The 57671-nt window shown below is 48.4% G+C and carries 35 protein-coding genes and 1 riboswitch (1 of these 36 running past the window's edge); of the genes, 30 read left to right on the top strand and 5 right to left on the bottom strand.

Annotation, left to right across the window (positions count from 1 at the left end; all coding sequences use genetic code 11):
- A protein-coding gene (rhaD, locus tag HW447_RS07065) for a rhamnulose-1-phosphate aldolase (RefSeq protein WP_176254622.1) crosses the window boundary here: on the top strand, nt 1-591 show its 3' portion. The gene continues 234 nt to the left of window position 1, outside the view; the window shows 591 of its 825 coding nt (coding positions 235-825); its start codon lies off the left edge, out of view; its stop codon occupies nt 589-591.
- 22 nt (nt 592-613) lie between these two features.
- Complete coding sequence (gene rhaM, locus HW447_RS07060) at nt 614-928, top strand: L-rhamnose mutarotase (RefSeq protein ID WP_176254621.1); 315 nt, start codon at nt 614-616, stop codon at nt 926-928.
- Nucleotides 929-1076: 148 nt separating this feature from the next.
- On the opposite strand, the gene HW447_RS07055 is transcribed toward rhaM, so the two are convergent.
- Both HW447_RS07055 and HW447_RS07050 read right to left on the bottom strand, forming a co-directional pair.
- Nucleotides 1077-2921: a sensor histidine kinase gene (locus HW447_RS07055; protein ID WP_176254620.1), complete on the bottom strand. Its 1845-nt coding sequence runs from the start codon at nt 2919-2921 to the stop codon at nt 1077-1079.
- Nucleotides 2899-3645, bottom strand: a complete 747-nt coding sequence (locus tag HW447_RS07050) for a response regulator transcription factor (RefSeq protein WP_176254619.1) — start codon at nt 3643-3645, stop codon at nt 2899-2901. The genes HW447_RS07055 and HW447_RS07050 overlap by 23 nt, the downstream gene beginning before the upstream one ends.
- A gap of 264 nt (nt 3646-3909) precedes the next feature.
- Between HW447_RS07050 and HW447_RS07045 the strand changes: the two genes are divergently transcribed.
- The 7 genes from HW447_RS07045 to HW447_RS07015 all read left to right on the top strand — a co-directional run bounded on the left by HW447_RS07045 (nt 3910) and on the right by HW447_RS07015 (nt 12407).
- Nucleotides 3910-4830 (top strand): carbohydrate ABC transporter permease, encoded by a 921-nt coding sequence (locus HW447_RS07045; RefSeq protein ID WP_176254618.1) that lies wholly within the window; start codon nt 3910-3912, stop codon nt 4828-4830.
- Entirely contained in the window at nt 4830-5669 is an 840-nt protein-coding gene (locus tag HW447_RS07040) for a carbohydrate ABC transporter permease (RefSeq protein WP_176254617.1), read from the top strand. Before HW447_RS07045 ends, HW447_RS07040 begins: the two co-directional genes overlap by 1 nt.
- Nucleotides 5670-5774: 105 nt before the next feature.
- Nucleotides 5775-7133 (top strand): ABC transporter substrate-binding protein, encoded by a 1359-nt coding sequence (locus HW447_RS07035; RefSeq protein WP_176254616.1) that lies wholly within the window; start codon nt 5775-5777, stop codon nt 7131-7133.
- Between the two features lie 51 nt (nt 7134-7184).
- On the top strand, nt 7185-8942 hold the full coding sequence (locus HW447_RS07030; protein ID WP_176254615.1) for a DUF2264 domain-containing protein: 1758 nt from the start codon (nt 7185-7187) through the stop codon (nt 8940-8942).
- Complete coding sequence (locus HW447_RS07025) at nt 8902-10032, top strand: glycoside hydrolase family 88 protein (protein WP_176254614.1); 1131 nt, start codon at nt 8902-8904, stop codon at nt 10030-10032. The genes HW447_RS07030 and HW447_RS07025 overlap by 41 nt, the downstream gene beginning before the upstream one ends.
- A gap of 174 nt (nt 10033-10206) precedes the next feature.
- Nucleotides 10207-10887: a response regulator transcription factor gene (locus tag HW447_RS07020; RefSeq protein WP_176254613.1), complete on the top strand. Its 681-nt coding sequence runs from the start codon at nt 10207-10209 to the stop codon at nt 10885-10887.
- Nucleotides 10884-12407, top strand: a complete 1524-nt coding sequence (locus HW447_RS07015; protein WP_176254612.1) for a sensor histidine kinase — start codon at nt 10884-10886, stop codon at nt 12405-12407. Before HW447_RS07020 ends, HW447_RS07015 begins: the two co-directional genes overlap by 4 nt.
- Before the next feature lie 92 nt (nt 12408-12499).
- Here the strand turns inward: HW447_RS07015 and HW447_RS07010 are convergent, their stop codons facing one another.
- Together HW447_RS07010 and HW447_RS07005 are read right to left on the bottom strand one after the other, a co-directional pair.
- A complete protein-coding gene (locus HW447_RS07010) occupies nt 12500-14269 on the bottom strand; it encodes an acid phosphatase (protein WP_176254611.1) in 1770 nt (589 codons plus the stop codon).
- Nucleotides 14270-14413: 144 nt separating this feature from the next.
- The gene (locus HW447_RS07005; RefSeq protein ID WP_243176233.1) at nt 14414-15355 is read right to left on the bottom strand and encodes an AraC family transcriptional regulator; all 942 of its coding nucleotides are present in this window, start codon (nt 15353-15355) and stop codon (nt 14414-14416) included.
- Nucleotides 15356-15545: 190 nt separating this feature from the next.
- Between HW447_RS07005 and HW447_RS07000 the strand changes: the two genes are divergently transcribed.
- The 21 genes from HW447_RS07000 to HW447_RS06900 all read left to right on the top strand — a co-directional run bounded on the left by HW447_RS07000 (nt 15546) and on the right by HW447_RS06900 (nt 56157).
- Nucleotides 15546-18635 carry a glycoside hydrolase family 2 TIM barrel-domain containing protein gene (locus HW447_RS07000; protein WP_176254610.1) on the top strand — a complete coding sequence of 1030 codons (3090 nt, stop codon included), beginning with the start codon at nt 15546-15548 and terminating at the stop codon, nt 18633-18635.
- Between the two features lie 16 nt (nt 18636-18651).
- Nucleotides 18652-19812, top strand: coding sequence for an MFS transporter (locus HW447_RS06995; protein WP_176254609.1), 1161 nt, complete (start codon nt 18652-18654; stop codon nt 19810-19812).
- Between the two features lie 3 nt (nt 19813-19815).
- On the top strand, nt 19816-23034 hold the full coding sequence (locus HW447_RS06990; protein WP_176254608.1) for an alpha-mannosidase: 3219 nt from the start codon (nt 19816-19818) through the stop codon (nt 23032-23034).
- A gap of 156 nt (nt 23035-23190) precedes the next feature.
- A complete protein-coding gene (locus tag HW447_RS06985) occupies nt 23191-24507 on the top strand; it encodes an ABC transporter substrate-binding protein (RefSeq protein ID WP_176254607.1) in 1317 nt (438 codons plus the stop codon).
- Nucleotides 24508-24742: 235 nt separating this feature from the next.
- Nucleotides 24743-25846: a beta-galactosidase BglB gene (bglB, locus tag HW447_RS06980; RefSeq protein WP_176254606.1), complete on the top strand. Its 1104-nt coding sequence runs from the start codon at nt 24743-24745 to the stop codon at nt 25844-25846.
- A gap of 22 nt (nt 25847-25868) precedes the next feature.
- Nucleotides 25869-26756, top strand: coding sequence for a carbohydrate ABC transporter permease (locus HW447_RS06975; RefSeq protein WP_176254605.1), 888 nt, complete (start codon nt 25869-25871; stop codon nt 26754-26756).
- A complete protein-coding gene (locus HW447_RS06970) occupies nt 26756-27592 on the top strand; it encodes a carbohydrate ABC transporter permease (protein ID WP_176254604.1) in 837 nt (278 codons plus the stop codon). The genes HW447_RS06975 and HW447_RS06970 overlap by 1 nt, the downstream gene beginning before the upstream one ends.
- 15 nt (nt 27593-27607) lie before the next feature.
- A complete protein-coding gene (locus HW447_RS06965) occupies nt 27608-29251 on the top strand; it encodes a hypothetical protein (RefSeq protein ID WP_176254603.1) in 1644 nt (547 codons plus the stop codon).
- 112 nt (nt 29252-29363) lie between these two features.
- Nucleotides 29364-30338, top strand: coding sequence for an ROK family protein (locus HW447_RS06960; protein ID WP_176254602.1), 975 nt, complete (start codon nt 29364-29366; stop codon nt 30336-30338).
- Nucleotides 30339-30435: 97 nt separating this feature from the next.
- A riboswitch (cobalamin riboswitch) is annotated at nt 30436-30663 on the top strand.
- A 23-nt stretch (nt 30664-30686) separates the two neighbouring features.
- Complete coding sequence (locus tag HW447_RS06955) at nt 30687-31709, top strand: ABC transporter substrate-binding protein (RefSeq protein ID WP_176254601.1); 1023 nt, start codon at nt 30687-30689, stop codon at nt 31707-31709.
- A complete protein-coding gene (locus tag HW447_RS06950) occupies nt 31697-32776 on the top strand; it encodes a FecCD family ABC transporter permease (RefSeq protein ID WP_176254600.1) in 1080 nt (359 codons plus the stop codon). Before HW447_RS06955 ends, HW447_RS06950 begins: the two co-directional genes overlap by 13 nt.
- Nucleotides 32773-33591, top strand: a complete 819-nt coding sequence (locus HW447_RS06945) for an ABC transporter ATP-binding protein (protein WP_176254599.1) — start codon at nt 32773-32775, stop codon at nt 33589-33591. Before HW447_RS06950 ends, HW447_RS06945 begins: the two co-directional genes overlap by 4 nt.
- A 200-nt stretch (nt 33592-33791) precedes the next feature.
- The gene (locus HW447_RS06940) at nt 33792-35381 is read left to right on the top strand and encodes a potassium/proton antiporter (RefSeq protein WP_176254598.1); all 1590 of its coding nucleotides are present in this window, start codon (nt 33792-33794) and stop codon (nt 35379-35381) included.
- 352 nt (nt 35382-35733) lie between these two features.
- A complete protein-coding gene (locus tag HW447_RS06935) occupies nt 35734-37011 on the top strand; it encodes an efflux RND transporter periplasmic adaptor subunit (protein WP_308464083.1) in 1278 nt (425 codons plus the stop codon).
- An 11-nt stretch (nt 37012-37022) separates the two neighbouring features.
- Nucleotides 37023-37805, top strand: a complete 783-nt coding sequence (locus HW447_RS06930; RefSeq protein WP_176254597.1) for an ABC transporter ATP-binding protein — start codon at nt 37023-37025, stop codon at nt 37803-37805.
- Nucleotides 37799-39010 carry an ABC transporter permease gene (locus HW447_RS06925; protein ID WP_176254596.1) on the top strand — a complete coding sequence of 404 codons (1212 nt, stop codon included), beginning with the start codon at nt 37799-37801 and terminating at the stop codon, nt 39008-39010. Before HW447_RS06930 ends, HW447_RS06925 begins: the two co-directional genes overlap by 7 nt.
- A 93-nt stretch (nt 39011-39103) precedes the next feature.
- Nucleotides 39104-40366 (top strand): TolC family protein, encoded by a 1263-nt coding sequence (locus tag HW447_RS06920; protein WP_176254595.1) that lies wholly within the window; start codon nt 39104-39106, stop codon nt 40364-40366.
- 60 nt (nt 40367-40426) lie between these two features.
- On the top strand, nt 40427-41596 hold the full coding sequence (locus tag HW447_RS06915) for a hypothetical protein (protein ID WP_176254594.1): 1170 nt from the start codon (nt 40427-40429) through the stop codon (nt 41594-41596).
- A 438-nt stretch (nt 41597-42034) separates the two neighbouring features.
- Entirely contained in the window at nt 42035-54247 is a 12213-nt protein-coding gene (locus HW447_RS06910) for a class B sortase (RefSeq protein WP_243176231.1), read from the top strand.
- A 179-nt stretch (nt 54248-54426) separates the two neighbouring features.
- Entirely contained in the window at nt 54427-55119 is a 693-nt protein-coding gene (locus tag HW447_RS06905; protein WP_176254593.1) for an iron-sulfur cluster assembly scaffold protein, read from the top strand.
- Nucleotides 55120-55146: 27 nt separating this feature from the next.
- Nucleotides 55147-56157 carry a GGGtGRT protein gene (locus tag HW447_RS06900; RefSeq protein ID WP_176254592.1) on the top strand — a complete coding sequence of 337 codons (1011 nt, stop codon included), beginning with the start codon at nt 55147-55149 and terminating at the stop codon, nt 56155-56157.
- A gap of 146 nt (nt 56158-56303) precedes the next feature.
- Here the strand turns inward: HW447_RS06900 and HW447_RS06895 are convergent, their stop codons facing one another.
- Nucleotides 56304-57494 carry a tyrosine-type recombinase/integrase gene (locus HW447_RS06895; protein ID WP_176254591.1) on the bottom strand — a complete coding sequence of 397 codons (1191 nt, stop codon included), beginning with the start codon at nt 57492-57494 and terminating at the stop codon, nt 56304-56306.
- Nucleotides 57495-57671: the final 177 nt, after the last annotated feature.

Raw genomic sequence — 57671 nt, 5'->3', positions numbered from 1 at the left:
AATGTGATTATCAAACCAGAGGATTCCATCTGCATGATTGAACTGGATGAGTCGGGAGAAAACTACCGCATCGTCTGGGGGCTTGTAAACGGCGGAAAACCTACCAGCGAGCTGCCGTCCCACCTGATGAATCATGAGGTAAAGATGCTGGCTACCGGCGGCGCATACCGCGTGATCTACCATGCCCACACTGCGAATGTGATCGCTCTGACGTTTGTTCTGCCTCTCACAGACGAGGTATTCACAAGAGAACTGTGGGAGATGGCAACCGAATGCCCGGTAGTATTCCCTTCCGGTATCGGCGTGGTGCCGTGGATGGTTCCAGGCGGCCGCGATATTGCAGTTGCTACCAGCGAGCTGATGAAGGAGTATGATGTGGCAATCTGGGCGCATCATGGAATGTTTGCAGCAGGAGAGGATTTTGATCTGACCTTCGGCCTGATGCATACGGTAGAGAAGTCAGCAGAGATTCTGGTAAAGATGCTGTCTATGCGTCCTGATAAGCTTCAGACTATCAGTCCCCAGGATTTCAGGGATCTGGCAAGGGACTTTAAGGTAACTTTGCCGGAAAAATTTCTGTACGAGAAGTAAAGCGAAGGGGGAGAGAAATGATATGATCAGAAAAGCATTTAAGATGTTTTTATATCCGGGCATGGAGGAGGAGTATGAGAAACGCCACAATATGCTGTGGCCGGAAATGAAAGAAATGATCCATGCCCATGGCGGACATAATTATTCCATCTATCTGGACCGCGAAACCCATGTGCTCTACGGCTATATTGAGATTGAGGACGAGACGCTCTGGGCCGCCTCCGCCGATACGCCTGTGAACCGCAGATGGTGGGACTTCATGGCAGATATAATGGAAACCAATGAGGATAACAGCCCTGTATGTGTGGATCTGACGCCGGTGTTTCAGTTGGATTAGACGGAAAATTCAGATATAAAAAACAGGATAGCCATCTGACAGGGTAAATGAAAAGAGCCAGGGATTTCTCTGACTCTTTTCATTTACCCCATCAGATAGTCACAGTATCCATGCAGGTATAAATATCAGAATGTGAAAAAACAACCGGTTAGAAGGAGTCCGTTCTTTCACGTGGCAGAGGAATGGAAAACCATATTGCGGTGAATCTCCCTTCCTTGCTGGAGATCTGAAGCCGGGAAGCAGGGCCATAGGAGAGGATTAGCCTTGCGTTGGTATTAGCCAGACCGATATGCTGGCTGATTTTATTTTCCTGTTCCTTTAAACGCTCTTTTAACAGAGACAACTGTTTTTTGGACATTCCCTTTCCAGTATCGTAAATATTAAAATACATCCGGTCCCTTTTTGTGTGGACAGTAATCTGGATCCGGCCGCAGCCAGCCTTTTCGCGGAAACCATGGTAGATAGAATTTTCTACCAGAGGCTGCAGGAGCATTTTCTTTACAGATGCGTCTGCGCATTCGGGGGAGATGAAGAAAATAGTTTCAAAAAGTCCGGGATAGCGCAGCTTCATAATACTTACATATTTTTCCAGATAACTTATCTCATCCTCTACCAGTACATCCTCTTGGGCGTCACTTAGAGAATAGCGCATCATAGAGGAAAGGTTGGAGATCATCTGGCTGCACAAATTTTCACCGCCGGTAAGGCGGATGGATTCCCAATAGATGATATTTAAGGTGTTGTGGAGAAAATGAGGGTTGATCTGGTGCTGGAGAGCTTGGATCTTCCATAGCTGGAGGCGGGCCTCCTTTTCCGAATCCTGGATACGAAGGTAATTCTGCTCGATAAAAAGGTTGATTACGTTCATCAGTATAAATTCAAAGGGGCCTGACTGAAAGCTTCTGGGAACGGGAGCCTGACGTACCGCTGATTCCGGTTCTGTAAATACGGAGATGATCCGGTTCAGATATTTGTAGTCATGGCGTGTCTTAAACCAGGCCAGAATACCTGCTACTGCCATAGCCAGGCAGGTAATCAGTACATACATACTGGTCAGATGGATGGTTGTGGAGTAAATTTCCGTCCGTGGTGTCATAAGAAGACAGGAAAAGCCGTAGGAACGGGGGGAATGAAGACAGTCTGCGTGCCAAATGCCGTCACTGCCCTCAGCCATAAGGGCATTTTCTGCTAGTGGACGATCTTCCGGCGGGGATATCAGCGTCAACAGTTCTTCCTCTGAAAACAGTTTGGAGGAAGGCCAGATGGTTTGGGATCTGGGATCTGCCAGGAAAAGCTGCTGATTTTTATAGCTGAGCAGTTCATTCAGTTCCTTTTTCAGCCGGTCGGCCCGAAAGCTGTAGATCACGACGCCGTTCTGGATGCCGGTTGCCCGCTTGGAAAGTTTGCGGCAGATCAGCAGATTTTCAGAATGATATTCTGTAGATAAAAAGGGTTTGCTGGAAAATTCCATCCATGCATCTGTTTCACCTGTCCGTTCAAACAGAGACAGGATCCGGGCTTCATTTTCCTCGGAAAAAGAGAGAAGCTTGGAGGTCAAGGGGGCGAAGATCCGGCCGTAGCTGTTGGTATAATAAATGTAAATAGAATTCAGTGAGTCATTAGTATAGATCTGGTTTTGAAAACTCAGGGAAATATTTTCAATGGCCCGCAGGGATTCCAGTGAAAGAGAAGGCTCTTTAAAAGCCTGCTGCAGCTGTCGTGACACCTTTGGATTAGATGAGAGAAACAGACAGGCATTGTCTACATGGGTGTAATAATTGTCTAAAATAGATCCTGCTCTCTGTAAGGAGGCGTATGCTTTTTCTCTGGCCTCCGCCGTACTTTCCCTGGCAGTGCGGAAGATACTGTAAGCGCTTACCAGCAGAAGGGGAATCAAAAGAAGAAGCCCGTTTGCAAGCAGACTTCTGGTAAAAAAATGGATGGTAGTAGAATGAGATTTTTTTCGCAGCTTAGCTGTTCTTTGGTTTGCCATGGTTTCTGTATTCGGTGGGAGTCTGTCCCCAGTAGGCCTTAAAGGCACGTGCAAAGTTGTTGGGATTTACATAGCCGATCTGGGTACTGATATGGTAGATCCGGGCTTTAGGATCCTGAAGCAGCAGGGCTGCCTGCTTCATCCTGGCATCGTTTAACAGATCGGAAAATGTTTTTGAGGTTTTCTGGCGGATCAGCTGACTCAGATAGGAAGCATTCAGATACAGGAGGTTGGCCAGTTCAGAGAGAGTTCCGTTTTGATAGTTCTGGATACAGTAGACCATCACCTTTTGTATGATTTCATCGGAAGAAACGGTCAGTTCATCCTGAGAGGACAGATCGAATTTGGCATCCAGTTCCTGACGGATGGTACAGAACACATCTTTTAATTCCGCAAAGTCTGCAGGCTTTAAAATGTAGTAGCGAACACCATAACGGATGGCTTCCTGAGCATATTTGAAATTATCATAAGCGCTTAAAAATATGATAATGGGACGGGGGACATTTTTTAAGGAGAGTTCTTTTGCCAGCCCTATGCCGTCCATCACAGGCATACTGATATCGCTTAAAATGGCATGAACGGTATGCTCCTTTATATACTCCAGGGCTTCCAGCCCATTGTTTACCTGGCCGCATATGTGAAAGCCCTGTTCTTCCCAGGGAAAGCAGGAGGCCAGGATCGAGCGGGAACTGCTCTCATCATCGGCAATCAAAAGCTCATACATGATATCGGATCCTCCTTAATAACTGCAAAACGACCGTTTCATGTACGGTCCTGTCAGACTGCTACAAGTATACCATGTCCCAGTTTTTTAGTCAAAACAATACCCTTATTTAAAAGGAAAACCAAAAATAATGATAGACTGCCAAAATAATGATAGATAAAAATGATAGCAGAATACAACCTGAGCAGAGGCTTGCAATTCCCTCCATATGGTATACTTAATTCAGTTAAAACAAGAACATCCAAGAAAGAGGAGGTAATACCGATGAAGGTACCGCAAAAAGGGGGAGCAGCCGTTCGCAGATATCCTAAGAACTGGCGTTGGGGGATGCTTTTTATCCTCCCATGGCTGCTGGGATTTCTGATCCTGCAGGCTTACCCGCTGATCATGTCCTTATATTATTCATTCACAGACTTTTCCATTTTGTCAGATGGGAGATGGGTGGGATTGAAAAATTATATGGATCTGTTCAACAAAGACAAATACTTTGTAAAATCATTTATACTGACCTTTAAATATGCCCTCATGTCTGTGCCGATGAAGCTAATTATGGCTTTGATTGTGGCAATGATTTTAAATATGAAGCTGAAAGGCATTAATTTTTTCCGTACTGTGTACTACCTGCCTTCCATTATGGGCGGCAGCGTGGCAATCTCTATCCTGTGGCGTTTTATGTTTATGAAGGATGGAATGGTCAACAAGATTCTTGGGGTAATCCATATTCCGGCAGTGAACTGGCTGGGAGATCCGGATATTGCCCTTGTGACGATCAGCCTGTTGGTGGTCTGGCAGTTTGGCTCATCCATGGTACTTTTTCTGGCAGGTCTTAAAAATATTCCCACAGAACTTTACGAAGCAGCTTCCGTAGACGGAGCCAACAGATGGGTTCAGTTCTGGAATGTGACATTTCCGCTTTTAACACCAGTGGTATTTTTTAACCTGATTATGCAGATCATCCATGCACTTCAGGAGTTTACATCCGCATTCATTATCACAAACGGCGGACCGAATCACGGTACCTATCTGATGGGGGTAAAGATTTACGAGGATGCTTTCCAGAACCTGAAAATGGGCTATGCATCTGCCGCATCCTGGGTAATGTTCCTGACGATTCTGCTGATTACTCTGCTGGTATTCAAATCATCCAGCGCATGGGTATTTTACAATGACGGAGGAGCAGACTGATGAAACAAAAACAATCTAAACTTATTGCTTATGTGGTTCTGATTGCCATGGGAACAGCTATGCTTTATCCGTTGGTCTGGCTGTTCTTTGCCACATTTAAAGATAATAAAGAACTGTTTGGCAAGATAGCTCTTTTGCCGGAGCATATTTCCTTTTCCGCTTATAAAGAGGGATGGAAGGGAAGCGGGCAGTTTACATACTTTACATTTTATATGAATACTCTTAAGCTGGTAGTTCCTACCGTTATTTTTACTACCTTTTCTACGGGAATTGTGGCATACGGATTTGCCCGGTTTAAATTTCCTTTTAAGAAGGTGCTGTTTATGCTGATGATATCTACCCTGATGCTTCCGGATGCAGTCATCATGATCCCGCGATATGTGGCATTTAACAGCTTTGGATGGATTGACACCTATATGCCGTTCTGGGCTCCGGCTGTGCTGGCCTGCTATCCTTTCCTGATTTTTCAGCAGATCCAGTTCATGAGAAGTATCCCGAGAGAATTGGATGAGTCTGCTTATATGGACGGCTGCAATCCGTTTATTGTATATGTAAAGATCCTGGCGCCTCTTATGAAACCAGCCATGTTTTCTGTTGTTATTTTCCAGACGCTCTGGAGATGGAATGATTATTTCAACAACCTGATCTATATCAGCAGCGTAAAGAATTACACCCTGTCCTTGGCGCTTAAAATGTCTATCGACAGTCAGGGGGCATCCACTCCCTGGAATCAGATTCTGGCCATGTCCTTTGTATCACTGATCCCGCCGATTCTTCTTTATTTCTTTGCTCAAAAGTATTTTGTAGAAGGAATCACAGCGGGAGGTGTGAAGGGTTAAGCAGTTATAAACTATATAATGTATGTTCCGAGATATTCAGGAGCAAGCAGAACAGATGCAGAAGATACGCTGTTTTGCACAAATAAAAATAGGAGGAAAAACAAGATGAGAAAATGCATGAAAAAAGGTATGGCAGCAATCACAGCAGCTATGATGGCGGCAGCAGCACTGACAGGATGTTCCGTGGGCAGCAAAGAAACAGAAAAGGCATCAGAGTCTGTTAAGGAAGAGGCAAAGACAGAGACAGGTGCTAAAAGCGAAGATGAAAATGTGACTTTGCGTTTTTCGTGGTGGGGCAGCGACAGCAGACATCAGGCTCTTCTTTCTGTAATCGAAGCATATGAGAGGAAGAATCCAAATGTTAAGATTGAGGCAGAGTATCAGGGGTATGACGGTTACTATGAGAAGATCATGACTACGCTTTCCAGTAACACAGCTCCTGACATCATTCAGTTAAGCAAGGAATGGCTGCCTGATATCCAGGGTGCGAAGCACTATCTGGCAGATTTGTCCACTCTTCCCATTGATTTAACTACGTTAAAGGATCGCCTGTTAGAAATCGCCGGTACCTATAACGGGGAGCCTAACCTGTTCCCCTGCACTGTAGGAGGCGCAGTTGTTTACGTAAACACAGACTTTGCGGAAAAATACGGTGTAGATATCACAAAGGAATATACCTGGGATGAGATCAAGCAATTGGGAGCTTCCATTCATGCTCAGGACGAGGATGTGTATCTGATGACTGCAGATGCAGATATGTTAAGCCGTCTGGTGATTCAGCCATACCTGACTCAGAAAACAGGAACTCCTCTGATTAATGAGGAAACCTATGCTCCTTATTTTACGGAGCAGGATGCCACGGAAGCCTTCCAGAATGTCATGGAATTATATGAAACAAACACAATAGAGCCCTTTGGTGATGCAGCTGCTTTTGCGGGCCAGATTGACCAGAACAACAAGTGGATTAACGGTCAGATTGGTATGATCATCGACTATACGGGAAGTGCCCCAAAGTACATGAGTTCTATGGAGACTCTGGATGTAATGGCGATTCCTGTAACAGCAGATGCCAAGTGCAGCGGTGTTCCCTACAGCGGTGACCGCGGATTTGCTATCAATGATAATTCTGCACACAAGGAAGAGGCTGCTAAGTTTGTTGACTTCCTGATGAATGATCCCGAAGCCATCGCTCTGTGTAAAACGGATGTAGGCTACTGTCCGACAAAGCCGTCTGATGACATTCTGATTGAAATGGGTGTTGTAAGCGAGATCCAGAAAAAGGGCGTTGATATTTCTGAAAAGGATTCCTATACAAACAACATGATCAGCGGAAACACCGACCTGGAAGTGATCCGCAGAGATATTGTACAGGAAGTAATCTATGGAGATATTACTCCTGAGGAAGCAGGAAAGTCCTTAATGGAGCAGTACCAGGAGATTTTGAATGAACTGAAGGGGGAATAAACAAATACATCCAGCACATTCAGGCTTATGACTTAAAAAGAGGAGGCAGATATGAAGAATAAATCGGATTATCAGGAAATGCTCCTTAAAATGGTAAGACCTCTGACCCGTCATTATACTGATGACGGGTCTGGGCTTTATCTGGGAGCTGCATCAGCAGGATACGGAAACAGAATTGCGGAAATGGAAGGATTTTCCAGAGTTCTGTGGGGATTGGTCTCTTACTGGGCCGGAGGTGGAGAGGATGAGACCCTTCTTGCCACCTATCAGAGGGGGCTGGCGGCAGGTACAGATCCAACATCCCCTTTCTACTGGGGGGATCTTCACAGTAAGGATCAGAGGATGGTGGAAATGGCAGCTATCAGCTATGGGATTATGATGGTGCCTAAGAAGCTGTGGGAGCCTCTGACAGAAGAAACGAAGGAGCATCTGGCAGACTGGCTGTACCAGATCAATCTCTATTCGCAGGCAGACAATAACTGGCATTATTTTAAGGTGATTGTCAACCTGGCTTTAAAGAGTGTGGGAAAACGGTGGAATCCGCGGGAAGTAGAAAAAGCCATGGACAGTTATGAATCGTTTTATCTGGGAAACGGCTGGTATTCTGATGGAAAACGGCCCCAGAAGGATTACTATGTGTCCTTTGGAATCCATTTTTATTGTCTGCTGTATGCTCGTTTTATGGAAAAGGAAGACCCGGAGCATACCCTTCTTTTTAAAGAACGGGCAAAAACATTTTCGAAAAGCTTTATCTACTGGTTTGATGATGAGGGAAAAGCTCTGCCATTTGGTCGTTCTCTGACCTATCGCTTTGCACAGGCTGCGTTCTTTTCCGCCTGTGCGCTGGCGGGAGTTGAATGCTTTTCCTGGGGGGTGATGAAGGGAATCTTGTCCCGTCATCTGGATTACTGGATGAAACAGCCTATCTTCGACAACGGAGGAGTGCTGACAGTGGGGTATACCTACCCCAATCTTTTGATGTCGGAAACATATAACGCGCCGGGATCTCCCTACTGGGCCCTAAAGACTTTTATATTCCTGTCCTTGCCCGATGATCATCCATTCTGGAAGGTCGGGGAAGAACCTCTGCCGGTGCTTAAGCCGGTATGGGCGATAAAGGAGTGCGATATGCTGATCTGTCACAGACCGCATGAGGCAGTAGCGCTTACGGCAGGACAGTACCCAACTATGGAGCACCCTATGGCGGCAGAAAAATATGCCAAATTTGCTTATTCCACTGTGTTTGGATACTGCATTTCCCGGTCCTTTCATTGTCTGGAGCAGGCAGGAACAGATAGTATGCTTACCTTTCATGTCCACGGGATGTATTATGTGCGCCGCAGGTGTCTGGAATATGCCGTAATGAACCGGGAGGTTTATGCAAAATGGAGTCCTGCTGAGGGAATTGAGGTGGAAACCTGGCTGACTCCTACAGAGGGGGGACACAGGCGCAGGCACAGGATCGTAAGCCGGCTGGCCTGTGAAGCATACGACTGTGGTTTTTCCTATCCCGACTGTATGGAACAGACCCATCAGAAAGAGAAAAAGGGGGAGGCGGCAGTGTGGGATGAAAATGGAGAAAGCCGCCTTGAGGCTTCTCTTGGAACAGGAGTGGTCATCCATCCGTTTTCCAATATGAATCTGATTTTCCCCAATGTGCGGATTCCGGCTGTGAAGTTTCATATCTGTCCGGGAATAACAGAGATTGAAAGTCTTGTGACAGCTTCCTTTACGGAAAAGGAAATCATTATTGGAGGAGGAAACTGCTATGACTTACGAAATAGATATGCAGACAAAACTCTGGCTTAGGGAGCTGGAGAAAAAGCTGGGCAGGAAACTGGAGGCAGAGTGCCTCCGTCTTGGAAGCATCATGCCCTATGTGCCGGAAAACGGTGTTTACTATGATATGGGAGCCAGGGAGTTAAGTGCCTGGACCAATGGATTTTATGCAGGAATGCTGTGGCAGATGTACCATGCTGCCGGAAAGGAGTGCTGCCGGAAGGTGGCAGAGGGAATCGAAAAACGGCTGGACGAAGCCTTTGAGGAGTTTGTAAAGCTGGATCACGATGTAGGCTTTTTGTGGCTTCACACAGCAGTGGCAAATTGGAGGCTGACGGGAAATGAAACCTCTCGGAAGCGGGGGCTTCACGCTGCAGGGATTCTGGCAGGCCGTTATAATCCGGCAGGTCACTATATCAGGGCTTGGAACGGGGAACGTCAGGGAATTGCCATTGTGGACTGTCTGATGAATCTGCCCCTTTTGTATTGGGCGGCAGAGCAGACCGGATCAGCAGCCTGGAAAAGAATTGCCGTGGAACATACGGAGACCGCGTTAAAATATATTCTCCGCCCAGATGGCTCCTGTAATCATATGGTGGATTTTGACCCGGAGACAGGAGAATACCGGGGGAATCCTGGTGGTCAGGGCTATGAGAGCGGATCATCCTGGAGCCGGGGGCAGTCCTGGGCTATCTATGGTATGGCTCTGGCTTATCGTTATACAAAAAAACAGGAGTATCTTAACGCTTCCAAGAGGTCTGCCCATTATTTTATGGCCAATACAGCATTAAGCGGTTATGTGCCTCTACTTGACTTCAGAGCGCCCAGGGAGCCGGCTTACTATGATACGACTGCCGGGGTCTGTGCAGCCTGCGGCCTGCTGGAACTTTCAGAGCACGTAGGAGAGCTTGAAAAGGAACTTTACGTACAGTCGGCTTTAAGGTGTCTTAAGGGTATAGAGAGCTTTTGCTGCTGGGAGCCCAGGAGGGATTCCATTCTGGATGGAGGTTCTGCCCGATATGACAGGGCCTCTGACCGACAGGTTCCTATTATTTATGGGGACTATTTTTTGACAGAGGCAATATTGCGGCTGAGAGGAAAAGCATTTTTAATCTGGTAAAGGTGAAGCGGGGAGAATATCACTAAGCCAGACAGGAATTTTCTGAATCATCCTCATTGTGAAACTTGTGTGAAAACGTGGAAATGATGCGTTTTTTCTGTTAAAATAAATACAGCTTCACAGACATATGAGGTCTGCGAATGATGAAGAACAGCATACAGGAGGAAAATACCCATGGATGGTTTAAAGATATTAGTGGTGGATGATGAAGCCAGAATGAGAAAGCTGGTGAAGGATTTTCTTGTCAATAAAGGCTTTTCGGTAGAAGAGGCAGGAGACGGAGAGGAAGCTATTGACAAGTTTTTCGCTCAGAAGGATATTGCGCTGGTGCTCCTTGATGTGATGATGCCGAAGATGGATGGCTGGGAGGTTTTAAAGACCATCCGAAAATATTCCCAGGTGCCGGTGATTATGCTTACGGCCAGAGGTGAGGAACGGGATGAACTGCAGGGATTTTCTCTGGGGGTGGACGAGTATATTTCAAAGCCATTCAGTCCTAAAATTCTGGTAGCCAGAGTAGAGGCGATCCTGCGCAGATCCAACGCGGCTTCCGGAGGCGCGCTTAACGTAGGAGGAATTTCCATCGATAAGACGGCCCACCAGGTTACGATTGACGGCAGAGAGATAGAACTGAGCTTCAAAGAATTTGAGCTTCTTTCCTATTTTGCGGAAAATCAGGGAATTGCCCTGTCCAGGGAAAAAATATTAAATAATGTGTGGAACTACGATTATTTTGGAGATGCCAGAACCATTGATACCCATGTAAAGAAACTGCGCAGTAAGCTGGGAGAAAAGGGGGACTATATCAAGACCATCTGGGGAATGGGATATAAATTCGAGGTGACGGCAGAATGAAACGTTCCATCCGACTTAAGTTTACGGCCCTGTTTATCGGTCTGCTGGCAGCTGTGCTCCTTGCTATCTGGGCGGTAAACAGTTTTTTTCTGGAACAGTATTATATAAAAGAAAAAGTGAAGATCCTCCAGAATGCCTATGAGCAGCTGAACCAGTATGCCGTGGAGCAGGCGGCTAAGGGAGGCTGCGTTACGGATCAGCTTCAGAGCTTTTATTCTACAGACGGCGAGCAGACAGAGGTGAGCCGGATGCTGCGGGTAATGAATGAACAGTACAATACCACCGTAGTCGTGATCGACAGTCTGAATGACCGGACGTTTCCGGCGTTCTGGGACGGACGGCTTTTGGCAGACCTGGTGCACCAGTATATCCTTGGGAAAAAGGCTCCTGATACAGAAACCATTATTTCCGAGGAAAATTATAAGATTGAAAAAAGTTACGACAAACACAGCAAAAGCTATTACCTGCAAAACTGGGGATTTTTGGAAGATAACAGAACCATTTTTATCATGTCTATGCCTATTGCTTCGATTCACGAGAGCGTAGCTTTGTCAAACCGATTTATGGTCTATGTGGGTATGGCAGCCCTTGTGATCGGCGCGGTATTGATGTATTTTGCAGGGAAAAAGATTACCTCTCCGATCCTGTCTCTGGCCGCTCTTTCGGAACGTATGTCGGAGCTGGATTTTGATGCCAGATATACGGCTGATTCACAGGATGAGATTGGCGTCCTGGGGCACAGCATGAACACCCTTTCAGAGAAACTAAAGGATACCATTGGCGCTTTAAAGACGGCTAATAATGAACTCCAGCAGGATATTGAGGAGAAAATCCGCATTGATGAGGCTCGAAAGGACTTTATTGCAAATGTGTCTCATGAGCTTAAGACTCCCATTGCTTTGATCCAGGGCTATGCAGAGGGCCTTACGGAGGGGATGGCAGAGGATGCGGAAAGCAGGGATTATTATTGTGAGGTCATTATGGATGAGGCCGGCAAGATGAATAAAATGGTAAAGCAGCTTTTGACGCTGACCGCCCTCGAGTTTGGAAATGACAGGCCTATGATGGAGCAGTTTGATCTGACCGCCCTGATCCAGGGCGTCCTGTCATCCGCAGCTATTTTACTTCAGCAGAAAGAGGCAGTGGTGAACTTTACTGCGAAGGAACCTGTGATGGTCTGGGCGGATGAATTTAAAATCGAGGAGGTAGTGACCAACTATCTGAATAACGCGATGAATCATCTGGATGGAAGGCGGGAGATCAGGATTCGTATTCAGCAGCAGGAAAATGAAGTGACCGTTTTTGTATTCAACACCGGAAATCACATTCCAGAGGAGGATTTAGAAAAGCTGTGGACCAAGTTTTATAAGGTAGATAAGGCTCGTACCAGAGAATACGGGGGAAGCGGGATCGGCCTGTCCATCGTGAAAGCTATTATGGACTCCCATAAGAAGGCCTGCGGGGTAAGGAATGTGGAAGATGGCGTGGAATTCTGGTTTACCCTGGACTGCAGTATGTAAGGACAGTGCGTTGTCTGAAAGAGGCGCCTTCCATTGGCTGAATCAGCCGGGAAGGCGCCTCTTTTAGCTTGCCATGCACCTAAAAAGAAGGCTTACCTTACCACAACTCCACGATCGGTCATTTCCACGCTTTTTGTGCCGGTCAGACCAATGGTTTTAACAGAAGCAAAGGTTCCGTTGAGCTGTGAGGCGGTTATTATGGCTGTGCCGGAAGGTGGCTGGGGATAGTCTGTAAAATCAAGGATGAGATTACCATCAGCATTTATGGCTCCGCCTACCTTTAAGACATCCAAGCTGCTGTTGATGTCAAGGGTCAGACTGGCATCCCTGGTCTGCGTAAGGTCGCCGGAGATATTTACAGCACCATCCACCGTCTCACGGATGGATGCATTATTGTCTACAGAACTGTATCCGAAAGCATAGGGAGAAGCTGCCGTCAGGACTCCGCCGTTTACATGAACGCCGCCGGTGTAGCTGTTGCTGCCGCTGAGTTCCAGTGTGCCGGAACCGTTTTTTGTCAGACTGCCTTCGCCATCAATGTCATTTTTCCACTGATCGAAAGCATAAAATCCGCCCTTGGAAGCGTCCATATTTACCGTTACATCTACGTCAAAGGAGCCATATCCATTCCCGGCTTCGTAGAGGTTTAAACGTCCCCATCCTTCGGCATCATCCAGGAAAACATAGCCAGAGGGAAGACCGGTGGAATACAGCACCCATCTGCGCTGGGTGTCATCCAGATAGGGAAAACGAGTCTCTAAGAGAACCTCAGCGCCCTTTGGAACGGTCATTGGCCGGGTGGCATCGCCTGTCTGAGGCATATTGTAGGTCATGCGTTCGTTGTAGCGGATGGCGTTTAACTGCTCATTGTCGTAGTAGGTTACTTCAGAAGCAGAGGGATTTTTGAGAAGAAGATCCTGTGCCTCTTTGCGTGCAGCCGCCTTCAACTGGTCATTAGCCGGATCGTTTAAGGCCGCAGCGGCCAGGGCCATAGCCATGGTGCGTCCGCCCATGACATCCATAGGGGAGTGCATACCTGCAATGATACGATAGTTTCCGATTTCAGAGGCATTGGTCAGGCATTCCTGAAACCGTTCCGGAATGGCATAGGCCAAAGCCAGGGAGGCAAGATATCCGGCATTGGTGTGTCCGCTGGGGAAACCGCCGTCAGTCATGGGATCACCGGCTACACAGGGCTTTAAAGCCGGAAGAATGGAAACGTCACTGCTCCAGCGGAAGGGGCGCATATACTGATAATACACTTTGGCCGGATTACCGCTGGCATGAGGGCCGCGGACGGTATTGACAAGCTTAACCATACTTCCAAGGGCGGAGGTTTCATCAGCCCAGACGCCGTTTTCATTGCCCTTATCACTGTACTTTTTGTTTTGTGCATCTGCCGGAATCTCGTCAGGGAGGGAAGTAGCGGCATTTGACAGACCCTTAAAGCCGGTTTCATAGGGGCCAAGCCCGTCCAGGGCAGACCAGTTCTGGTTTTGCCTGTCTGTGAGATAAGCCTGAAGCGCCTGTTCGGGCGTCCGGTTCTGGGTCATGGTAATACAGGTAAAAATATTTTGATCCAGGAGCAGCTGGCCGTCCGAACCCAGCCTGGCACCGTTATCCCAGCTGGAACCAGGCTGCCAGATCTGTAAAAATGGAGAGAGTACACCAATGACTGCATTGGACTGGGGGGACTGCTGATCCATGGTGTTTGTCTTATAGGTATCCACGAAATAACCATGGGGGCCGGGAACCGGGTCAATGGCTGTGGAATCGGCCGTGGCCGCCATGACGGGTGTTGCAGTCATAACCAGAACTGCCCCAAGAGCACTGGCCTGTTTAAAAAATTTTGCATATCTCATAATGGAAACTCCTCCTCATTATGGTACAGCGATGCTGTCCCTTTGTCTATTATGTATCATAGCAAAGAAAAACAGGCAAAAACTACTCATATTTTGCCTGTTTAAGAATCTGAATTGTGCATTTTGTGCTGTTTTGCAGACGCCTTATTGTTTGGCGTCCGGGGCCACGGGATGGTAGGAGGTCTGATGGGAACTCAGCTTGTAGTCTGAGGGGGACATTCCGCAGAATTTTCGGAATACACGGTTGAACTGTGAAAAACTGGAAAAACCAGTGGATTCCGCCACCTGTGTGATCCGCATGGGAGAATTGAGCAGAAGGTACTGGGCATTCTTAATGCGGGTTAGCTGGATGTACTGAACCACCGTATACCCGGTGACATTTTTAAACTGATGGGACAGATAATAGGGGCTGATGTAGAAGGTATCAGCCAGGGAAGCCAGAGAGATGTCCTCAGTATAGTGGGTGTGAATATAGTTGGTGATGGTGTAGATCTTCTCTTTTACTCCGTTTTCCACATTGGGAACATAGTGATTCAGTTCCTGCATCTCATAGAGCAGAAAGAGAAATTCGGTAAATTTAGAGTGGATCAACAGGTTTCGTACATTCACATTTGGCACAGTTCTGGCAATATCAACGATCTCATTGAGTTTCTGGTACAGACGGTTCTGCTCTTCCCGATGAAAACGGAATACAGGCACAGGGCTGTTAAAGACAGAGAGGATCTCTTTGTAGCCGGAGGCGCAGAAACTGATCTGCTTTGGAAGCATAAAGCCGATGATAATTCGGTCGCTGGGCGGCCCTGGCAGATATTCGGACTGGTGGAGGACGGAGGGCTGCAGAACTACCAGGTCATTGGCGATCAGATCATACCGTTTTCCTTCCACAAAATGATAAGCCTTGGGACTTAGCAGGATCATCAGCTCATAAAAGCTGTGAAAATGGGGGAAATCCATGTTCACGGAGTGGCTCCGTTTATCGTAATCAAAGTAGTAAAAGGTAGAATTTTCAATGGGTGTGGATACCTCGTTGATGATAATGGAAAAGCCCTCTTCATAGAGAAGGGGAGAGTTATGATATGGTTTCATGATATATATCCCCCTGGTATTGATATGCCGTGAGGTGATTGCCCCCACAGAATGACAGATGGTTTCAGTAAAACACAAAAAAACAAAAAATGCAATACTAAAATATCATAAAGGCAAAATTAAAATAGTTATTGCGGTAAAAAGCAGGTATACTGTAGGTGATAAAATGAATCATCACAGGAGATAAAAGATGCAGATACCCCATTATTTTGAAGACCTTGACCATTTGCACATCAATACAGAGCCTGACCGCGCTTACTATATTCCTGCTTCCAGAGCGGGAAATTATTTTCTGGATCGTGAAAAATCAGACCGTTTTTTTCTCTTAAGCGGAATCTGGAGGTTCAGATATTTTCAAAGCGTGTATGATCTGCCAGAGGATTTCTGGAAGCAGGGGGTACAGGAAAAAGAATGGAAGAACGTGACAGTACCGGCCGTATGGCAAAGCTATGGCGCAGACTGCAATCAGTATATCAATACAAGGTATCCATTCCCTGTAGATCCCCCCTTTGTTCCCAGGGAAAATCCGTGCGGACTTTATGAGAGAACCTTTGAATATTACAGAGAGGAGAGTGCACCGGAGGTATTTATCAATTTTGAAGGAGTGGATTCCTGTTTTTATCTGTGGCTTAACGGGAACTTTGCAGGTTATTCCCAGGTATCTCATTCTACCAGTGAATTTTGCGTGACAGATCTGCTGCGGGAAGGGAACAACCGCTTAACAGTACTGGTATTAAAGTGGTGTGATGGAAGTTACTTAGAGGATCAGGATAAATTCCGCATGAGTGGTATTTTCCGAGATGTATACCTGCTGCGCCGACCACAAAAAGCCATTCGGGATTATTTTATCCGTACCGTGCAGATGGGGGAGAGCGTGGAAGTATCGGTGGAGCTGTCCTTTTACAGAGATATAAAGCTGCCTGTTTCTTATCGGATTCTGGATCCTTATGGAAATGAGGTTTGTTATGGAGAGAGCGGATCTGATGGGAATGTGGAGGAGCCGGTTTCTGAAAGCGCAAATAAGGAACGGATAAAGCTGCAGTTGTCTTCCTGCTTACGCTGGACAGCCGAAACACCTCTGCTTTATACTATGGAATTGTGTACCGGTCATGAGTATATCACTGACCGTTTTGGGATCCGTGAGATCTGTGTACAAAAAGGCGTGATCCATATCAACGGGACACCGGTTAAATTTCACGGTGTAAATCGTCATGACAGTGATCCCGATACAGGTTTTGCTATAAGCAGGACACAGATGGAACAAGATCTGCGCCTGATGAAGGAGCACAATGTAAATGCCATCCGCACCAGTCATTATCCGAACAGTCCGCAGTATTACCATCTGTTTGATGAGATGGGGTTTTATGTGATGGATGAGGCGGATAATGAGAGCCATGGAACGGATAAGATCTTTAAAAAAACAGATGACTGGAATACTCATGTGAAGCAGTGGAACCGGCTGCTTGCAGATAATCCGGCATATACAGAGGCGGTTCTGGACCGTGTAAAACGCTGTGTAGAGAGGGATAAGAACCGAGCCTGCGTGGTGATCTGGTCCATGGGAAATGAAAGCGCCTATGGCTGTGCGTTTGAATCTGCCATGGCATGGACGAAGAAGCGGGACGATACAAGGCTCTGCCATTATGAGGGCGCACGCTATGTACCGGATGTGAAGAAGTATGATTTCAGTCATATGGATATTTACAGCCGTATGTATCCGGAGTTTGAGGAAATTCGGCAGTATTTTGAAGAACCTCAGAGGCGCATTTTTACGGAGGATCTTCCCTTTATGATGTGCGAATACTGCCATGCCATGGGAAATGGCCCCGGCGATCTGGAGGACTATTTTGAGTGGATTCACCGCTATGACGGGATGTGCGGCGGCTTTGTATGGGAGTGGTGTGACCATGCAGTTCGGGGAGAAAAAGGCTTTTTGTATGGAGGAGATAATGGTGAGGAGCTCCATGATGGAAACTTCTGTGTTGATGGACTGGTATCGCCGGACCGTGTTCCGCATCCGGGGTTAAGGGAGTTTAAAAATGTGTACCGTCCGGCCCGTATCCGGGAAATCAACTGGGATGCAGGAGAAGTAACATTCAAAAATTATATGGATTTTACGGATCTTGCAGACTATGTGTATCTGAAATGGGAAGCAGTGCAGGATGGAGAAACAGTTATGGAAATGATTCAGAGAGAACTGCCGTCGATCCCTCCCCACGGTACAGTTTGCATAAAGTTTCCGGTACAGTTTGCAGCAGAGGGAAGAGGTTTTCTGCGGGTGAGATATTACCTGAAACAGAAAACACCGGGATTGAAGGAAGGCCATGAGCTGGGCTTTGACGAGGCAGAAGTGCCTGAGACGAAAACGCAGGATTCTCTTCCAAAACTGGCGTTGGGACATTCCGAAAAATCGCTTCAAATTGATCTGAAAGAAACGGAACGTTTTGTGGAAATTCTGGGAGAGAACTTTACATACAAATATGATAAATTTCTGGGGACCTTTTCAGGACTGAAAAAAATGGGGCAGGAATATCTGGTTCATCCCATGGAATATAACATCTGGCGCGCTCCGACGGATAATGACCGCAAGATCCGTCTGGAGTGGCAGCGTGCCGGATATGACAGAACAAGGGTGCGCACTTATTTGACGAAGGTAAGCCAAAGAGAGGATAAAACGGTGGAACTGATGACAGACTTATCCATATCAGCGGTTCACATTCAAAGGATTTTAAATATCAGGGCACGATGGATCGTGGATGAGAAAGGGAAGATCACAGTGAAACTTGACGTAAATAAAAACATGGAATTTCCATGTCTGCCCCGATTTGGCCTGCGCCTTTTTCTGAATCCGGCCCTTACGCAAGCGGCTTATTATGGAATGGGACCGGACGAGAGTTATGTGGATAAGCACAGGGCATCCTGGCATGGTATATTTAAGGGGAATATAAGGACTATGCATAAGCCCTATCTCAGACCTCAGGAGTATGGGGCTCATTGGGACTGCGGCTGGTGCAGTCTTGCAGGCGGGGGACGGTTCATACAGGCAGCCTCCAGTCAGGCATTTATGTTTCAGGTATGCCCGTATACGCAGGAGGAACTTGAAAAGAAGAGGCATGATTTTGAGTTGGAGGAAACGGACAGTACCGTTCTCTGTCTGGATCACTGTCAGAGCGGGATCGGTTCAGGAAGCTGCGGTCCTAAACTGTCAGAGAAATACCAGTTTAATGAGGAACTGTTTTCACGAACCTGGACCATAGAGCTGGGAGCGAAGGAACCATAAAGTGAGGAGAAGGAAGATGAAACAAAGAAAGTGGGCCGCATTTTTAGGTTTTGCCCTTTTGATGGCTGGATTGGGGGCAAATGATGCTCTGCGGGGAATCTTTGCCCCTGTCTTTCAGGAACGGTATGGACTGAATGGAAGCCAGCTCTCCCTGATTGTTACCATTAGCTATGTGGGAAATCTGTTGTTTTTGAGTGCAGGGGGAAAGCTTTTAGATCTTTTTCCGAGAAAACGGGTGGCGATGGCAGTAACAGCTGTCTGGGCGGCGGCCATTGTGATGAACCTGCTGTCGGATGGCTATACCTGGATTCTGGTTTCCATGTTTTTTGCCCTGGGAGCGTCCACCCTTTTAAATACAACGGTCAATATTCTGACTCCTGCCGTATTTGCAGGCTATGCGGGGCTGATGGTAAACCTGTTTTTCTTTATTCAGGGCATAGGTACCAGCATGAGCCAGCTGCTTTTAGGCAGATATGCTTTTCACTATGGAGGGTGGAAATGGATTAATGCGGTTTTATTGATTATAGCCGGCCTGGTGATCCTTTTATTTTTCTTTTTAAAGGTTCCGGAACAGGAAAAAGAGAAAGAAAGTCAGACGGAATCAGAGAAAAAAGAGCCGGATCGTGTGGTCTTGTGGATCTTTACAGCAATGATGGGCTGCTATTTTATTGGCGAGCATGGAATTATGAACTGGCTGCTGTCTTACTGTATCTCAGCTTTCTCAATGGAGGCAGGGGAAGCATCCTTAAGCCTGTCTTTATTCTGGGGCGGAATGACCGCAGGGAGGCTTTTGTTTGCGCCTGCAGTTCAGAAAATGGGGACAGTAAAGAGCATGAAACTGTTTGGGGGAATCGGAACTGCCATGTTCTGCATCGGCTGCGTTGTGGGGGAAAAGGGGGTGCTGATATTAGGGGCCTCCGGCTTTGCGCTTGCTGTTTTATATCCGACCATGGTACTCCTGATCCAGCAGATCTATCCAGCCCGGACAGCAGCTACCAGAACCGGTATGATCATCAGCACAGCCACGGTGGCCGATATTGCCTTTAATATGCTTTTTGGAGCTGCCTCTTCTGCCTGGGGCTACAGGGCGAGCTTCATGATTCTTCCGGCAGCCATGGCTGTATTTTACAGTCTTTATATAAAACTGACCGAAATGTTAAAAGAAAGTGAGCGATAGTGCATGGATATCATAAGGAACAGGATTCTTCCGATATTGGAAAGCCTTGGGGGCTGGCGTTATCAGGAGAAAGAGATCCTGACAGAGGTGGAAATTTGTGAGGGTGATTACAATTTTACAGAGCGTCTGAACGGGAGAATATTGCAGGAAGGGTGGAAACCGTTTGGTTCTTATGAAACCTGGGGAGGAGGAGACCGCCATTTCTGGTTTCGCACCAGAGCGCAGGTAAGGGAAAAATGGAAGGGAAAAGAGGTTCGCATTACGTTAAATACGGGGGCAGATGATATCTGGAACACAGATAACCCTCAGGTTATGGTTTACAAAAATGGAGTCCTTTCAGGGACGATGGATATGAACCATCAGGATCTGATCCTTACGGAGGCGGCTCAAGGGGGAGAGATGTATGAGCTGGTGTTCTATGCTTATTCCAACAGTGAAGCGCCAACCAATTTTTTTCATCTCATTCTTTCAGTTTATAATGAGGATGTGGCAGGACTGTACTACGATCTGAAGGTTCCTTTTGAAGCGGCGGAGCTTCTTTCAGAGGAGGATCTGAACCGAATAGAGATCATGAAGTGCTTAAATGGCTGTATTTCCAGACTGGATCTGAGAAAAACAGAGTCAGAGGAATTTGAACAGTCTATAAAAGAGGCACGGATGTATCTGAGGGAAAATCGGGAAAAGCTGTATCGGTATACGCCGGTCACGGTTCATTCCATTGGACATACCCATATTGATGTGGCATGGAAATGGCCTTTAAGACAGACCAGACAGAAGGCAGTGCGCAGCTTTCGGACAGTATTGAACCTGATGGAGCGGTTTCCGGAGTACAAATTTATGTCCAGCCAACCTCAGCTCTATGAATTTGTAAAAGAAGAGGCACCAGAACTTTTTGAAGAGATACAAAAAAAGATCGATCAGGGGCGCTGGGAAGCTGAAGGAGGAATGTGGCTGGAACCAGACTGCAATCTGGTTTCGGGAGAATCTCTCATTCGTCATATCCTCTATGGAAGACGGTTTTTTGAAAAGGAACTGGGAGCAAAAAAGCAGGAGGTGCTTTGGCTGCCGGATGTATTCGGCTACAGCGCTGCAATGCCTCAGATCATGAAAAAAGCAGGGCTGTCTTATTTTATGACTACGAAATTGGGGTGGAACGAGTATAATATTTTTCCGTATGATACCTTTATGTGGAAGGGAATTGACGGAAGTCAGGTGCTGACTCATCTGATCACTACCAGGAATTACCTTCCCGGAAAGGGGATCAGGGATCTGCCCAACGGAAGTACCACCTACAATGGCCTCCAGAATGCCAGCCAGATCAAAGGAACCTGGCAGAGGTATCAGAATAAGGATGTGAGTACGGATGTACTGACCTGTTATGGCTATGGGGACGGAGGGGGAGGGCCAACGGAAGAAATGCTGGAGCAGAGCCGCCGCCTGGAGCCGGGAGTGGCCGGCGTTCCGCGGGTGCGTCAGACCTTTGTAAAGGATTTCTTTCATATTCTGGAAAACAACATGGATAAAAAACACCTTCCATCCTGGAGCGGAGAGTTATATCTGGAATTTCACCGGGGAACCTACACCTCACAGGCAAAAAATAAATGGTATAACCGGAAATGCGAATTTCTAATGGGGGATGCAGAGTTTTATTCCGTTTTTGCAAATGCTTTGGGAGCCGATCTTGCTTACCCGGCCGGGGAACTGGAAAAAAACTGGAAACTCCTGCTTTTGAATCAGTTTCACGATATTCTGCCAGGTTCAGCCATCCGGGATGTATATTCAGATTCACAGAACCAGTATGAGGAGATCCTTTCATCAGGCCGCAGTTTGGCAAAGAAAGCAAGAACGGCAGCTCTGGCAGCGTTGGAGAAGAAGTCGGATGGAGAAAGCCTGGCGGTATTCAATCCGCTGGGGTTTGAAAGAACCGGGATCGGAATCCTTTCCGGGAGAGAAGCAGAGAAGATAGGATGGATCGAAGACGGACTGAAGACGGAGCGTCTTTTGTTCCAGAAAATGCAGGGGGGAGATTATCTCTGCCTGGCTAAGGGCATACCATCCAAAGGGCTTTGTGTCTATGAAAAAGGAGATGTGGATCAGCGGTTTTTTGCTCCAGTCATACAGAATCTGCTCACGGACGAGAGAGGATGGCCTGTAAGTCTGGATACGCCATTTTTCCACATAGAGTTTGATCGGGAAGGAGAGATGAGCCGGATTCTGGATCGAACAGAGGGCAGGGAGCTTCTGAAGAAGGGGGAAGTGGGGAACCGCCTGACAATATATGAGGATCGGCCGCGGGAATTTGACGCATGGAATATCGATCCCTCCTATGAAGAAAAACAGTGGGCGTTTGGCCCGGCAGAAGCCTTTTGCCTGGAGGAAAACGGCCCTGTTCAGGGAACTCTTTACATCCGCAGAAGATTCTTAGACTCGGTTCTGGAACAGAGGATCTGTTTTTACGGGCATACTTCCCGGATTGACTTTAAGACCACCGCAGACTGGAGAGAGCACCAGTTACTGCTGAGAACTGCATTTCCCCTGGATATCCAGGGCAGTGAGGCGGACTTTGAGATTCAGTTTGGAAATGTAAAGAGACCTGTTCACAAAAATACCACGTGGGATCAGGCCCGATTTGAGGTATGCGCTCATAAGTGGATGGATCTGTCAGAGTACGGATACGGAGTTGCTCTTTTAAATGACTGCAAATACGGCTGCGATATCCACGATTCTGTTTTGAACCTGACGCTTATAAAATCCGGTATCTTTCCAGATCCAGAAGCGGATCAGGGAATCCATCATTTTACATATTCTCTTTATCCTCATCAGGGGGATTTCCGCCGGGGAAGGGTGATACAGGAGGCATATGATCTGAACTGTCCGCTGTTTATGGAAAATGGAGCAAAGACAGAGGCGGGAAGCTGGTCTTTCCTTCAGATAGATGAGGAAAATATTCTGGCAGATACGGTTAAAAAGGCAGAGGATGGAGACGATCTGATCCTGCGTTTCTATGAAGCGTATGGTATGCGCACGAAGGTTCGCCTTACACTGCCGCTGCTTGCTTCCGGCTTTGGTGCAGCTATCTGTGATCTGATGGAAGAGACAGAGCCGGGAAAAATTGCGGCGGATCAGGAGAAAACGCTGATTCAAAAAGGCAGTAGTCTGGAGTTTGAAATGAAGCCGTATGAGATTACCTCCATACGGCTGCAATGGAACCGCAAGATTTGAACGTTTAGATACATAAAAAGCAAAAAATGCAATAATATACACACGAAAAGGCAAAAATCGTGTAGAAATTGACGTGTTAAAATGATACTATGGAGTCATCAGACAAACATCTTATTGGAATTGCAAAAACAGAAGTATTTTAAGGAGGAGATTATTATGAAAAAGAAAGCGGCAAGAACAATGGCAGGGATTCTTACCTTGTCTATGGCAGCAGCCTTAACTGCCTGCGGCGGTTCTGGATCTGAGACTGCAAAGAAGGATGGAGCAGCAGAGAATTCCGGCCCGATTACAGGGCAGACACTTTCCGTTATGCTCTCTGAGGAGCCGGGTGAGCAGGATCCGCTGGGAAATGCCTTAAATCACTGGGCAGAGGAAAGCGGAAATACGATTAAAAAGATTATCATTTCCCATGACGATATGAGGAGCAAGTTCCCGGCCATGGCTAAGAACAAGGATCTTCCTGATATTGTTTCCACTACCTTTCTGCACCAGATCTATCCTGATGAGTTTGTGAATATGGAGGATGTGGTGGATCTTTCCAAATTCAACCAGTCTGCACTGAATATTGTGGGAAAATCGTATTCTTCCGATGCCATTACAGGTATTATTGAGCAGTATACAACGACCTGTATGTTTTATAATAAGGATGCTTTTGCGGCAGCTGGAATTGAGGCTCCAACGGTAGAGAATCCATGGACCTGGGATCAGCTTTATGAAAATGCAGCGATTCTTCAGGAAAAGGCGGGTGTAAAATACGGGTTTGCAGCAGATGTGTCAAGAGCACGTTACGATATTATGATGTATGCCAACGGAGGCTCTCTGGTAGAGAAGGATGGGGACAGCTTTAAGGTAACAGTAAACAGCCCTGAGAACATAGCAACCCTGGAGCGTTTCGTTCAGGCGAATAATGAGGTGATGCCGAAAGCCATCTGGGCAGGCGGTACCACAGATAATCCGGTAGAGTATTTCAAGAACGGAGATGCAGCCATTCTGCTGTCTGGATCCTGGAACTACAATACTTTTACGAATGAGATTTCCAAGTTTGATTTTGGCGTAATGCCTTCTCCAAAGGGGACCCAGTGCCAGTCCGCGATTATCGGCGGAGCAGCCCTTGCTATTCCTAAAAATGGCAAGCATCCTGAGCTGGCAGAGCAGTTTGTTCAGTGGCTTTTTGAAGAGGATCACTATAAGGAGTATCTGCAGCTGCATAAAGGTTTGTCTGTTATGAATGATGTTGCGTATGAGCCGGAGACGGATAAGGCCAAAGAAGACTTCAAGCTGATGCAGAATGAAACCAACTATGTAACAGATACATTTATGACAGATGAGAGTTCATCCTGGAGAAACTATAAGGATAATGAATACAGAGATGCCTTAAAACGCGCTGTATCCGGGGAGATCACAGCAAAAGAGGCTCTGGATGGCTTTGCAAAGCAGCTGTCTGAAGCTTCTGACTGGAGTATGGCTTACTAAATTTATATCATACAGAAAACAGCCCATGCCTTTTTTGGAGGAAATGGGCTGTTTTGTTTGCGTTTTGGAGAAATGATTGTTAAAATAAAAAAAAGCAAAAACCTGTTGATAAAGCAAAAAATGCAATATAATTATTCCTAAAAGACAAAATAAATGTAGAAATTGACTTTTTGAAGTGTTAAGATAAATCCAGAAAGCGATGGAAGAAGAGACTTCCAGTGAGAGGAGCGAGAGGATGAAATATACAACATCGGATATTGACCGTTACATTGATCTGTATCTTAACAGCTTTGAAAAAGTTCTTTATGAAGAGGATTCCCAGTTTATGGAGGGAATGAAGACAAGGAGCCTGGCAGGAGACGATATCCGGCGGTATCAATTCTGGGAGTGGACCCAGGGTGTGGGACTTTACGGAGTATGGAAACTATATAAGGAAACGAGGGATGCCAGATATATGGATATTCTCACCTCCTACTACGAACGGCAGCTTGTCATCGGTCTTCCTTCCAAGAACGTAAATACCGTTACTCCGCTGCTGGCTATGTCTTTTGTAGCTGAGGAAACCGGCAATGAGCGCTACATGGATGTCTGCCGGGAATGGGCCAGATGGATCTATGAGGATTTTCCAAGGACGAAAGAGGGCGGACTTCAGCATATAACATCCGATACCTTAAATGAGGGAGAACTTTGGGATGACACCCTGTTTATGACGGTTTTATTCCTGGCAAATATGGGACGGATCCTGGGAGAAAAGAAGTATCTGGATGAAGCAGAATATCAGTTTCTTCTTCATATTAAATATCTCACAGACCGTAAGACAGGATTGTGGTATCACGGCTGGTCTTTTAAGGAGAAAAGCCATTTTGCAGCTGCCTTCTGGGGAAGAGGGAACTGCTGGATCACCGCGGCTATTCCGGAATTTTTAAATCTGTTTAATTGCAGCAGGAGTGTAAAAAAGTTTTTAGAGGAAACCTGGAAACGGCAGGCAGAGGCTCTGATCGAGTATCAGGAGCCGAATGGTATGTGGCACACTCTGATTGATGATAAAACTTCTTATGTGGAAGCCAGCGCAACCTGCGGTTTTGCCTATGGAATCTTAAAGGGAGCTGGTCTTGGGCTGGCAAAGGAGGACTGGATCCGTCAGGCGCTGGCTGCTCTTGAGCCTATTATGGGATACACAGATGAACTGGGTGTGGTAAATCAGGTGTCTTACGGAACTCCCATGGGAAGGGAATCAAAGGATTTCTATAAAAAGATCGAACTGAAGCCGATGCCATACGGACAGGCTTTAGCGATGCTGTTCTTTATGGAATGCAGGAAGTATGCCAAGGATATTTAGAAGGATCAAGGAGGAGAACGATATGAAAAAAGGTAGAAAGCAGTCATTCTGCCACACGCACAGTTTCTGGATGTTTGTACTTCCGTCGCTGGCTCTGTTTACGATTTTTTTTCTGCTGCCGCTGGTACTGAGCATCTGGTTTTCATTTACTAACTATGACGGCTGGAAAACAATGGATGTGGTTGGCCTGAAAAACTATATGGATATCCTGAAGGATAAAGATTTTTATAAGACTGTGGGGCGGACGCTTTTATATACCGTCTGCAACCTTCCGTTTAAGATCGCGATCCCTTTGCTGTTGGCAGCGCTGGTTACTTCCAGGCTGGTAAAGGGAAAGACGCTGATGCGTACCCTGATCTATATTCCAGTTCTTTTATCGGCTTTGGTAGCAGGTATCACTATTAACTGGATGTTTGGGCAGGAATACGGTCTGATCAACTTTATTTTACAGAAAATGGGAATCGATCCCCTGCAGTGGTCATTAAATCCGATCCTGGCTACCGTTGTTATCAGTGTGGCATCTAACTGGATTTCAGCCGGATATTATATGCTTCTTTATGTAGGCGGAATCAACAATATTAACCGGGAACTTTATGAAGCAGCCAGTGTGGACGGCGCAAAGAAGATCCAGGCATTTACCAGGATTACACTTCCTCTTTTGATGCCTACCACCTTTATTGTACTTTTGCTTTCTACTGTATCCCTTTTAAAGGAATATGCACTGGTACAGGGTATTTCTCTGGGAGGCCCCGGTTCCTCTACCACTTATATTGTACAGTATATATTCGACCAGGGATTTAACCAGTATAAGTACGGATATGCGTCAGCGGCAGGCATTCTCATAAGCCTTCTGTTTATTGTGATTGCAGTCGTACAGTTTAAAGCAACGAAAGGCGGAGGTGAAGTATAATGGAAGGATCAGCAAAACGCAAAGCAGAAACCATATGTATGACAATTCTGGGACTGGTGGTGGCAGGTCTAATGGTATTTCCTATTATCTGGTTGGGATTCAGTTCATTTAAGCCCTCTACAGAGTTGTTTTCTTACCCCCTTCACCTGTTTCCGCAGGAGCCAAGCGGAGCGTCGTATGTGAGTGTAGTGGCAGATGGATTTTTTAACTATGTAAAGAACAGCTTGTTCCTGGCTGTGGCAGGTACACTGATCACAGTTGTGATCAGCGCAATGTGCGGTTACGCTTTGGCTGTTTACCGCAAAGAGATTCCTTATGTAAACAAAGTGTTTGCAGTATTTCTTCTGGGAACCCTGATTCCTGGTGAGATCCTTACTATCACTCAGTTTACCGTAGTCAGCGAGATGGGGCTTTACAACAATATCTGGGGATGTATTCTTCCTGTTGTAACGACTACTACCGGTATTTTTATGTATCGGCAGCATTATATGTCCATTCCTCTGGAACTGGTAGAGTCTGCAAGACTGGACGGCGCTTCCGAGTTTCGGATCTTTCGTTCCATCATGCTTCCTTTGGGGTCTTCCGTTACTATCACACTGACCATCTTCTCCTTCATGTGGCGGTGGAATGATTATATCCTGCCTCTGATGGTACTGTCTGATCAGGAAAATTTTACCATACAGATTGCAATCAAGAGCTATATCGGAACCATGGGTGTGGACTGGAATTCCATTTTGGCGGCATCCATTTTGTCGATTCTTCCAATTATTGTTATTTTCATTATCTTACAGCGTTATATCACCGGTGGATTGGCTGCCAGTGGTGTAAAGGGCTAAAAACGGAGGCTTACAATGGAACGTTATATAGTGCATCTGATAAAAGGCGCAGAATACAGAACACGGCAGTTTATGGGAGGCCAGGTCAAAGACCCTGCTTCTATGCAGTTTGGGGGGATACGTGGGGATATTTGGGAGGCAAAACCTACTATCTATGCCCTGGCCCCGGCTCTGGCTGTGTATTTTAATGAGAATAGCTGCTTTTATAAAAATGGGGAACTGTATGACGCAGTGAATCTTGCTCTGGACTTTGTAGCCAGAACCCAGAGAGAGGACGGAAGCTTTGACTATCCTTCCTGCAACTTTAAATCGGCAGCAGACACCTCTTTTTGTTTTAAGCGTCTGATCGCCGCTTACCGGCTTCTTGTAAAATACGGAATGGATACAGATGAGAAGATTACTGTATTAAAGGAAAAATACCTGACTGTGATGCACCGGGCATTGGAAGCTGTCCTGGTTGGAGGTTTTCATACTCCCAATCACCGGTGGGGAATTGCTGCAGCCTTACTGCAGGGGGCAAATCTCTTTGCAGAGGAAGAGGGCTTTGCCGCAGGCCTTAGAAACCGGGCCGGGCAGTATCTGGCAGAAGGGATAGATGCAGATGAGGACGGCGAGTATGCGGAGCGATCCACCGGAAATTATAATGCGGTGGTGAATAATGCCATGATGGCAATGTATCAGGAAACCGGGGAAGAATCATTTCTGGGATATGTGGAGCGTAACCTGGCCATGATGCTGAACTATGTGGATCCGGATGATACCATTTTTACCCAGAATTCGACCAGGCAGGATCAGGGCAAGAAGGAATATGCGGATAAATATTTTTACCAGTATTTGTATATGTGCAGCAGGCAGGAATATCCGGCTTTTGACGCGGCAGCCCATAAGATCATAAAAGATAATATGGAACGGGGAGATCTGGCTCCGGACTGTCTTCATATCATTATGAACCATGATGAGATGATGGGATATCATTTTAAGGAATATGGTTTCCCGCAGCAGTACCGGAAGTTTTTCCGCCACGCAGGAGTGCTGCGGGTTAAAAAGAAGGAGTACGCTTATACGGTGTTAAACGGAAAGAGCGCTTTCTTGTACTTTAAAAGCAAAGGAACTGTGCTCTGTGTGAAGATTGGGGAAAGCTGCTGCGATATCCGCAACTTTATTCCTGATAAAATTGAAGAACTGCCGGACGGCTGCCGGCTTGAGGCAGAGGCAGAGAGCTGGTACTATCTGCCTTTTGAGGAAAAACAGGATACTTCTGACTGGTGGAAAATGGATCAGTCTAAGAGGAAAAAACTCATCAGCAGCCGTTTAAAGACTACCCTTAATATTCATGAGACAGAAAATGGTCTGGAGCTGTCTTTAAAGGCAGAAGGGCTGGATCGTCTTCCGCTCAGACTGGAGATCTGCATTCCGGCAGGAGTAACCCTGGAACATCCGGCATTTGCCTTGGAGGCAGCTCCCGGAGAGGGAATGATCTTAAAAGAGGGATATCTGACGATTCGGGACGGACTGACGGAAGTGGAGATTGGTCCTGGTTTTGGAGAACATTCTTTTAAGGGACACTATTCAGGGGAGGAAATCAACCAGAACGGCTATACCGTTTATGCAAACGGATATACTCCTCTTGAAAAGAAGTTCAACCTTATGGTAAAATGACCATGTATAATACACCATGAAACGGATCTGGCCGTGTTTCTCGGAAAATGTTCCGGGTGCACGGCCTGTATTTCGTTTTGTTTAAAAGACCGGATAAGAAAGGGGAAACAAAATGCTTCGTATTGGAATTGATCTTGGGGGAACAAAGATAGCCGCTGGGCTGGTGGATGAGGGCAGGAATCTGGGGGCATCGGTTCAGGAGCCTACAAGGCTGCCAAGACCGGCCAAAGAGCTGGCGGAAGCGGTGTTTCATCTGGCAGAGCGTCTGCTTAAGGAGCAGGGTATTGCCTGGGAGCAGGTGGAGTGCGTGGGGATCGGCATACCAGGTACGGTGAATCGGGAGACGGACTGCGTAGAATATGCCAATAATTTTGGATTTGAAAACGTACCCTTTGTAAAGATGGTAAAGGACTGGTTTCCCTGCCCTCTCTACGCTGAGAATGATGCCAAGGCGGCAGCCTGGGGCGAGTATCTGGCAGGAGCGGGACAGGGCAGCCGCTCTATGACGGCTGTGACCCTGGGAACCGGAGTCGGCGGCGGGATCATTTTAAACGGAACGATTCTGGAGGGGGAAAACGGGGCGGCCGGCGAGCTGGGCCATATGGTAATCCGCCAGAACGGCCGTTCCTGTACCTGCGGCCGGAAGGGATGCCTGGAGGCCTATGCTTCCGCTACCGCCCTTGTAAGCCAGGCTAAGGAGGCCATGGAAACTTCGCAGGAATCCCTTCTTTGGTCCCTTTGCGGAGGGAAGATGAGTGAGGTAAACGGCCGTCTGATTTTTGAGGCGGCGGCCCAAAAAGATGAGACAGCCTGCAGGGTACTGGAGCGCTTCACAGAGGATTTATCAGACGGGGCAGCCAATATTATCAATATCCTTCAGCCGGAGGTGCTCTGCATCGGAGGAGGTTTAAGCGGGGCCGGGGAAGCGCTGCTTGCGCCTTTAAAGAGGAAAACCGCACCAAAGGTCTACTCCCGTGCGTCAAAGAAGAATACAAGGATTCTCCTGGCACGTCTGGGAAACGGCGCGGGGATCATCGGCGCTGCCTGCCTGAATGAGCAGGTGGAGAAGGCTGCCGTAAAGAAATAAAAACAATTTGACATCCGGGTCAAATATTCATATAATGGCCCTGAACCGTGTACGGCCCCATTTGCTTTTGCGCCATCCGGCGCGGCAGCAAACGGGGCCGTATGTGATCTGCGGCAGTGCCCATAAAGGGCCTGACAGGGAAGCTGAACCTGAAAAACGGCGGATGGGATGACCACGCAGACTCCGCATCTTCAGCAAAACAGCGCAGCCCCCGCTACTGTACTGGAGGACGATGTCTTTTAGGCGCCACTGGATCAATCATCCGGGAAGGCAAAGACAGAGAATGAATCCAAGCCAGGAGACCTGCTGCCGCAGAAGTGTAAACTATACTTTCGGAGGGAAAGAGAAATGAAACACAAACATCTGGTAAGAGCTGCGCTCCTTATGATGAGCGCGGCAGTGATCGGCGGCTGCAAAGCGGCAGGCACAGAAACAGCTGCATCCAGTGACACGAATGCGCAGACAGAAACAGCAGACGTCTCAGACACCGCTTATACCCCTGTTACGATCCAGAATGGAGACCGTACCGTCACATTTACGAAAATGCCCGAAAAGGTTCTCTGCGCCAACCTTTATGCAGCGGAAAACATGGTCATGCTGGGCCTGGGAGACCGGGTAGCGGGCCGGATCGCTCCCGCCAACCCCGCGGAAAAGCCTCTTCCTGAGCTGCAGGCAGAATTTGACAAAATCCCACAGATTGAAAAATCTCATGAAAATGCAGTGGCTTTGGGGGGTGACCTTGTGATTGGTCAGGTAAGCGCCTTTAAGGAAACGGCCTGGGGAAGCTATGAACAGCTGGAGAGCAAGGGCATCAACTGCCTTACAATCACAGGAACCATTGTTCCAGATGAAACCATAGAGGACGTTTATACGGATATTGAAAATCTGGGAAAGATTTTTAAGGCAGAGGACAGGGCACAGGCGCTGATCGACGATATCCGTTCTCAGATCGGTGAAGTAACGGAAGCGGTAAGTTCTGTGCAGAAAGAGGAACGGCCCAGGGTATTTGTACTTGATACATTTAAGGGGAATGAGATTTACACCACCTCAAAGGGCCTTGAGAGCAATTTAATTGAACTGGCCGGAGGCATAAACTGTACCCGCAACATGGATGAGGCCAGATGGTTTAATACCAGTGTGGAGACATTGGTGGAGGCGGATCCTGACTGGATCATTATCAATGACTACGGTGCTCAGACTGTGGAAGAAAAGAAGGAATTTCTGGATTCCAATCCGGCCTTATCGGAAGTAACGGCCGTAAAAAACAAGAACTATCTTGTAATCCCGCTGGTGGAGGTTATGCAGGATGTAAGGGCAGCCAGCGCCTGCCGTACATTTGCAGAGACCTTCCACCCGGAGTGTTTCCGGTAGGCGGGCAGGGAAAGAGGGGGAGAAGCAGCCTCCTCTTTCTTCTGCTTTCAGCAGGGCTTTTATGTTCCGTCATCTGGACCGTCCGCATCGGTTCTGCCCAGATCCCGGCAGGAGAGGTCTTTGGCATCTTAACGGATCAGCTTTTTAACGGCGGAGCGGGACTTAAGGCGGGAAAATGGCCCATGCATCATTTTCAGATCATATGGAACATCCGCCTCCCCAGGGCACTGTTTGGTCTTTTGTGCGGAGCGGGGCTGGCAGTCTGCGGAGCTGCCATGCAGGCGCTGGTGCTCAATCCCATCGCAGATCCCTATATTCTGGGGATTTCATCAGGAGCATCGGCGGGGGCTGCCTGGGCGCTGCTGATGCCGCTCCCCCTGTTTTCTGGCCCTTATCAGACCACGGCAGCTGCCTTTTTGGGAGCGCTGTTATCTGCCTGGGTGGTATATTTTATGGCTAAAATGGCAGGAGGAGGACAGCTTCGGCCGGTGACGCTGCTTTTATCGGGAACCGCGGTGAACGCGGTTATGAGCGCGGTAACCAGCTTTCTTATTTTCCTGGCAAAAAGCCCGGAAAGCATTGCGGCGGTATACAACTGGCAGATGGGGAGCATCGCGGCGGCTCAGTGGAAGAATCTGGCTCTGCCTGCGGCGGGGGTTCTGGGAGGGACGGCAGTATTTACCGCCTGCGGGGGATATTTTAACATGATGATGATGGGAGATGAGGATGCGGCGGCCATGGGACTTGCTGTAAGGCGTTTCCGTTTTCTCATGTTTGCTCTGTGTTCCCTGGTGGTAGCGTCTTTGGTGTCTGTTACCGGGATTATCGGTTTTGTGGGGCTGGTAGTGCCTCATATGGTACGTTTCCTTGCAGGAACCAGCAGCAATCGGCTGGTAATGCCATTAAGCGCCCTGGGAGGCGGAATATACCTTGTATGGGCTGACGCCCTGGCAAGGAGCGCCTTTGGAGCGGCGGAACTGCCCCTGGGCATTGTCACTGCCTTTGCGGGAGCCCCCTTCTTTTTGTTCCTGATGATACGAAATGGATATGGAGGAGGAAAAAAATGAGGCTTTTCTATGAAAATATCCATGTGCGCCTTGGGGGAAAGGAAATCCTGAAAGGAGTGGATCTTTGCACCGAGGAGGGAAAGGTGACGGGAATCATCGGTCCCAACGGCTGCGGAAAGTCTACCCTGATAAAGACTACCTTCGGGCTGGTAAAGCCGGTTCAGGGAAGGATCCTGGTGGGAGAGCGGGAAGCCTATGCCATCCGCCCCAGGGAAATGGCTTCCCTCATCGGCTATGTGGGTCAGGATACAGGCTGCGTCTTTGACTTTTCTGTATGGGATGTGATATCCATGGCCATGTATGCCAGATCTTTTGAAAGATATACGGCCTTTGGCGCAAAGAAATGCAGACCCCGGTCTTTGCAGTATTCTGAGAAAGAAATCGTTCGTCAGGCGTTAGAGGAGCTTGGGATTTACCATCTGAAGGACCGCAGTATCCTGTCGCTGTCCGGAGGGGAACGGAAACTGGTTTTTATTGCCAGAGCCATTGCTCAGGGTGCAGATACGCTGATCCTGGACGAGCCAACCAACCATCTGGATATATCCCGTCAGCTGTTTTTGATGGACTATCTGAGAACGTGCGGCCGGACGGTGCTGATTGTGCTCCACGACCTGCGTCTGGCAGCCCATTACTGTCACCGGGTTTATCTGATGAGGGAGGGAGAGGTTCTGGCATCCGGGGATCCCATTAAGGTGCTGGATGCCGAACGGACCCGGCAGGTCTTTGGCATCTGTGCAAAAGCCTGCGTGAACCAGGGAGGGCAGCGAGACTTTTCACTTTTTGACGGAATATCGCAGCAGGAAAACGTGGGTTAAAAAAACGTTAAAATTGCCACAAAAGCTGCCGGCGTCCTTTCGGAGCATTTGACGGTGATTTTCACAGCTGTTATAATAAAATCCATCATATTGTTTGCCGGGAGCGGCGCTGACAGGGAGAGGGGCAGCCGGCCTCGTCCAAGGATGGTATCCTGTGGTCAGCGAAGCCTTCCCGGCGGGACGGAAAGGATCAGCTGCTTATGAATGAATTTTTACTTCTTACCGGAACTGTGATTATAATCTGTATTCTCACAGGCCGGTTTACCGACAAATTGGGTGTACCGTCCCTTCTGGCATTTATTGCCCTTGGTATGTGCTTTGGAGTGGACGGTATTTTTAAGATCCCCTTTGATGATTACCAGACTTCGGAGATCATCTGCTCCACCAGCCTGATTTTTATTATGTTTTATGGCGGTTTTGGAACGAATATTAAGGAGGCCAGGCCAGTGATCGCCCGTGCGGTAGTGCTCTCCACCGCCGGAGTGGTGCTCACGGCTGCGATCGTTGGCATTTTCGTTCATGCCGTTTTGGGGCTTCCTCTGTTAGAAAGTCTTCTGGTGGCCTCTGTGGTGGGTTCCACAGACGCGGCCTCCGTGTTCAGTATCCTGCGCTCCAAAAACCTGAATCTGAAGGAAAATACGGCCTCCCTTCTGGAGATGGAATCCGGTTCCAATGACCCGATTTCCTATATGCTCACTGTGATTTTAACGGCCCTTCTTACAGGGGCCAGCATCAGTGTTCCCCTGATGCTGTTTCAGCAGCTGTTTTTCGGTCTGCTGTTTGGCGTGCTTTTTGGAAAGGGAGCAGTTCTGGCATTAAACCGCAGCCGTTTTGATATTGCCCAGGGAAAGACGATTTTTGTCTTTGCCGTAGCTATTTTAGCCTATGTGGTACCTGTACTTCTGGGAGGAAACGGATACCTAAGCGTCTATCTGTGCGGAATTATTCTGGGAAATTCGTTCATACCCCACAAACGGGAAATGGTGCTCTTTTTTGATGTGCTTACGGAAGTGGCTCAGATGATGATCTTCTTCCTCCTGGGCCTCCTTGTTACGCCTTCCCAGCTGGGGGAGGTGCTGTTCCCCTCGGCAGTGATCATGGTATTTCTCACCATAATCGGCCGCCCCTTAGCGGTGACGGCGCTCCTTAGCGGTTTTAAGGCGTCCTGGGGGCAGATCGGCACCGTGTCCTGGGCTGGGCTCAGGGGTGTTGCCTCTATTGTATTTGCTATTTATGCGGTACTGCGGCAGGTGCCGATGAAATACAACCTCTTTAACCTGGTATTCTGTATTGTGCTGCTGTCCATTTCCATTCAGGGAACCCTTCTGCCGTGGATTTCCAGGCGGTTAAAGATGATCGATGAGAAAGCGGATGTGCGCAGGACGTTTACGGATTATCAGGAGGAAAGCAGCATCAGCTTTGTAAAATTCCACTTAAACAGCGGCCATCCCTTTGTGGGAAAGAATCTGAAGGAGGTCATTCTTCCGCCTCAGCTTTTAGTGGTTCTGATCATCCGCGGAAAAGACCTGATGGTGCCAAACGGCGATACAGAGTTGGAAAGCGGAGATCTGCTTATTGCTGCGGCAGAGGAATTTGAAGATCGCAGGAACATGACCCTTCACGAGATCACGGTGGATAAAAACTACAAATGGAGAGGGAAACATTTATACGAAATTACTGTACCAAAAGGCACGCTGATCGTTATGATTCGCCGCGGCGCTGAGACCATCATCCCGGCAGGCAGCACGGCAGTGTGTGAGGGAGATGTACTGGTGCTCGCAAAGTTTTAAAACAAAAGGATGAAACGTCCGGGAATGATCCGGGCGGTTCATCCTTTTTTCGTGGTGTCTGCCACAGGAGAGTCTTTAGAAAATCTTTCATTTTCATTTAGAAAGAATTGGATGATATGCAATGGAAATATGAGAGTGGCTTTGCTATAATGATAGACAAAGAAAGGGGAATTGTTCAGGAAAGACGCAAGGAGGAGCTATGGCAAACAGGAACGAAGAGAAAGGGGAAGAACATATGAGGGAAGACGGGATGGAATATACAGGTGAAAATACGGGCACTGACGGATCGGAGCCTAAGAATGAACAGGGGGCGGAGCCGGAAGACTGGGAAAGCGCAGAGATCGACCGCCGGATGGAGCTGCTGATGACACAGACGGACGGATTAAAAAAGGGGAAACCCAAAAAGAAGGGGTTCGTCCGCAGAAAATGGCTGATAGCGGCCGGGCTTATTGTCTGTGGGGCTGTTGTATTTAAAATTACCTCAGGGGGAAAAACGGCAGTACCTACGGTAGCGACGATCCCCTTAACAAAGCAGGATATCCAGGAAAAGCTTTCCTTAAGCGGGCCGGTTTCCGGCACAGACAGTGTGGATGTGGTGTCTAATATCCATGCCGAGATCCTTCAGATGAATGTAAAAGAGGGCGACCAGGTAACAAAGGGACAGGTGCTGGCAGTGCTTGACAGCACGGATTTGGAGAGAGAGGTAAATATTGCCCGCAATGCCTATGAACAGGCAGTGGCAAATAAAGAAACCCAGGATAAAGAAGCGGCTCTGGGGTATGAAAAAGCGGTCCAGGATTTTCAGAAAGCCAGCCTGGATCACAGCCGCAACAGCCAGCTGTTTGAGGCTGGAGACATTTCACAGGCAGATCTGGAGCAGAGTTCCAATGCCTTAAATGACGCCAGACGGGCAATGGAAAAGTATACCGTTGAAAATGGCCGGGGTGTGGCGGATCCGTCCTATGCCCTTCAGGTGCAAAATGCAGCTTTTGAGCTCGAGAAAAAGCAGGAAGAGCTGGAAAACACCCAGATCAGAAGCGAGATCGACGGTACGGTGGTGCGGGTCAATTCCAAGGTGGGCCAGTTTGCCGACAAGGTAGAAGACGACAAGCCCATGTTCAGCATTGAAAATCTGGAACAGCTGGAACTTGAGATACAGGTAAGCGAATTTTCCATTGGAAAGGTTCAGGTGGGGCAGAAGGCCAGAATCCGGGCCGATATCTTAAATGGAGCAGAGGAAGAGGGAGAGGTGGTGAAGATCTCACCTACCGGTGAAGAAAAGGGAGGCGGTTCCACAGAGCGAGTCATCCCTACCATTATCCGGGTGGTTACCCCGGATACGAAGCTGATGGCCGGGATCACTGCGCGGGCGGAGCTGATGGTGCAGGAGGCAAAGGGTGCGTTTACCGTGCCGGTATCCGCTGTATTTGACAGTGCAGACCATTCTTACATAGAAGTTTTGCAGGATGGGAAGATCCGCTGGATTCCTGTAACCATTGGAGTAGACGGAGAGACAGTGGTAGAGGTGGTTCCTGCGGATGATACGGAGCTTCAGGAGGGAATGGCCGTGGTGGCTGTTCCGGATCCTGCTCTTACCGAGGGCATGGAAGCATTGCCCGCAGGCCAGTAGGGGGTGGGAGCATGAGATGGAAAAAGAAGGAAAAACAGCTTCCACCTTCCACAGGGCCTCTGATCCGCCTGGAAAATCTGGTGAAGATCTATGACACAGGCGCTCTTAAGGTTCTGGGACTGAAGAAGATCAATCTGACCATAGAGCGGGGGGAGTTTGTAGCGATCATGGGCCATTCCGGATCGGGAAAATCTACGCTGATGAATATTCTTGGCTGTCTGGACCGGCCTACACTGGGCCATTACTACCTGGATGGAGTGGATACAGCGGGCATGACGCCGGATCAGCTGTCTGATATCCGCAACCGGAAGATCGGTTTTGTATTTCAGTCCTTTAACCTGATTTCCCGCACATCGGCCCTTAAAAATGTGGAGCTTCCCATGACCTATGCCAGAATCTCAAGATCCAGGCGGACAGAGCGTGCAAAGGAGCTTCTTACCCGTGTGGGACTTGGGGGACGCATGAACCATCTGCCCAATGAGCTTTCGGGCGGCCAGCGCCAGCGAGTGGCCATCGCAAGGGCGCTTGCCAATGAACCTCCCCTTCTTTTGGCCGATGAGCCCACAGGAAACCTGGATACAGCTTCCTCCATTGAGATCATGGAGCTGTTTACGCAGCTTCACAGGGAAGGAACTACGGTGGTGCTGGTGACCCACGAGGAGGACATTGCGGCGTTTGCAAAGCGGATCATCCGGTTTGGAGACGGCCAGATCCAAAGCGACAGGATCCATCATCCCGTGTGGGATATGGAAACGGGTTTCCAGGCAGAAAAAGGAGGGATCAGGCCGTGTTAGGGGAAAATATGATCATGGCGTTTAATGCTATCCGGGCCAATAAACTGCGGTCTTTGCTTACCATGCTGGGGATTATCATAGGGATCGGATCGGTAATTGCCATTGTGTCCATCGGCGACACCATGCGGGGGATGTTTGCCGATCTGTATAAGGACGTGGGAATCACACAGGCGTATGTGGGCATTGGATATTGGGTGGAAGATACAAGAGATGGCGATTATTTTAACCTGGATGAAATGGAACGGGCGAAGGAGGCATTTTCCGATGAGATCGCCTATATTGACAGCAACGCGTACACCACTGCGGATGCCGAGTATAAACGCACCGCCATCAAGTTTGAGTTTCAGGGCATTGACTATAATTATAAGGATGTGCAGCCGGTGAACATGGTTTACGGCCGCTATCTCAATGAGGGAGATGTGCTGGGAAGGAAGAAGAACGTGGTTATGGATACGAACAGCGCAAAGCTGCTGTTCGGCACGGAAAACGCAGTGGGAAAGACCTTCCGTACAACGATTTATGGAAATACCGACGACTATACGGTGGTTGGAGTGTACCATAAGGAAATGAATGCCTTTCAGGCGCTGATGATGGGCGGCTCAGGGGATAAGGGAGCGGCATTTATCCCGTACACCCTTCTTACCTGGCCAAATGACCGATTTTATATGCTTCATGTATTCGCAAAGGAGAATGTGGATCTGGATCTGTTTTTTCAGGAGTTTAAGGCCTATACGGCGGGGCTTCATGGAAGAGAGCCGGAGGATATGTATATCCAGACGGCTATGGATGAGATGAAAAGTGTGGACTCCGTTATGGGCGGACTGTCTGCGGCGGTTGGAGGAATCGCGGCGATTTCCCTGCTGGTAGGCGGAATCGGAATTATGAATATCATGCTGGTGTCTGTGACAGAGCGCACAAGAGAGATCGGGATCCGAAAGGCGCTGGGTGCCAGAACCAGAGATGTGCTGATCCAGTTTCTCACGGAATCAGCGATTTTATCCGCCTGCGGCGGAATCGTGGGCGTTATTTTAGGAACCGGGATCGTGGCTCTTGGAGGCGCGGTTTTGGGTCTGCAGGTGGTGATTAAGCCTGCGGTGATCCTGGTGGCAGTGACGTTTTCGGCTGTGGTGGGAATCTTTTTCGGGCTGTATCCTGCCTCTAAGGCGGCTAAGGCGGATCCCATCGACGCTCTGCGGTATGAGTAAGGAGCAAGGAAACGGTATGCACAGGCCAGAGCGAATGCTGTTGAAGAGCGGCGGAGGGAGAAGTCAAAAAGATAAGGAAAGGTGGAACCTGGGATGAATAAGGTATGGGGAAATGGAAAAAACAGGAGAAATATAAGGGCCTGGGAAACGGGATCCCGAAACGGCCGGGCTTTTTGGAGCGTCCGTGCAAAAAGGGCGGCGGCTCTGGCCTGCTGCGCGCTGGTTACAGCCGGGCTGTTTCCGGGAGAAACTGCCCTTGCCAGCCCGGAGTTCGCCTATTCATCAGAAAAATGGGCCTCTCTTAGGGATGATATTCTGGAATATACAGAACTGGCAGATCTGATCCATGAGTATAATTCCCAGGTGATTAATAACCGTCTGGAATATGATGATTACCGCGATAAGACAAATGACGATATGCGAAATACATATTCCGATATGGCGGATCGCCTGGAGGATTCCAGCGACCGGATGTTAGATGGGATCGATGAGGATCAGCCGGGCTACGGGGCGGCAGAGGCCGCGGCCATGAGCGCAAGGCTCCAGGCAGAGCAGGCCAGAGATCAGGCTGATATGGAAAATGAGGACGGCCGTGTGAAGAAATATGAATATGACCGTCAGGAAGCGCTTCTTGTAAAGGAAGCACAGACTCATATGATTGATTACTGGAAGAAGGAAAAGGCCCTTCCCGCGCTGGAAGAAGCGTTAAGGCAGGCTGAGATTAGAGAACAGGCAGCCAGGGAACGGGCGTCTCTGGGGATGCTTTCACAGCCGGAGCTTTTAGAGGCGCAGGCAGCGTCAGGAACTGCCAGGGCAGCCATTGTTTCTGCCAGGAAGGAGAAAGAGGACCTGCGCCGTCAGCTGGTGGTCATGACAGGCTGGGATTATGATGCACTGCCGAAAATTCAGGAGATAAACCTGCCGGAGGAAAATGCGGGGGAGGAGATTGATCTAACGGCCGATAGGGAAAAAGCCATAGAAAGGAACTACAGTCTGGCCGCTGACAGCCGCAGACTGGAAAATACAGATCCTGGCACAGCCAGAGATGTCCTGGAGCAAAAGGTGGAAGCGGGCAGAGAGCAGATCCGGGCAGATGTGGAGGCAAAATATAAGAGCCTGCTCCAGGCCAGGGCGGATTACCGTCAGGCAGAAGAGGAATACAGGCTGTCAGAGGAGAAAGCAGGATCCGATCGGCGCAGATATGAGCTGGGACTTCTGGCAGCGAATGCTCTGGGAGAGGCACAGGAGGAGCTGGCAGCAAAAAAGACGGCCTATGAAACGGCGGGACTGAATTGGAAACAGGCCTGTGAGGATTATCAGTGGGCGGTGAACGGGTTGGGGGCATATGGAGTGTAACGACAAAAAAGAGAGAAAGCGGCTGTTTATGGGGCAGACAGGAGATGGGGGGATATAAGGATGAGAAGAAAAGAAGGATCCGGCAAAAGGAAAAACGGTTTCTGCCGCTTGGTATGCCAAAAGGCGGCAGCGGCCATGTGCGCTGCTCTGCTTGGAGGGATCTTCGGCGCAGGAAATCATTTGGCCTATGGCGCAGAACCGCCTGCAGCAGCTGTTTTTAACTATGAGGAGCTGGGAACGCTTATAAAGGAGCACTGTCCTCAGGTAGAGATGGAGCGCCGGCAGTACGAGGAGCGGATGGATCGCCTGAAGGACGCCAGAGAAGAACTTTTAAAGACACGGCGGGCCCTTCGTGAAGAGGCATCTGACCGTGAGAAGGAGGGAGACATATCCGGGGCCGATCACTACCGGCAGCAGGCAGAGGCGCTTTTAGATGCCGCTGACAGCCTGGACCGCCAGATCCGACAGGCGGGCAATGCCTCAAGCCGCATGGCTCTGCGTCAGATGGAGGATACCATGACCTGGACGGCCCAGAACCTGATGGGGACGTATCACAGCCTGGAAGCAGAGAAGCTTGCGGCGAATGCAAGGGCAGAAGTTCAAAAGCGCCGTTTTGAAGAGGCTCAAAACAGCAAAAGTTTAGGGGATGGCACGGCGCAGGCCGCAGAAGAGGCCCGGCAGAAATGGCAGTTGGCGCTGAATGAAGGGGAACGAATGACAGCGGAGCAGGAGAGGGTTCGTCAGGAACTGCTGCGGCTGACCGGTTTTTCGGTGTCGGATCCGGCTCTTCCGGGGCCTATGCCTCAGCCGGATCCGTCCAGAGTGGCCTCTATGAATCCCAAGGAGGATCAGAAAGCGGCTCTGGGAAATAATTATCAGCTGCGAAGCAGCCGTGGCGGTGCTGCGAAAACCAACAGGGAGCTTCATAAAAAACAGCGTCAGACCCGGCAGGATGAGAATCAGATGTTTGCTTCTCTGGAAAACCTTCTTACCCAGGTATATTCCTGCCGGACAGAATGGGAGGCAGCCGGGGCAGAGGAAGCTGCGGCCAGAGCTCGCTGGGAGGCGGCTTCCCGCAAGAAAGAACTGGGGCTGATGGCAGAGCCGGAATATCTGGAAAACTATAGCAATTATATGGAGGCCAATGGAAAGAAAATTCAGGCGGCGATCCGATTTGAACTGGCCATGGAGGCGTATGACTGGGCCAAAAAAGGACTGATGGATCAGTGATAGAGACGCAGCCGCTTCTGTACAGCGGCTGTGGCAGACAGCTGCAAAAAGTTATAACGCTTCTGCCACGCTGTCTGCCTGTTTTCAAAAAGCATGAAAGTTTGTAAAAACAGGACAGGAGAGTTGACTTGTCCTGTTTCTTATGTTATTCTATTAAAACCGACGCGGAGTTCTCCGCATCATTTATCTTTTCATTTTATTATCTGGCTGTTTCAGCCGGGATTTCAGATCAAAACTTTAAAAACGTATCCAAGGCAACGCGGGGCTGACAATGAACAGGCCGGCAGGGTTTTGCGCATCCAAAAGGGGGGATGTCTATATATGGCCTGATAAGAGGGAAAATAAAAAGCCATATGGTATGCGCCCGAAAGCTGTATTTAAAGCAGGGCAGACGGGCAAGCGCAGCGGATGTAGTTAAAAACCAAGGGGGAAATACAAGTGAATATAAAAAAATGGCGGCGTTTTTGCGCCCTTTTTCTGGCAGCCGTTTTGATCGTAACGGGGATTCCGTTTTCGGCAGCTGCAAAAGAGGATACGGTGGAAATGATTATTCGGGGAGATGCCTTTCAAAACCGCGAGATTAATATTTTCGGACACAGCCATCGATCCATCACCTGCTATTATGTAAATCCGGTGGAAGGCCATGTGCCGGCCTTCTGTCTGCAGCCGGGGAAGAAGCTGCCTAATCATACGGTATCGTCCTACACCAGGTATAATGCACAGCCTGGAACGGCGGTGCCGGTGATAGGAAGCTTTGAGCGGTATCTGCCCATGACGCTGGCTTATGAGTGGATGGTGTCAGGAAACTATTATGACAAAACCCGGTATGCCATGGTTCAGACCTATCTCTGGGGCTGTCTGGCCGGCTATGAGGAGGCCTGGGATGTGCAGGAGGAGATGATGAGAAAGCTGGAGGGGGTGATCCGGGATGGAAAGGTTATGCCGTTTTTCCGCGAGATGAGGGCCTATGTGGAGACAGGGCTGGAGGAATACGAGACACAGGGAAAATCCGGCCTTCCTGCATGGACCGGACGGCAGCAGACGATGACATTAAAGGATGGGAGGTATGAGCTGACGCTGGATATCAGCGGCTGTCCCCAGTTAAAGACAGCGGCCTGGCAGTTTCCAGACGCGGACTGGAGCTATAAGCTGGAACCGGACGGTGCAGCCATTACGTTTATCTACAGCGGGGAAACGCCTTCGGGAAGAATCTTGTCCGGGCCCATAAGCGGTATCAACACCAGGTATTATGCTTATATTTTCCAGCCGGAGGATAAATATCAGATGCAGATGGGATGGCTGGATATGGCTGGAACAGAGGCGGAGGTCTGGTTTGACGCAGGACTGACCCAGGCGCCTCAGGAGGGGCCTGGATTGGAATTGTATCGCCATCAGGAGGTATTTGAGTCCAATTATAGGATTGAATTGGAAAAATACTGTGCAGAGACAGGAAAGCCGTTGGATGGTGCGGATTTTAATGTGTGGGAGACGTTTGATCCTGGCCAGGTGAATGGAAACGGCTATGAGGAGGGAAAACCTGACGGAAAGACCGGAGAGGTGTATGCAAACTGTATGACGCCAGAGCCAAAGGAAAAGCTTCTCTGTGCGGTGATCACCACGGATGAGAATGGAAAAGCCGCTCACAGTGATATCCGCAATTATAATTACAGCAAAACCTACTGCATGGGACATCCTGCGCCGGAATGGATTGAATGTGATCATGAGGGCGGGGAAAGCGGAAAAGAGAGTGCCTCCGAAGACAGAGAAGAGGGGCAGGACTGCAGCTGTGAGGAAGAAAATGCGCGGCTTCGTGAGCAGTGGCTGGCAGAGCAGCAACTGTGCAGCCAGACCTGCGATTTCCATGTGGAAAACGGGGATGAGGACGATCACAAGCAGAATACATCAGCTATGGAGGCGATGCTGAAGGACCGGGATGAGACATATGAAAATTTTATCCGTCTGGAATATGGCTATACGGCAGAGGAAATCAGGGCCAGAAACGGGTATATCCTTCATGGAAACCATAGAGACGATCTAGGGATTGAAACCGTCGTCCTTATGGCGGCTCAGGCAGAAGGCGATGAAAAAGGAGGGGAGTTTGTGTCGGATGGGGATATGATGCTTCCCCAGGACAGAAACTACCGTGGCCGTCCGGAGAAGATCATGGAAGTAAGGGGATACCAGTATGAACTTCCGGAGAACGAACAGGGGGATGTGGATGAGAAGAGAAGTATCCTGGAGATAAAGACAGAACAGGAAAAGGAAACAAAGGAGATTGTAAAAGAAGATCATGGGCTGACAGAAGGGGGGATAGATGATCGTCCGGGGCAGGAAAATAATATGGAAGAAACGGAGGAAACAGCCGATGATAAGCCGGAGTCAGGGGAAAAGGGAGGAGAATCTGCGGATAAGGCGGAATCGGAGGAAAGCAGTGGATCACCTGAAGATAAGGCAGAATCAGGTGAGAGCGTCGGGGCGTCTGAGGATAAGCCGGAAAGCGGAGAGGCTGACAAAGCTTCTGAACCTGTGGAAAAAAAAGGCCAGCTAAGTGCGGAAAAAAGCGCTGTTTCCCCGAATCACCACCGTCTTGCCCGTCGTCTATTGAGCCGCCCGTTTAAGAGTCATGTGCTGTCCGGCGCTTCTGCCTCAAATGCTTTGAATAAGGCGGATTCCGAAGAAAATGGTGCGGAACATACAGAGGGGGAGTATACGGACGAAAGCATGAAAGACATCGGGTTTCCTGCCACCGAACAATTTATATATACAAGGCATCCCATAGCTTTGCCTGTGCTTGGAGACCGGGAATATACTTCTTGTGCCAGGGCGGATGCCTCAGAGTACACAGCCTCTGCCGCGTTTCGCCTGGACCGTCTCCTTTCCTTTTTCTCAGGGAATGAAAAAGGTGAAGAAGATGACGGCTATCTGTCGGTTTTGCTTCCTGACTTTCAGGAGGATGATCTGGATCCTATGGATCCATCGGGATATGGGGATCCCCTGCGGTGTCTCTATATTTTTAAGGTATGGGATCATCGGACAGAGGGGAGAATCCACATCAATAAACGGGATCTGGAACTGAGTCAGGAGAATCCGGAAGGAAGTTTTGGAAAGACACAGGGAAATGCTGCTCTGGAAGGAGCAGTTTATGGACTCTTTGCGGCTCAGGATATCATTCACCCGGATGGCGTGACCGGTGTGGTTTACGGGCAGGGTCAGCTTACGGCTATAGCCGCCACCGACCGGGAGGGAAATGCATCGTTTCTGGCCTACACGGAAATGCCGGGAACTGCCTGGAACGGAAGTGAAACGGTGAAGCCGGAACCTTCCTTTACAGAGCCAAAAAGTCTTTATGAGGGCGGTTCGATTACCTCATCCAGTCAGGGATTTGGAACCATTGCCTATCCAAATTACCGTCTGGAAAACGGTTCCGCCTGGATTGGACGCCCCCTGCTTATGGGAAGCTACTATATCATGGAATTAAGCCGTTCCGAGGGCTATGAGCTCTCTGTTATGGGCCTTGATAAGGCTGAGACAAACCGGGAGACAGAGGAGGATTTTACGGTGATTGCCTCCGGTTCTGCCCGCATTAAAAACGGCCTTTCTGACCACAACAGCATGGAGGCCGACGGTTCCTGGAACGATTTTACCATAGAGTCCTATGAGGCAAAAAACGGTTATGATATCACAATCACCGGCTATCCAGAGAATACGAAATTCTACCGGCTGACTACAGAGGAACGGCATGAAACGGTAAAGCAGATTGTAGAAATGGTATCACGCCAGGCAACGGATGCACACGGGAATCCCATATATAAAAAGGCGCAGGGAGGAGAATTAAAAACGGATGAGCATGGAAATCCCGTGTTAAAAGAAGATATACCAGAGGAAGAGAAAATCCCTGCAAAGGAAATCCTTCCCTACCGTTTTCGGACAGCTCCCTATCTGTCTGGAACGGCAGAGCCAAAAGACCTTTCTCTGTGGGATCAGCCCATAGAAGAGGATTATCTGAAGGAGCAGACGGAAATTATGCTGGAAAGCCTGGGATATCAGCTGACAGACGGTTCAGAGGGCGCTCCCTGGATCCACATTCCGCTGCATAAGGGGAAAATTCCTCCTGCAAACTCAGCTGCTGCCCAGGCTGTGCTGGACTGGTATACGGAACACGCCTTTTACAACTGTGCCGGTATTGGCGGCATATATGAAAAGGATGGAGTCTGGTATGCCCGTCTGTATTATGATCATATTGGTGAGATTCCTGTCATGAGCGGGATTTACGACCGGGCAGATCAATGTTTCTATGTAAAAAAGGAGACAGAGAAAGGGCACTACTGGCTGGAGTATTCCAAAGGCACATACAGTCTTGGCGGCCGGCGTGCGGTAGTGAAGGAAAAGAGGGAACTTGAGAGAGATGTTCTTGCGGAAGAAAGTACCTCAGACTATATTAAAACCATCTGGCAGCCAGTCTATGTGCGTTATGAGGAGGGAGAAGTGCTGTTAGATCTTACGGGAGCGCCCATACCTGTAATGGAGCAAGTTCCGGTATATGAAGAGAGAGAAACCGTATACGAGGATCTGGTAAAGACGCCGGTTGAGGCGGTCTGGGATTCGGATAAGGGTACATACCTTATCCATGCAGAGCCTTCCTGTACAGAGACCGGTCAGCTTTCGGAGGATGTATTTCGCGCAGTTACGGCTAAAAAAACCATAGAGGAAGGAGGCTCGCTCATTCCTTATAACCAGTATCTGATCCGGGAAAAAGGAGCCGCCGCGGATGTGGCTGTTTCCTTGAAAAATCATGATCCGGGCAGCTATATCCGATATGCCGTCCTTTCCTATCCAGGGCAGAACCAGCCCGTTCAGGACGGTGGAACCGGGAAAACTCCAATTCAGGTCTTAGAACGGGTGATTAAGCAGTCTATCCGGGTTACCAAGGACATTTCTCAGGAATCCTATGAAAATGTGAACACCTACGGTTCGGTACACAACGATCCTTTAACAGCGCTTTTGGGACTTTTCGGGTCTTTTCGCAAAGGCACAAAGCTGTTGGATCAGTTTAAATTCCGTCTGTATTTAAAGAGCGATATAGTCAGTCTCTATGCAGACGAACAGGGAAATATCCTTTCGGATGATATCAGCAGCAGTGATTTCACAGAAGCGGTTCAGCCTCATTTTCTTCCTCCAAAGGCCGGCGGGGGACGGCAGCTTTTAGAAAAAAAGGAGGATGGAAGCTGGAATTATAAAAAGTTTTCTGACGCCATGTATGCTGCAGAGAAAAAGAAGGGAGGTGCTTTTTGGGAGGAGGCGCTTACCGGATTTGCCCTGGCGTATTATGATATAAAAGCTTATAAAGAGGATATATTAAAAGATCAGCCGGAACTGAATGAGGACCGGGCCTACAATCAGGCACTCAACCGGGCAAAAGCAGAAGCGGCTGCTTATCTGAAGCCCTTTGCGGGACTGGAGGACAAGCTCTCCATCCCGTGGGATCGGGATCCCAAAGGAGGGCGCGACAAAGATATAAAGACTCTCCAGTGCGGTATCCGAAATGGAAATGACGATTACTATGACGATTCCATTATGCTTCCTTACGGTGAATATGTGATAGTGGAGCAGACGCCCTCTGCCCTGGAAGGGGAGCTGGCGAACCGTCATTACCGGATTCGGGAACCAAAGGAGATTGCTCTGCCTTTTGTACCTGAGATCGTTGGGGACGGGGCCGGCGGTGAAACGGTATTTGATGAGATTGGCAGCGCATATTTCCGCTATAACAGCAGTGACAGCCCCCAGGAACTGGTTCGTAAATACAGTATCCGTTTTAATGGGGAAAATCATGTGATCCGGGCAAATGGTCAGGATGGCGCCTTTGAGGTATATAAATACGGTCTGGATAAAGAAAATCGTCCGGGCCGCAGTCTTACTTCCTCTCAGCCCTATGAAGAGGAATATATGGATGGGGCAAATCCGCTGGTTCAGGCTTATTATAAAGGTTATACCAGCGAAAGTGAGAACAAAGGAACCAGAGATGGGGTTTTATACGATGGAAATGAGACCGAAAACGGTCAGATTCAGATTCGGGATCAGGTGCCTGTGATGGAGGGAGTGGGGACTGCTGTAGAAGGGAAATTTGCACCTATGCTGGTGCCGTGGACGGTTCTTGCGCCTGCCACAGACAGGGTCAATCCCGACACCGGCAGCATTGAGACATTGACACCTTCAGGAAATGGGGCTGACTTTAACTATGTGGCCTTTGCACAGGAGGATTTTGAAAATACCTACTATAGTTCCAGGCTTCGGATTGAAAAGCTGGATCAGGAGACTGGGGAAACGATTTTTCATAATGGGGCTTTGTTCCGTATCTATGCGGCCAAAAGGGATGTGAAAAAGACAGGAACCGGTACCGCGGCAGGAAGCGGACAGGTACTGTTCGGCCCGGCAATAGACGCAGAGGGAAAGACGGTGACGGATGCAGACGGCAAGGAGATTCTCTATCCCAGAGTGGGGGAAGATGACAGTTCTGACGGAGACATCCCCATTCGTCTGGATGAAGATGGAATTCCGCTGTATGATGAGAGCCAACGGATCAGCCAGCTGGATGAAACGGGAACAAAAAGGGGGATTTTTAAGTCCTATTCAACTCTGCGCCAGCTGGTAATTGACGGCCAGATAAAAGAGATACCGGTGGGATACATTGAAACGGTTCGTCCTTTGGGAGCGGGAGCCTATGTTCTGGTAGAGGTTCAGGCACCGGAGGGGTATACAAAAAGCCGTCCCGTGGCATTTGAAATCTATGGAGATGAGGTTTTTTATTATGAAGAAGGACTGAACAAGGATGGCACCAGCGACGGATGGGAACGGAAACCAGCCAAACAGTATGAATATGCCATTCCGGTCACTGGTGAGGCAAACAGGGAGCAGACAGAGACGGTAAGTGCAATTCCCGTTCAGGATTATCCGTCAGAGCTGTGGATCTATAAGACCGAGGATGGGGATTCTATGGTTGGAAATAGGAACGGACTCAGGCAAAGGGACAGTCAGGGCATTGTGGAGTCCAGCGGAGGCTTTGAAGAGGAAATATTTGTAAATGATAAAGGCGATCTTCTTCTCTACCAGGTCAGCGGACGGAAGGAAAAGCTGGAGGCCAGAGGAGATGTAAGGGACATTGCATTTGACCGGGAAAAGGGAGTATGGACCGGTTATGTGACAAAAGCAATGGATCAGTATTCGGAGCAGATCGTGGATGGGACGGAGAAAGCGTTAAAAGCCATGGAGCGTGTGAAACCTCTTTATACGCTGGATGGAGCATTTACAGGAAAGGGGATTCACTTTGGGGTATCTGTCTCAGGAGCAGAGCTGGTTCTCTATGAAGGAATGGAACTAAAACCCCTGGAAACTGGCGGCTATGAGGGGGTAAAGGCTATCTTCCAGGATCAAAAGACGGTGAAAGTGGAAAATACGCATACGGGAGAACACAGAGAACTGCTCCAAAACGGCACGGATTCCGGTCCCGCAGGACATCCGGTCTGGGAAGATCTGAAGATGCAAAATGATCCCGTAAACCTGTATTTTTATGATTTGGAGGAATTAGAGGCAGGAAAACGTTTAAAAGAGGATGAGCACACAGGGGAGCTTCATGTGCTGGATGAGCGTGGAAATAGTGTCTGTTTTGCGGATCCTGTTACGGGTATGGCCTATGTCAGAGACGCCTATGAAAGAATCATTGCCTATGTGGCGGATGAACAGAACCAAAAGTGTCCGGTGCGTTCCATCTGCGTTCAGGAAAATGGAGGAAGTCCTTCTATTTATAAGGAGAAGCAGAGTCAAGACGATGAAAAGGGTTTGCCCATCTATTACAAAACCGGGGAAACTGTATGGAAAGAAGAACGATGGGTTACGGGAAAAAGCACAGGGCCAGACGGAACACAGGAATCCCCGGAGGGGCCCCATGTGATCGCGCGTCTGCCCTTTGGCGCCTACATTTTACAGGAAGAAATGGTTCCCTTTTCCCAGGGCTATGTGCAGGCTCCCTATCAGGGACTGATCTTAAAGGATACCAATGAACCGCAGAAATATTTTCATCAGGATGAATTTACGAAAGCAGCCTTTGCCAAGATCGATACCCGTACCCAGAAGGAGATCCGCGGAGCGCAGATGACTCTTTATAAAGCAGAATTGGATGAAAATGGGAATCCGGTGAAGGATGAGGAGGGTCATTATGAGAAGGGGGAGGTATGGGCTTGCTGGATCAGCGGATATGAGTATGATGACAGGGGGAACTTAAAAACCGATGGAGAGGGAAAGCCAGTTCCAACAGATGAGCCCCATTGGATCGACCATATTCCCGTTGGGTTTTATGTGCTGGAGGAAACGGACTGCCCATATGAACAGGGATATGTCATGTCAGAGCCTGTAAATGTTGAAATTCGGGAGACCGGTCATGTACAGAGTTTTGAAATGGAGGATGATTTTACCGCTGCTGAGGTAGAGAAAAAGGATGGAAAAAGGCAGGAAGTCCTCTGCGAAGACAGCGAAGCCTACATGACTCTTTATCAGGCGTTATTGGATTCAGAGGGAAAGCCGGTGACAGAGGATGGACTTCCGGCGGTTCGCAGGGAGCTGGAGGTGTTTACCTTCCGTGCGGCCAACTGGAAGGACGGACAGCGGGTAGCTGCCACAGGCCGTGTGGAGACAGATGCAGCCGGTCTGAATCCGATCATGAAATACGACTATCAGTATGAAACCATTCCGGGAACCTTCCAGGGGAGATATTATTACACGGAAGATGCCTCCGTGCGCATGGAATATCTTCCAGTGGGCTTCTATGTTCTGGCAGAGTCTGATACGCCCGACGGCTATGCCACTGCTGATCCCGTTTTCATAGAAATTCCTGATACAGGCCATAAGACAGAGACAGGGAAATGGAGCGTGACGGATGAACCTCTTCGCCTGTCAGTATCAAAAAATGTGATATCCGGCGAAAAAGAGGTGGACGGGGCGGAACTTGCCATCTATCCGGTGGGTGCAGATGGAACTGTGACGGAGCAGGAGCTGCTTCTTCATATTCCGGAGGAAAACGGAAAGTGCCGGGAGGAAAAGGCCAGGTGGATCTCAGGGAGAGACGGGAGGTATACAAAAGAGGAGGCAGAGGCCGGAACCATCCCCCATGGCTTTGAGCAAGGAGATTTAAAGCCCCATCTGGTTGAATACATTCCGGAGGGAGACTATATTCTGAGGGAGGAAATGACGCCCTATGGTTTTCTGCAGTCTGCAGACCTGCCATTTTCCATAAAAAATTCTAAAATTATACAAAAAGTGGAAATGCAGGATGAAATTCCACTTGGAAACCTGAGGGTGATTAAACATGATGCAGATCAGCCGGAGCAGCTTCTGAAGGGAGCGGAATTTGAACTGGTGAACAAGACGCTGGGCCTGTCCTGCGGCAGGATCGTTACCGGGGAAGACGGCAGTGTGCTGTTTGAAAAGCTGCCCATCGGATATCTGGATCGGGATGGGAAATTTGCCCCATATACCTATGTGTGCCGGGAGACGAAGGCAGCGCCTGGACATATGCTGACATCTGCGGCGTTTGAGTTCCAGTTTGAGTATAAGGATGAAACCACAAAAATCCTGGAAATGAGGTATGATCCTGTCAATGACAGCAACCGGGTGCTGATAGAAAAGAAACTGGCAGATACAGATGAAATGCTGGAGGGAGCTGTTCTTCGACTGGAAAAAAAGAGGACACAAGATAATACAGAGAAGAACGAACGTCAGGGAGAAAATGCGTGGGAAATAACCTGGGAACGGGTAAGAGAATGGACGACCGGAAGGCAGCCTCATCTGGAAAAGGGGCTGGAAACCGGGGAGTACCGTCTGGTGGAAATACAGGCGCCTCAAGGAGTCTCTGTTCTGGCAACCCCTGTTTATTTTTCTATCACAGACGGCATGACGGAGGTTCCCTGTCTTGTGATGAGAAACTACACAGTGATCGCAGAAATTGCAAAGGTGTCCCAGACATCTGAGCAGCTTCTGGCAGGAGCGAAGCTGCAGCTGATCAAAAGAGATACCCGCGAAGTTGTGGAGGAATGGATCTCTGAGGAAAAGTCTCCTAAAAATTTTGTGGGATTGGAGCCGGGAGCATATATCATCCGGGAACTGGAGGCTCCGACAGGCTACAAAAAAGCGCCGGATAAGGAGATTGAAATTAAAAACGATACGGCTCAGGTACAGACATTCACTTTTGCCAATACAAAGATAACCTCTTCTGGAGGCGGAGGCGGCAGCCGGCCTGAAAAGGAGTATATTTCTTTTAAAAAGACAGATACGGGTCATAAGCCGGTAGCGGGAGCAGAATTTACATTTTTCGATCAGATGGGAAAGGTGATGTCTCAGGCAGTCAGTGATGAGAAAGGAAGCTTTTCTATCCCTAAGCCTGGGGACGGAACCTATACTTTCCAGGAGACAAAGGCTCCTGCCGGATACGGGCTGAATCCGGCAGTCTATAGTTTTACGGTCAGCGGCGGGGATATATACCGCGGGGCGTATGAGATTATGGACCAGGAACTGAAGGTGATTGTGAGAAAGCTGGATGGAGATACGAAGGAGGCCCTGAATGGAGCAGTGATCCAGATACGGAGCGTAGATCCAGATACAGGAAAAGAAACGGATGAATTTGAGGGAATCACGGGAGATTCAGGAAACAGCGATACAGAGACCCTGAGCGGAGAGACAGAGAAAAAGGGCGAATTGACGTTTCTTCCTCCTGCTCCGGGTACCTATAGGATCTATGAACGGCAGGCTCCAGATGGGTATAAAAAGGCAGATTCCTACAGCGAATTTGTGGTAAATGAGGACGGTTCCGCAGAAGGCGGGCTAACCGTTTACAATTTTAAAGAGAAGAGAAAGATAGGACGAATCAGGGCTGTATATCACCGAAAAGACCGATTTGGAAACCTTACGCAGGGGTCTGATCATAGTTCTGGCCTAATACGCACCGGCGATGAGAGCGCTTACAGAGAGCTTTTGGCATGGTCTCTGCTTTGCATTGCGGGAATGACGCTTACACTTCCATACAAGATTGCAGGAAAGGGCAAACGCAGAAGAGATCAATGGATAAAGCTTGCGGCTGCTGCAGGTATCCTGGGAGGGGTGGGTCTGTTTCTTTCCATTTGCGCTTATGCAGAGCCATTTTCGGAGAAAAAGCCGGAGTATGTTTCAAGGCAGGTATTATATGAGGAGGTAGAACGAACGGAGTTTCTTCCTCAAACAGCCTGGATTTCGGTAGAAAACCCAGAAACAGGAAAAACGGAGAAACGAATCTTTCCGGAAATCCGCCGGGAGTATGTCAATGAGCGCTGGCAGGAGGATTTTGAACTGGAGTTAACGGCAGAAGGAATCGGCGCAGAAGGATATATAGTGGGAGAAAATCTGATCTGGGACGGAGAGCCGGAAGGCTTTCTGTCCAGAGGCGGACCGCTTTTAAAGGCAGCAGGTCTTTCAGAAGCGGACTATGAGATTCAAGGGATACAAAGAGATGAAGCAGGGGCAGAAAAAGGCAGACTGACAGCATATGGAAAAAGGAAGGTCTGGGACTGCCGCGTATTTTATGGGGGACTGGTGCAGAGAGAGGAATGTGCGGTTCAGGATGAGACGGCGCGTGAGGAAGAAGAAATCGGCACGCCGGTTGGTGATGCATACCGGATAGAGGAAGGTATGCATCATACAGAATCGGCAGATATGGAAGAAACCTCTCATATTCTTCTCAGGGGAACAAACGTGTATGGGAAAATATGGTTCGGATCTGCTGTGCTGCTTATTGTGCTTCTCGCTATGAAAATGCTTCCCACAAAAGAAAAAAACGGTGCACTAAAAAATAAATCAGAGCATTGTCATTCCAGCAGGATAAGATATGTTCTTCCCTCGCTGTTTTTTCTGGCAGCAGCTGTATTCTTTGTCCGTTTCCTGTCACTGTCAGGCATCTACAGACAGGCAAGAGGCGGCTATGAGGCGATCCGGAAGGAAGTATTTACACAGAATGGGGCGGATGCGATACAACAGGAGTTTCCTGTGGCGGACGGAAACTGCATTTTCAGAGAATCTCCCGATGAAGCGGTTCTGCGGGCACGGAATCCAGACTATGTCTGCTGGCTGCGTATCCCAAAAACCGCTGTGGATTATCCGGTGGCACGGGGAATCGACAGCGACTTTTATCTAAGCCACAGCTTTGAGGGGAAAGAATGTATATCCGGGGCTATTTTCACGGATCCGTATTCGGAACCGTTCGTATCCGGTCACACCATATTTTACGGCCATAATATGAAGGATGGTTCTATGTTTGCGGATTTGAAACGGTATCTGGATCCTGACTTTTATCAGGATCATCCGTCTCTGTGGATAGCTGTTCAGGGAAAATGGCTGGAATGTCCCATATTCTCCTGCCATCTGATCCGCGAAACGGATAGCACGCCTTTTCAGACCGGTATGACAGAAAGAGAGAAGGAGGCGTATTTTGCTGCCATGTCTCAGGCCTCCATCTATGCCACAGATAAAAAGCGTCTGAAAAATGAGGATTTTATCACGCTTTCCACCTGCCACGGTTCTGGAAAACGCCTGGTTGTTCATGCATTGATACCGGATCTGCATATGGGAGCCACATAGGAAAATAGAAAAATGGCTAATTTTTATGTAAAAAAGAGTCAAAAATAGGCGGTTACGACAGGGATAAATCACTGGACAAATGTCGTATTTTGTGAGAAAATAAACACGAGTATAACGTGATAAAATTAACAAAGGGCACTATACTTAATCAAATTTCAATTTGAAAGGAGTTTTAACACATGATTTATTCACATGAAGTAGAAGAAATGTGCACAGTCGCACAGGGCGTTCATCATGGCGCTGCTCCAATCCCAGAAGAAGCAAAATGGGTAAAGTCAAAGGAAATCAAGGATATTTCCGGTCTGACACATGGTGTAGGCTGGTGTGCTCCTCAGCAGGGTGCCTGTAAGCTGACACTGAACGTAAAAGAGGGTATCATCCAGGAAGCTCTGGTAGAGACCATCGGATGTTCAGGTATGACACATTCCGCAGCTATGGCATCTGAGATTCTTCCAGGCCTGACCGTTCTGGAAGCTTTGAACACAGACCTGGTCTGCGACGCGATCAACACCGCTATGAGAGAGCTGTTCTTACAGATCGTTTACGGAAGAACGCAGAGTGCATTCTCTGAGGATGGACTTCCTGTAGGCGCAGGTCTGGAGGATCTGGGCAAGGGACTGCGTTCTCAGGTTGGTACAATGTACGGAACTCTTAAGAAAGGTCCACGTTATCTGGAGATGGCTGAGGGCTATGTAACCGGTATCGCTCTGGATGCAGAAGATCAGATCATCGGCTATCAGTTCGTAAACCTTGGCAAGATGACCGACTTCATCAAGAAGGGTGACGATGCTAATACTGCATGGGAGAAGGCAAAGGGCCAGTACGGCCGCGTTGCTGACGCTGTTAAGATCATCGACCCACGTAAAGAATGATGAGGACCAATTAGGAGGATAAAGAAGATGGCATTATTTGAATCATATGAGAGAAGAATTGATAAAATCAATTCCGTATTAAACAGCTATGGCATTGCTTCTATCGAGGAAGCTGAAAAGATTACAAAAGATGCAGGCCTTGACGTTTATGCTCAGGTTAAGAAGATCCAGCCGATCTGCTTTGAGAATGCGTGCTGGGCTTATACAGTAGGCGCTGCCATCGCGATCAAGAAGGGCTGCAGAAAGGCTGCTGACGCTGCCGCAGCTATCGGTGAGGGCCTTCAGGCATTCTGTATTCCTGGTTCTGTAGCAGACCAGCGTAAGGTTGGTCTTGGACACGGAAATCTGGGAAAGATGCTTTTGGAAGAGGATACAGACTGTTTCTGTTTCCTTGCAGGCCATGAGTCCTTCGCAGCTGCTGAGGGTGCAATCGGTATCGCAGAGAAGGCTAACAAGGTTCGCCAGAAACCGCTGCGCGTTATCTTAAACGGTTTAGGAAAGGATGCAGCGCAGGTTATCTCCAGAATCAACGGCTTTACATATGTTGAGACAGAGATGGACTACTACACAGGCGAGGTTAAGGAACTGTGGAGAAAATCTTACTCTGAGGGCTTAAGAGCAAAGGTGAACTGCTACGGAGCAAACGATGTAACAGAGGGTGTTGCTATCATGTGGAAGGAAGGCGTTGACGTTTCCATCACGGGTAACTCCACCAATCCAACCAGATTCCAGCATCCGGTAGCAGGTACCTACAAGAAGGAGTGCGTAGAGAAGGGAAGGAAGTATTTCTCCGTAGCGTCCGGCGGCGGTACAGGCCGTACCCTGCATCCCGACAACATGGCAGCAGGCCCCGCATCCTATGGTATGACCGATACCATGGGCCGTATGCACTCTGATGCTCAGTTCGCAGGTTCCTCTTCCGTACCGGCTCATGTTGAGATGATGGGTCTGATCGGTATGGGCAACAACCCTATGGTTGGTGCTACAGTGGCCGTAGCTGTAAGTATCGAAGAGGCAGCTAAGGAAGGCAAGTTCTAATAAAAAACTTTGGATTTACAAGGAAAAATGAAATTTTAAACTTGGAGAGGAATCGCTTTTGAGCGGTTCCTCTTTTGCGGTCTTAGGGATACAAATGCTGTTTTGTCAACCATTTGTCAACCCTTTTTTGAGCGGTAGACAAATTACTATTCGATTTGATTTAAAATATCAATCGTATGTGCGGCCATGCGAGGGGTAGCATGGCTGTATATATTAAGAGTAATATCAATATGTTTGTGCCCTAATCTTTTCTGAACATCTTTTATATCGGCGCCGGCCTCCAGCAGCATAGTTGCATGAGTATGCCTGAGGGAATGGTAGTCAAAATCTTTAAAGCCAAGATTGTAATGGATAACACGGCAACAGTGCTGCATAACTCTGGGTTGAATATAAGTGCCGTTTTCACGGCAATTTACCATATTGATAGGCTTTCCGTGCCCATTGGTATTAAAAATGTGATTATCATCTATATAGAGCTGAGTGTAATATTGTCCATAAAATTCCTTTGCCTTTGCCTGATGATTATATGCGTTACGCAGCAGGCTGAGAGTCTTGCCATCTAATTCAATCGTGCGAAAGCTATCATATTTTGGATTGCTGAATACCCAGGAGCCATTTGTGTTCTGAATCTGCTGATTAACACTTAAAGTGCTGTTTTTGAAATCGATATCGTCCCAGGTAAGTGCAAATGCTTCCCCGAGCCGTAAGCCACAGCGATATGCAAGCTGCAGGGGGATATGGCAGGAATGTCCTTCCGGGAATCTGCTGATAATGGTGTTCCATTCTTCGTTGGATATAGAAGTACGGTTCTTTTTTCGAGAAGGTATCTGGGAAGTTGCCCTTTTTGGTGGTAGTTTTGTACTTTTGGCAGGATTGTATTTAATGAATTGCATAGGCTCTACAGCATAGTCGAGAGCACCTGTCAGAAGTCCTTTGAGCACGGATAGTGTATTTCGGCTATATCCTGCATTGAATTTATCATTTATGAAACCCTGTATAATGGCAGGGGTCAGAGATTTTAAATAATAGCTTCCCAGAACCGGAGTGATGTGAAGAGATATTTTTTTCTTATAATTCAAATAGGTATCTATTTTGAGATTTGTTTTGCAATATTCTTCCAACCAAAGCTCATAGAAATCAGATACAGATATCTCAGACGGTACAAAGTGAGATCCGGCGTTATCATACTCCGCCTTTGCCTGTGTTCCGGCGGCCAGAGCTTCCGCTTTAGTGCGGTATCCGCCCTTGCTGATGGAATTACGCTTGCCGTTGATACGCGCGCCCTCAAAAGACCATTCCCAGGTCGATCCACGTTTGCGAGTTCTTAATTGTCCCATAATCATTCCTCCTTAATTTGTTGCGACGTCGCGCATTTTTGGGTACAGAACTTCAATTCGTAAAGCACACAATTATCATCATTAAATATACAGCACATCATAAGAAGGAGAAAAAATGACAAAAACAGAATACGAAAATGAATTAGAAAAATATGAATCTACTCAAGATTTTGTAGA

Origin of the sequence: Enterocloster alcoholdehydrogenati, assembly GCF_013282095.1 — a bacterium.
GTDB classification, from domain to species: Bacteria; Bacillota; Clostridia; order Lachnospirales; family Lachnospiraceae; genus Enterocloster; species Enterocloster alcoholdehydrogenati.
The sequence above is the reverse complement of the archived record's forward strand: the minus strand, read 5'-3'. Positions and strand labels throughout refer to the sequence as shown.

Excerpts from the sequence above, each read along its gene's own strand:
- rhaM (WP_176254621.1), top strand. The coding sequence starts at position 614 with ATGATCAGAAAAGCATTTAAGATGTTTTTATATCCGGGCATGGAGGAG.
- HW447_RS07055 (WP_176254620.1), bottom strand. The coding sequence starts at position 2,921 with ATGGCAAACCAAAGAACAGCTAAGCTGCGAAAAAAATCTCATTCTACT.
- HW447_RS07050 (WP_176254619.1), bottom strand. The coding sequence starts at position 3,645 with ATGTATGAGCTTTTGATTGCCGATGATGAGAGCAGTTCCCGCTCGATC.
- HW447_RS07045 (WP_176254618.1), top strand. The coding sequence starts at position 3,910 with ATGAAGGTACCGCAAAAAGGGGGAGCAGCCGTTCGCAGATATCCTAAG.
- HW447_RS07040 (WP_176254617.1), top strand. The coding sequence starts at position 4,830 with ATGAAACAAAAACAATCTAAACTTATTGCTTATGTGGTTCTGATTGCC.
- HW447_RS07035 (WP_176254616.1), top strand. The coding sequence starts at position 5,775 with ATGAGAAAATGCATGAAAAAAGGTATGGCAGCAATCACAGCAGCTATG.
- HW447_RS07030 (WP_176254615.1), top strand. The coding sequence starts at position 7,185 with ATGAAGAATAAATCGGATTATCAGGAAATGCTCCTTAAAATGGTAAGA.
- HW447_RS07025 (WP_176254614.1), top strand. The coding sequence starts at position 8,902 with ATGACTTACGAAATAGATATGCAGACAAAACTCTGGCTTAGGGAGCTG.
- HW447_RS07020 (WP_176254613.1), top strand. The coding sequence starts at position 10,207 with ATGGATGGTTTAAAGATATTAGTGGTGGATGATGAAGCCAGAATGAGA.
- HW447_RS07015 (WP_176254612.1), top strand. The coding sequence starts at position 10,884 with ATGAAACGTTCCATCCGACTTAAGTTTACGGCCCTGTTTATCGGTCTG.
- HW447_RS07010 (WP_176254611.1), bottom strand. The coding sequence starts at position 14,269 with ATGAGATATGCAAAATTTTTTAAACAGGCCAGTGCTCTTGGGGCAGTT.
- HW447_RS07005 (WP_243176233.1), bottom strand. The coding sequence starts at position 15,355 with ATGAAACCATATCATAACTCTCCCCTTCTCTATGAAGAGGGCTTTTCC.
- HW447_RS07000 (WP_176254610.1), top strand. The coding sequence starts at position 15,546 with ATGCAGATACCCCATTATTTTGAAGACCTTGACCATTTGCACATCAAT.
- HW447_RS06995 (WP_176254609.1), top strand. The coding sequence starts at position 18,652 with ATGAAACAAAGAAAGTGGGCCGCATTTTTAGGTTTTGCCCTTTTGATG.
- HW447_RS06990 (WP_176254608.1), top strand. The coding sequence starts at position 19,816 with ATGGATATCATAAGGAACAGGATTCTTCCGATATTGGAAAGCCTTGGG.
- HW447_RS06985 (WP_176254607.1), top strand. The coding sequence starts at position 23,191 with ATGAAAAAGAAAGCGGCAAGAACAATGGCAGGGATTCTTACCTTGTCT.
- bglB (WP_176254606.1), top strand. The coding sequence starts at position 24,743 with ATGAAATATACAACATCGGATATTGACCGTTACATTGATCTGTATCTT.
- HW447_RS06975 (WP_176254605.1), top strand. The coding sequence starts at position 25,869 with ATGAAAAAAGGTAGAAAGCAGTCATTCTGCCACACGCACAGTTTCTGG.
- HW447_RS06970 (WP_176254604.1), top strand. The coding sequence starts at position 26,756 with ATGGAAGGATCAGCAAAACGCAAAGCAGAAACCATATGTATGACAATT.
- HW447_RS06965 (WP_176254603.1), top strand. The coding sequence starts at position 27,608 with ATGGAACGTTATATAGTGCATCTGATAAAAGGCGCAGAATACAGAACA.
- HW447_RS06960 (WP_176254602.1), top strand. The coding sequence starts at position 29,364 with ATGCTTCGTATTGGAATTGATCTTGGGGGAACAAAGATAGCCGCTGGG.
- HW447_RS06955 (WP_176254601.1), top strand. The coding sequence starts at position 30,687 with ATGAAACACAAACATCTGGTAAGAGCTGCGCTCCTTATGATGAGCGCG.
- HW447_RS06945 (WP_176254599.1), top strand. The coding sequence starts at position 32,773 with ATGAGGCTTTTCTATGAAAATATCCATGTGCGCCTTGGGGGAAAGGAA.
- HW447_RS06940 (WP_176254598.1), top strand. The coding sequence starts at position 33,792 with ATGAATGAATTTTTACTTCTTACCGGAACTGTGATTATAATCTGTATT.
- HW447_RS06935 (WP_308464083.1), top strand. The coding sequence starts at position 35,734 with ATGGAGCTGCTGATGACACAGACGGACGGATTAAAAAAGGGGAAACCC.
- HW447_RS06930 (WP_176254597.1), top strand. The coding sequence starts at position 37,023 with ATGAGATGGAAAAAGAAGGAAAAACAGCTTCCACCTTCCACAGGGCCT.
- HW447_RS06920 (WP_176254595.1), top strand. The coding sequence starts at position 39,104 with ATGAATAAGGTATGGGGAAATGGAAAAAACAGGAGAAATATAAGGGCC.
- HW447_RS06915 (WP_176254594.1), top strand. The coding sequence starts at position 40,427 with ATGAGAAGAAAAGAAGGATCCGGCAAAAGGAAAAACGGTTTCTGCCGC.
- HW447_RS06905 (WP_176254593.1), top strand. The coding sequence starts at position 54,427 with ATGATTTATTCACATGAAGTAGAAGAAATGTGCACAGTCGCACAGGGC.
- HW447_RS06900 (WP_176254592.1), top strand. The coding sequence starts at position 55,147 with ATGGCATTATTTGAATCATATGAGAGAAGAATTGATAAAATCAATTCC.
- HW447_RS06895 (WP_176254591.1), bottom strand. The coding sequence starts at position 57,494 with ATGGGACAATTAAGAACTCGCAAACGTGGATCGACCTGGGAATGGTCT.